This is a genomic window from Catenulispora sp. GP43 (assembly GCF_041260665.1).
Taxonomy (GTDB): domain Bacteria; phylum Actinomycetota; class Actinomycetes; order Streptomycetales; family Catenulisporaceae; genus Catenulispora.
This window is the reverse complement of the sequence record NZ_JBGCCT010000013.1, coordinates 1-55347: the sequence shown is the minus strand read 5'-3', so window position 1 is coordinate 55347 and position 55347 is coordinate 1. Positions and strand designations below refer to the sequence as shown.

General features: G+C 70.0%; 58 protein-coding genes and 3 pseudogenes (1 of these 61 only partly in view). 23 read left to right on the top strand and 38 right to left on the bottom strand.

The genetic code is table 11. The annotated features are described in order from the left end of the window. Positions 1-535, bottom strand: the 5' end (the start) of a protein-coding gene (locus tag ABH926_RS25640; RefSeq protein WP_370368297.1) for a PP2C family protein-serine/threonine phosphatase. Its footprint begins 737 nt before the window's first position; only the first 535 of its 1272 coding nucleotides appear in the window; it begins with the start codon at positions 533-535; the stop codon falls past the left edge of the window. Next, entirely contained in the window at positions 535-1338 is an 804-nt protein-coding gene (locus ABH926_RS25635; protein WP_370368296.1) for an alpha/beta fold hydrolase, read from the bottom strand. Before ABH926_RS25635 ends, ABH926_RS25640 begins: the two co-directional genes overlap by 1 nt. 119 nt (positions 1339-1457) lie before the next feature. Here ABH926_RS25635 and ABH926_RS25630 point away from each other — a divergent pair, with 119 nt between their 5' ends. The 3 genes from ABH926_RS25630 (at position 1458) to ABH926_RS25620 (ending at position 3418) form a co-directional block, all read left to right on the top strand. Beyond that, positions 1458-1835 (top strand): hypothetical protein, encoded by a 378-nt coding sequence (locus tag ABH926_RS25630; protein ID WP_370368295.1) that lies wholly within the window; start codon positions 1458-1460, stop codon positions 1833-1835. 20 nt (positions 1836-1855) lie between these two features. Then, complete coding sequence (locus tag ABH926_RS25625; protein WP_370368294.1) at positions 1856-2281, top strand: hypothetical protein; 426 nt, start codon at positions 1856-1858, stop codon at positions 2279-2281. Between the two features lie 162 nt (positions 2282-2443). Beyond that, positions 2444-3418 (top strand): anti-sigma factor RsbA family regulatory protein, encoded by a 975-nt coding sequence (locus tag ABH926_RS25620; RefSeq protein WP_370368293.1) that lies wholly within the window; start codon positions 2444-2446, stop codon positions 3416-3418. Between the two features lie 171 nt (positions 3419-3589). Here ABH926_RS25620 and otsB read toward each other — a convergent pair whose 3' ends face one another. From otsB to ABH926_RS25575, 9 genes and pseudogenes are all read right to left on the bottom strand, one after another. After that, complete coding sequence (gene otsB / locus ABH926_RS25615) at positions 3590-6121, bottom strand: trehalose-phosphatase (protein ID WP_370368292.1); 2532 nt, start codon at positions 6119-6121, stop codon at positions 3590-3592. 757 nt (positions 6122-6878) lie between these two features. Then, on the bottom strand, positions 6879-7433 hold the full coding sequence (locus ABH926_RS25610; RefSeq protein ID WP_370368291.1) for a TetR/AcrR family transcriptional regulator: 555 nt from the start codon (positions 7431-7433) through the stop codon (positions 6879-6881). 20 nt (positions 7434-7453) lie between these two features. Next, entirely contained in the window at positions 7454-7939 is a 486-nt protein-coding gene (locus ABH926_RS25605; RefSeq protein ID WP_370368290.1) for a nuclear transport factor 2 family protein, read from the bottom strand. Positions 7940-8014: 75 nt separating this feature from the next. Further along, a complete protein-coding gene (locus tag ABH926_RS25600) occupies positions 8015-8299 on the bottom strand; it encodes a PrpF domain-containing protein (RefSeq protein WP_370368289.1) in 285 nt (94 codons plus the stop codon). 91 nt (positions 8300-8390) lie between these two features. Next, positions 8391-8750 (bottom strand): annotated as a pseudogene (locus ABH926_RS25595) (PrpF domain-containing protein); the annotation flags it as partial. A gap of 39 nt (positions 8751-8789) precedes the next feature. Further along, entirely contained in the window at positions 8790-9680 is an 891-nt protein-coding gene (locus ABH926_RS25590) for an amidohydrolase (protein WP_370368288.1), read from the bottom strand. Continuing rightward, positions 9680-10546: a class II aldolase/adducin family protein gene (locus tag ABH926_RS25585; protein ID WP_370368287.1), complete on the bottom strand. Its 867-nt coding sequence runs from the start codon at positions 10544-10546 to the stop codon at positions 9680-9682. The genes ABH926_RS25590 and ABH926_RS25585 overlap by 1 nt, the downstream gene beginning before the upstream one ends. 298 nt (positions 10547-10844) lie before the next feature. Next, positions 10845-11507 (bottom strand): alpha/beta family hydrolase, encoded by a 663-nt coding sequence (locus ABH926_RS25580; RefSeq protein ID WP_370368286.1) that lies wholly within the window; start codon positions 11505-11507, stop codon positions 10845-10847. Then, positions 11500-12114, bottom strand: coding sequence for a hypothetical protein (locus ABH926_RS25575; protein ID WP_370368285.1), 615 nt, complete (start codon positions 12112-12114; stop codon positions 11500-11502). Before ABH926_RS25575 ends, ABH926_RS25580 begins: the two co-directional genes overlap by 8 nt. Before the next feature lie 114 nt (positions 12115-12228). On the opposite strand from ABH926_RS25575, the gene ABH926_RS25570 reads away from it, so the two are divergent. From ABH926_RS25570 to mscL, 8 genes are all read left to right on the top strand, one after another. Then, on the top strand, positions 12229-13149 hold the full coding sequence (locus tag ABH926_RS25570) for a LysR family transcriptional regulator (RefSeq protein WP_370368284.1): 921 nt from the start codon (positions 12229-12231) through the stop codon (positions 13147-13149). A gap of 199 nt (positions 13150-13348) precedes the next feature. Then, positions 13349-14035, top strand: a complete 687-nt coding sequence (locus ABH926_RS25565) for a YbhB/YbcL family Raf kinase inhibitor-like protein (protein WP_370368283.1) — start codon at positions 13349-13351, stop codon at positions 14033-14035. Positions 14036-14152: 117 nt separating this feature from the next. Continuing rightward, positions 14153-15181 (top strand): NAD(P)-dependent oxidoreductase, encoded by a 1029-nt coding sequence (locus ABH926_RS25560; RefSeq protein ID WP_370368282.1) that lies wholly within the window; start codon positions 14153-14155, stop codon positions 15179-15181. Then, entirely contained in the window at positions 15178-15885 is a 708-nt protein-coding gene (locus tag ABH926_RS25555) for a TetR/AcrR family transcriptional regulator (RefSeq protein ID WP_370368281.1), read from the top strand. The genes ABH926_RS25560 and ABH926_RS25555 overlap by 4 nt, the downstream gene beginning before the upstream one ends. A 17-nt stretch (positions 15886-15902) precedes the next feature. After that, positions 15903-17036, top strand: coding sequence for a VIT1/CCC1 transporter family protein (locus ABH926_RS25550; RefSeq protein ID WP_370368280.1), 1134 nt, complete (start codon positions 15903-15905; stop codon positions 17034-17036). 192 nt (positions 17037-17228) lie between these two features. Further along, entirely contained in the window at positions 17229-17663 is a 435-nt protein-coding gene (locus tag ABH926_RS25545) for an Hsp20/alpha crystallin family protein (protein WP_370368279.1), read from the top strand. Between the two features lie 131 nt (positions 17664-17794). Further along, positions 17795-18139: an STAS domain-containing protein gene (locus tag ABH926_RS25540; protein ID WP_370368278.1), complete on the top strand. Its 345-nt coding sequence runs from the start codon at positions 17795-17797 to the stop codon at positions 18137-18139. A gap of 202 nt (positions 18140-18341) precedes the next feature. Further along, positions 18342-18770, top strand: coding sequence for a large conductance mechanosensitive channel protein MscL (mscL, locus tag ABH926_RS25535; RefSeq protein ID WP_370368277.1), 429 nt, complete (start codon positions 18342-18344; stop codon positions 18768-18770). A gap of 73 nt (positions 18771-18843) precedes the next feature. Here the strand turns inward: mscL and ABH926_RS25530 are convergent, their stop codons facing one another. Together ABH926_RS25530 and ABH926_RS25525 are read right to left on the bottom strand one after the other, a co-directional pair. Further along, on the bottom strand, positions 18844-19215 hold the full coding sequence (locus ABH926_RS25530; protein WP_370368276.1) for a hypothetical protein: 372 nt from the start codon (positions 19213-19215) through the stop codon (positions 18844-18846). A 114-nt stretch (positions 19216-19329) separates the two neighbouring features. Continuing rightward, positions 19330-19740, bottom strand: coding sequence for an STAS domain-containing protein (locus tag ABH926_RS25525; protein WP_370368275.1), 411 nt, complete (start codon positions 19738-19740; stop codon positions 19330-19332). Between the two features lie 250 nt (positions 19741-19990). Here ABH926_RS25525 and ABH926_RS25520 point away from each other — a divergent pair, with 250 nt between their 5' ends. From ABH926_RS25520 to ABH926_RS25510, 3 genes are all read left to right on the top strand, one after another. Continuing rightward, entirely contained in the window at positions 19991-20320 is a 330-nt protein-coding gene (locus tag ABH926_RS25520; RefSeq protein WP_370368274.1) for a hypothetical protein, read from the top strand. Beyond that, positions 20321-20929 (top strand): helix-turn-helix domain-containing protein, encoded by a 609-nt coding sequence (locus ABH926_RS25515; RefSeq protein ID WP_370368273.1) that lies wholly within the window; start codon positions 20321-20323, stop codon positions 20927-20929. A 316-nt stretch (positions 20930-21245) separates the two neighbouring features. Beyond that, complete coding sequence (locus ABH926_RS25510; RefSeq protein WP_370368272.1) at positions 21246-21722, top strand: hypothetical protein; 477 nt, start codon at positions 21246-21248, stop codon at positions 21720-21722. On the opposite strand, the gene ABH926_RS25505 is transcribed toward ABH926_RS25510, so the two are convergent. Together ABH926_RS25505 and ABH926_RS25500 are read right to left on the bottom strand one after the other, a co-directional pair. After that, positions 21711-21890: a hypothetical protein gene (locus tag ABH926_RS25505; protein ID WP_370368271.1), complete on the bottom strand. Its 180-nt coding sequence runs from the start codon at positions 21888-21890 to the stop codon at positions 21711-21713. The two genes, ABH926_RS25510 and ABH926_RS25505, sit on opposite strands and share 12 nt — an antisense overlap. Next, positions 21857-22825, bottom strand: a complete 969-nt coding sequence (locus ABH926_RS25500; RefSeq protein WP_370368270.1) for an SMP-30/gluconolactonase/LRE family protein — start codon at positions 22823-22825, stop codon at positions 21857-21859. The genes ABH926_RS25505 and ABH926_RS25500 overlap by 34 nt, the downstream gene beginning before the upstream one ends. Positions 22826-22927: 102 nt before the next feature. On the opposite strand from ABH926_RS25500, the gene ABH926_RS25495 reads away from it, so the two are divergent. Next, positions 22928-23374 (top strand): Lrp/AsnC family transcriptional regulator, encoded by a 447-nt coding sequence (locus ABH926_RS25495; RefSeq protein ID WP_370368269.1) that lies wholly within the window; start codon positions 22928-22930, stop codon positions 23372-23374. A gap of 30 nt (positions 23375-23404) precedes the next feature. On the opposite strand, the gene ABH926_RS25490 is transcribed toward ABH926_RS25495, so the two are convergent. After that, positions 23405-24280 carry a LysR family transcriptional regulator gene (locus ABH926_RS25490; protein ID WP_370368268.1) on the bottom strand — a complete coding sequence of 292 codons (876 nt, stop codon included), beginning with the start codon at positions 24278-24280 and terminating at the stop codon, positions 23405-23407. A gap of 94 nt (positions 24281-24374) precedes the next feature. On the opposite strand from ABH926_RS25490, the gene ABH926_RS25485 reads away from it, so the two are divergent. After that, a complete protein-coding gene (locus ABH926_RS25485) occupies positions 24375-25610 on the top strand; it encodes an MFS transporter (RefSeq protein ID WP_370368267.1) in 1236 nt (411 codons plus the stop codon). Here the strand turns inward: ABH926_RS25485 and ABH926_RS25480 are convergent. The 16 genes from ABH926_RS25480 to uraD all read right to left on the bottom strand — a co-directional run bounded on the left by ABH926_RS25480 (position 25528) and on the right by uraD (position 42848). After that, a complete protein-coding gene (locus tag ABH926_RS25480) occupies positions 25528-27078 on the bottom strand; it encodes a nucleobase:cation symporter-2 family protein (RefSeq protein ID WP_370368266.1) in 1551 nt (516 codons plus the stop codon). The genes ABH926_RS25485 and ABH926_RS25480 overlap by 83 nt on opposite strands. A gap of 299 nt (positions 27079-27377) precedes the next feature. Further along, positions 27378-28424, bottom strand: coding sequence for an allantoicase (gene alc, locus ABH926_RS25475; protein WP_370368265.1), 1047 nt, complete (start codon positions 28422-28424; stop codon positions 27378-27380). After that, the gene (allB, locus tag ABH926_RS25470) at positions 28421-29761 is read right to left on the bottom strand and encodes an allantoinase AllB (RefSeq protein ID WP_370368264.1); all 1341 of its coding nucleotides are present in this window, start codon (positions 29759-29761) and stop codon (positions 28421-28423) included. The genes alc and allB overlap by 4 nt, the downstream gene beginning before the upstream one ends. Further along, positions 29758-30894 carry a glycerate kinase gene (locus tag ABH926_RS25465; protein WP_370368263.1) on the bottom strand — a complete coding sequence of 379 codons (1137 nt, stop codon included), beginning with the start codon at positions 30892-30894 and terminating at the stop codon, positions 29758-29760. The genes allB and ABH926_RS25465 overlap by 4 nt, the downstream gene beginning before the upstream one ends. 5 nt (positions 30895-30899) lie before the next feature. Further along, positions 30900-32651: a glyoxylate carboligase gene (gene gcl, locus ABH926_RS25460; RefSeq protein WP_370368505.1), complete on the bottom strand. Its 1752-nt coding sequence runs from the start codon at positions 32649-32651 to the stop codon at positions 30900-30902. An 11-nt stretch (positions 32652-32662) separates the two neighbouring features. Next, the gene (locus ABH926_RS25455; protein ID WP_370368504.1) at positions 32663-33571 is read right to left on the bottom strand and encodes a 2-hydroxy-3-oxopropionate reductase; all 909 of its coding nucleotides are present in this window, start codon (positions 33569-33571) and stop codon (positions 32663-32665) included. 2 nt (positions 33572-33573) lie between these two features. Next, a complete protein-coding gene (locus ABH926_RS25450) occupies positions 33574-34398 on the bottom strand; it encodes a hydroxypyruvate isomerase family protein (protein ID WP_370368262.1) in 825 nt (274 codons plus the stop codon). Further along, complete coding sequence (locus ABH926_RS25445) at positions 34395-34784, bottom strand: gamma-glutamylcyclotransferase (RefSeq protein WP_370368261.1); 390 nt, start codon at positions 34782-34784, stop codon at positions 34395-34397. Before ABH926_RS25445 ends, ABH926_RS25450 begins: the two co-directional genes overlap by 4 nt. Further along, positions 34781-36052, bottom strand: a complete 1272-nt coding sequence (locus tag ABH926_RS25440; RefSeq protein WP_370368260.1) for an XdhC family protein — start codon at positions 36050-36052, stop codon at positions 34781-34783. Before ABH926_RS25440 ends, ABH926_RS25445 begins: the two co-directional genes overlap by 4 nt. Beyond that, positions 36045-38384, bottom strand: coding sequence for a xanthine dehydrogenase subunit D (gene pucD / locus ABH926_RS25435; RefSeq protein ID WP_370368259.1), 2340 nt, complete (start codon positions 38382-38384; stop codon positions 36045-36047). The genes ABH926_RS25440 and pucD overlap by 8 nt, the downstream gene beginning before the upstream one ends. Then, positions 38384-39748, bottom strand: a complete 1365-nt coding sequence (locus tag ABH926_RS25430; protein ID WP_370368258.1) for an 8-oxoguanine deaminase — start codon at positions 39746-39748, stop codon at positions 38384-38386. Before ABH926_RS25430 ends, pucD begins: the two co-directional genes overlap by 1 nt. After that, positions 39745-40218 carry a (2Fe-2S)-binding protein gene (locus ABH926_RS25425; RefSeq protein ID WP_370368257.1) on the bottom strand — a complete coding sequence of 158 codons (474 nt, stop codon included), beginning with the start codon at positions 40216-40218 and terminating at the stop codon, positions 39745-39747. Before ABH926_RS25425 ends, ABH926_RS25430 begins: the two co-directional genes overlap by 4 nt. Further along, the gene (locus ABH926_RS25420; RefSeq protein ID WP_370368256.1) at positions 40215-41087 is read right to left on the bottom strand and encodes a xanthine dehydrogenase family protein subunit M; all 873 of its coding nucleotides are present in this window, start codon (positions 41085-41087) and stop codon (positions 40215-40217) included. The genes ABH926_RS25425 and ABH926_RS25420 overlap by 4 nt, the downstream gene beginning before the upstream one ends. 19 nt (positions 41088-41106) lie before the next feature. Then, entirely contained in the window at positions 41107-41988 is an 882-nt protein-coding gene (gene pucL / locus ABH926_RS25415) for a factor-independent urate hydroxylase (protein ID WP_370368255.1), read from the bottom strand. Between the two features lie 3 nt (positions 41989-41991). Next, positions 41992-42321, bottom strand: a complete 330-nt coding sequence (gene uraH, locus ABH926_RS25410) for a hydroxyisourate hydrolase (protein ID WP_370368254.1) — start codon at positions 42319-42321, stop codon at positions 41992-41994. After that, complete coding sequence (gene uraD, locus ABH926_RS25405) at positions 42318-42848, bottom strand: 2-oxo-4-hydroxy-4-carboxy-5-ureidoimidazoline decarboxylase (RefSeq protein ID WP_370368253.1); 531 nt, start codon at positions 42846-42848, stop codon at positions 42318-42320. The genes uraH and uraD overlap by 4 nt, the downstream gene beginning before the upstream one ends. Before the next feature lie 229 nt (positions 42849-43077). Between uraD and ABH926_RS25400 the strand changes: the two genes are divergently transcribed. The 6 genes and pseudogenes from ABH926_RS25400 (at position 43078) to ABH926_RS25375 (ending at position 48276) form a co-directional block, all read left to right on the top strand. Then, on the top strand, positions 43078-44622 hold the full coding sequence (locus ABH926_RS25400; protein ID WP_370368252.1) for a PucR family transcriptional regulator ligand-binding domain-containing protein: 1545 nt from the start codon (positions 43078-43080) through the stop codon (positions 44620-44622). 14 nt (positions 44623-44636) lie between these two features. After that, complete coding sequence (locus ABH926_RS25395) at positions 44637-45248, top strand: NTP transferase domain-containing protein (protein ID WP_370368503.1); 612 nt, start codon at positions 44637-44639, stop codon at positions 45246-45248. A gap of 36 nt (positions 45249-45284) precedes the next feature. After that, complete coding sequence (locus ABH926_RS25390) at positions 45285-45716, top strand: hypothetical protein (RefSeq protein ID WP_370368251.1); 432 nt, start codon at positions 45285-45287, stop codon at positions 45714-45716. A 184-nt stretch (positions 45717-45900) separates the two neighbouring features. Beyond that, positions 45901-47214: a beta-propeller fold lactonase family protein gene (locus ABH926_RS25385; protein ID WP_370368250.1), complete on the top strand. Its 1314-nt coding sequence runs from the start codon at positions 45901-45903 to the stop codon at positions 47212-47214. A 657-nt stretch (positions 47215-47871) separates the two neighbouring features. Beyond that, positions 47872-47925, top strand: a pseudogene (locus ABH926_RS25380) (hypothetical protein); the annotation flags it as partial. 138 nt (positions 47926-48063) lie between these two features. Then, positions 48064-48276 (top strand): hypothetical protein, encoded by a 213-nt coding sequence (locus ABH926_RS25375; RefSeq protein WP_370368249.1) that lies wholly within the window; start codon positions 48064-48066, stop codon positions 48274-48276. Between the two features lie 118 nt (positions 48277-48394). Here ABH926_RS25375 and ABH926_RS25370 read toward each other — a convergent pair whose 3' ends face one another. After that, the gene (locus ABH926_RS25370) at positions 48395-49240 is read right to left on the bottom strand and encodes a hypothetical protein (RefSeq protein ID WP_370368247.1); all 846 of its coding nucleotides are present in this window, start codon (positions 49238-49240) and stop codon (positions 48395-48397) included. Positions 49241-49523: 283 nt separating this feature from the next. On the opposite strand from ABH926_RS25370, the gene ABH926_RS25365 reads away from it, so the two are divergent. Then, the gene (locus ABH926_RS25365; RefSeq protein WP_370368246.1) at positions 49524-51458 is read left to right on the top strand and encodes an alkaline phosphatase family protein; all 1935 of its coding nucleotides are present in this window, start codon (positions 49524-49526) and stop codon (positions 51456-51458) included. Between the two features lie 72 nt (positions 51459-51530). Here ABH926_RS25365 and ABH926_RS25360 read toward each other — a convergent pair. From ABH926_RS25360 to ABH926_RS25340, 5 genes and pseudogenes are all read right to left on the bottom strand, one after another. Next, positions 51531-51671: pseudogene (locus tag ABH926_RS25360) on the bottom strand (methylenetetrahydrofolate reductase); the annotation flags it as partial. Next, positions 51632-52015, bottom strand: coding sequence for a hypothetical protein (locus ABH926_RS25355; protein WP_370368245.1), 384 nt, complete (start codon positions 52013-52015; stop codon positions 51632-51634). The pseudogene ABH926_RS25360 and the gene ABH926_RS25355, both read right to left, overlap by 40 nt. Before the next feature lie 83 nt (positions 52016-52098). Further along, entirely contained in the window at positions 52099-54003 is a 1905-nt protein-coding gene (gene htpG / locus ABH926_RS25350; protein ID WP_370368244.1) for a molecular chaperone HtpG, read from the bottom strand. Between the two features lie 92 nt (positions 54004-54095). Beyond that, on the bottom strand, positions 54096-54500 hold the full coding sequence (locus tag ABH926_RS25345; RefSeq protein WP_370368502.1) for a DUF2267 domain-containing protein: 405 nt from the start codon (positions 54498-54500) through the stop codon (positions 54096-54098). 38 nt (positions 54501-54538) lie between these two features. Then, positions 54539-55225 (bottom strand): HSP18 transcriptional regulator, encoded by a 687-nt coding sequence (locus tag ABH926_RS25340; RefSeq protein WP_370368243.1) that lies wholly within the window; start codon positions 55223-55225, stop codon positions 54539-54541. Positions 55226-55347: the final 122 nt, after the last annotated feature.

Below are 55347 nucleotides of genomic sequence, written 5' to 3'. Positions count from 1 at the left end.
CGGCAAGGGCGTCTTGCAGCCGCGCACGGTCGGCTTCTGCCTGTTTGCGAAGCGCCTCGGCTGCCTTGTGGCGGCGCAGGAGTTCCTCTTCGTAGGCGCGGCGGTCGCGGGCGTCGAAGACGGTGGTGCGGATCAGTTGGGGCTCGCCTGTACTGCCGCGCTTGACCACCGAGGAGACCAGAACCGGTAGCCGGCTGTTGTCGGCTCCCTTGATGTCCAGGGCTATTCCGCTGATGTGGCCCTGCATCCGCAGCAACGGTGCGAAGTGGGTCTCGTGGTAGAGCTTGCCGCCCACGCTCAACAGGTCGGTGAACCGCATCCGGCCCACGACCGCCGCGCGGTCCAGGCCAAGCCAATCCAGCAGCGTGGCGTTGATCTTGGCGATGGTGCCGTCCATCAGCGTCGACAGGTACCCGCAGGGAGCGCTGTCGTACAGCTCCTCGGCGCTGTCCTCCAGCAGTGCGGCAAACGCCGCGGTCGCGGATTGATCGTCGCCGACGTCCTTCGGGCCGGACTGCTGGCCGGCGGGGCACATCACCGCAAACTCGCCAGGAAGGCGGTGATCGCTTCGTTGGTGGCTTCGGGCGCGGAAAGGTGGGGGCAGTGTCCGGTGGAGTCCAGGGTGATCAGCGTAGAGCCGGGAATCGCCCGGTGGACGAAGGCGCCCACTTCCCGCGGTGCGATGACGTCCTGGGTGCATTCCAGCACCAGGGTCGGCACCTTCACGCTCTTCAGGTCATCCCGGGAGTCGGATAAGAACGTGGCGCGGGCGAAAACCCGCGCCATGTCCGGGTCGGTGGCGCAGAAGCTGTTCTTCAACTCCTCGCCGAGTTCAGGCCGCTCCGCATTGCCCATGATCACCGGGGCCATCGCCGCCGACCAACCCAGGTAGTTCGACTCCAGCGAGGCGAGCAGCTCATCGATGTCCTCGGCGCTGAACCCGCCCCGGTAACCGTCATCATCGATGTAGCGCGGAGACGGTGCCACCATCACCAGTGCACCGATCCGCTCCGGGGCCACGCCGGCGGCCAGCACTCCGATCATCGCGCTCACCGAATGGCCGACGAACACGGCATCCCGCAGGTCGAGAGCCTCGCACACCTCCACAACGTCCCTGGCATACCCGTCCAGCGAGGCGTAGCGATCCTCCACGAACGCAGACGGGTCGGAGCGGCCCGAACCGACGTAGTCGAACAGCACGACCCGGTAGTCCTCGACCAGTGCCGGCGAGGTCAGCCGCCACATGTTCTGGTCGCAACCGAACCCGTGAGCCAGCACGACGGCCCGCTCCCGCGGATTGCCGGTAGTCGTGACGTTGTTCCTGCGGGTGACATCCATGGCTTCCAGTGTGGCACCTGTGCGCGCAACAGTTTACATCCGGCAATCAAAGGCGCGGACGTATCCTCAGCATGTGGTGGCGCGCTGGCTCACCGATCCCGACATCAGGTCAGGTACAGGTGGCCTCGTTCGAGCAGATGTATCTGGGCGACCGGGCCGAATTCGATATAGAGCACTGGCGCGCCGACATGTGCGCCGCACATCCATCGGCGCCTGCGCAGCCGGAGTCGCGCTACAGGTTGGACGTCACCATCGACATCTCCGCAGTGACTTTCGACGGATCGGCGATGGCCGCGGCGGTCGCTGTGTCGAACGTCACCGCCGCACGTGCAGAGCACGCCACGACGGTTCTCGCAGCCCCCCGGTTGGCCCGGCTTCTGAGGATGATCGGTGCCGACGACCTCGCCGGGTTGTCCATCACCGTGGTTTCAGGAGAACGCACGGAGCCCGGAGGCGATACCGCGGACGCGTCCGGCCGCTGGCACGCCGATCCGTGACGGCGGTTAGGGTGATCCGCATGGACATGCGGAGGATCGTCGCAGTGCTGGCCGAGGATGCTGAGCAGCAGATGCACGACCACATGTGGCAGTTGACACCGCATGATCGCGCGCTCGCGCTCGAGGCCGAGGCCGGGATGCGCAAAGCAGTCGGCCCGCCGGACGTTCAAGAGCGGATGCCGCAGATCGACCGGCTTGAACACCTGCGGGAAACTCTTGCCGTCCTGGCGCTGTGCCTGGCTCGCACACACGGTCGCCTGGCCTGGTTCCTCTCCGGCGCCATCAACGCGCTCGAACCGGTCCTGGGCTGGCGTGCCCTGTCTGCTGAACACGGCGGGACCTTCGGCACCGTCCTGCCGCGTCCCGAGCAATACACGGAGGCGGAGGATGCCGTACGCCGGCTTCAGGAGGCGTTTGCGCAGATCACGGCCGAGTCCGAGGCGTGACGATCACAGGGAAAGCGGATCAGGACTGATCAGACCCCCGACTGTGGAAGCAGCCCTGGTAGGGCGGGTAGAGACGATGACGATCGGCAGAAGCTGTTCGTTGAGCCGCTCCTGGCAGCTGCTGGGCTTCGACAGCGCGGTCACGAACGTGGAGTTCTGCCCATGACCACGACGGTGACAGACCATCAACCGACGGCTGAGGCCGGCTTCCGGCACGATGCGCTGCTCTATGCCGGACCCGAGCAGTTCGTCGCCCGCGCCGCCGCCTTCGTACGCGACGCGCTCGAGCACGAGCAGCCGGTCCTGATCGCGGTGATCGAGCCGCGCCGTTCGCTGCTGCACGACGAACTCGGCCCGGACGCCCAGCATGTGGAATTCCTGGACATGTGGACCCTGGGACGCAACCCGGCCCGCATCATCCCGGCCTGGCAGCAGTGGGTCGAGCGACATCAGGGTTCGCCACGCGGATTCCGCGGGATCGGCGAGCCGATCTGGGCCGAACGCAGCCCTCAGGCGCTGCTGGAGTGCCAGATCCACGAGCAGCTGCTGAACACCGCCTTCGACGACGGACCGCCCTGGTGGCTGCTGTGCCCCTACGACACCGAGGGACTGCCCGAACCGGTGATCACCCGGGCCCATGACACCCACCCCGGCATTCTCGACGGCGAAGCCCACCGGCGCAGCACCCGCTACCCGCACCACGAACTGTCCTTCGGCTCCATGTTCGCCATGCCGCTGCCCGACCCCGACCCCGCACAGGTGCGCTGCCAGCACAGCTTCGGATTGGAGGACCTGACCGTCCTGCGCACCGAGGTGGACACCGACGCCCGCGCCCTCGGCCTACCGCCGGCGCGGGCCACGGACCTGGTGCTGGCGGTCAACGAACTGATCACCAACAGCATCCGGCACGGCGGCGGGCACGGCACCCTGCGCCTGTGGCAGGAGCAGGACGAGCTGGTCTGCGAGGTACGCGACCGGGGACTGATCGACGACCCGCTGATCGGCCGCCGCCGACCGCGCCTGGACCGGCCGGGCGGCGCCGGACTGTGGCTCACCAACCAGCTCTGCGACCTCGTGCAGATCCGATCCACCCTCGAGACCGGCACAATCGTCCGGATACGAGTGGCCCTGACATAGAACCTCGACGGTTGGCCGTCTCCTGCTCACCTCGCAACTCTGGCTACCTCTGCCCGGCGAAACGCGCTGTCCAGCATTGCGCCTGCCGAATACGTCGACCGGTTCGCGGTTACCGCCGACCTGTCAGCACACGACATCACGCATTCAAAGTCAGTAGCCAGGCTGACGGGGCTATCCGGCGGCCAGGAGATTCGCACAGCGGATCAGTCCGATGTGGGAGTAGGCCTGGGGGTGGTTGCCCAGCGATCGTTCGGCGATCGGATCGTATTGTTCGGGCAGGAGACCGGTCGGTCCGGCGGCGCTGACGATCTCGGTGAACAGCTCCACGGCCTCGTCGCGGCGTCCGGCGAGGAGGTAGGCCTCGATCAGCCAGGCTGCGCAGATGTGGAATCCGCCCTCGCCGCCGGGCAGGCCGTCGTCGCGCCGGTACCGATACACCGTCGATCCGCTGCGCAGCTCGGACTCTATGGCCGTCACCGTCTGCTGGAACCGTTCGTCAGCCGGGTCTATCAGCCCGCTGAGTCCGACGAACAGCGAGGCGGCGTCAAGATCCGTGCCGTCGTAGGCGGTGGTGAACGCCTGGACCTGCTCGTTCCAGCCGTTCTCCAGGACGTCGGACCGGATCTCGTCGCGCAGCGCCTCCCAGCCTGCCGGGACCTCGCGGCCGTAATCGCGGGCGAGGCTGACCCCGCGGTCCATGGTCACCCAGCACATCACGCGCGAGTAGACCCGATGCCGCGGCATGTGCCGCTCCTCCCAGATCCCGTGGTCGGCCTCGTTCCAGCGGCGCGAGACCGCCTCGGCCATCGCCTGCACCAGCCGCCAGTCCTCGTCCCGCAGACCCCCGCGCGCCTCGGCCAGGGCCCGCACCAGTTCCACCACCGGACCGAACACGTCCAGCTGCACCTGGTGGTTGGCCAGGTTCCCCACCCGCACCGGACGCGACCCCGCGTACCCCGGCAGCGACTCGATCACCGCCTCCGCGCCGATCACGGTGCCGGCCAGCGTGTACAGCGGGTGCAGCCACTCCGGACCCGCGAGGGTGTCCAGCACCCCGTGCAGCCAGCGCAGGTAGCCTTCGGCCTCCTCGACCGACCCCAGGTGGACCAGTTCGCGCACGGTCATCGCGGCGTCGCGGATCCAGCAGTAGCGGTAGTCCCAGTTGCGGACGCCGCCGATCTCCTCCGGCAGCGACGTCGTCGCCGCGGCGAGCACGCCGCCGGTATCGGCGTTCACCAGGCCCCGCAGCGTCAACGCCGAACGCAGCACCAGATCGGTCTGGACTCCGGGGAGACTGAGCTTCGAGGCCCAATCAGCCCAATACCTGCCCGCATGGTCCCGCCGTCGCGGCTCGGGCAGCTCGTGATCGTCCAGCTCGGTCGAGCCGCACCGCAGCTCGAGCACGACCGGATTCCCGGGCGAGGGCTGGACCAGGGCGGAGGCCGTCTCATGCTGACCGTCGGAAGTGATCGTCCACGCGACGCCGGGTGAGCGGAGCACGAATGGCTCCGACGTACCGACCACGCGCAGGCCGCCGTCCTCCGAGACCAGCGTCACCGGTACCCCGCCGAACTCCGGACGCGGCGCGAACGTCACCTCCGCGGGCGCCTCCCCGGAGATCACCCGCACGAGGTTCGTCTGGTGCGGTGGGCTGTACGGTTCGAGGTAGTCGGTGACCAGCAGGCGTGACCAGCGGGTCTCGACGGTCATGGTGTTCGGAAGGTAGCGCTGGCCCAGCGGCAGGCCGTCGCGGTTCGGCTTGATCGCGAAGCACCCCGCACCCGGTCCGCCGAGCAGATCGGCGAACACCGCGGGCGCATCGGGGCCCGGGTGGCACAGCCAGGTCAGTCTGGCGTCCGGGGTGAGCAGTGCCACCGACCGCTCGTTGGCAAGCATCGACAGCCGCTCGATCGGCATCGCGGACGCCCCGTACAGCCAGTTCCGCCGCTCCTCCAGCAGGAACGCCAGCAGGAGCGCGACGTCCGCGGCCTCCGGGAGGCGGTAGGCGGCCAGCGACTCGCCTTCTCCGACCTTGATGCCGACGTCCGGGCCCGAAAGCCGCGCGAACGCCTTCTCGTCGGTGACGTCGTCACCCAGGAAGACCGTCGCGGTCGCGCCCGCCTGACGGCGCATGAAGTCCAGCGCCTCGCCCTTGTCGGTGCGGATGACCGCGAGCTCGACGACCTCCTTGCCATCGGTGGTCGACACACCCTCCCAGGTGGACGGTCCGCGGTGCACGTCAGCCAGGACCCTGCGACCTGCCTGGTACTCGGCCCGGCGAACGTGCACCGCGATGCTGGCGGGCTTGACCTCCAATGTCACGCCCGGCACGTCGACCACCAGCCTCTCAAGCTCCGCCCGCAAGCGGTGGAACAGCTCGCGGGGCCCCGGCTCGATGTCGTGGACGAATCCGATATCGAACTCCGAACCGTGGCTGCCGACCAGGTGCACCTCGGCCGGCAGCCGCGACAGTGTGGCCAGATCGCGCAGGGCGCGGCCCGAGATGACCGCAGTGTTCGTCTCATGAAGGGCAGCCAGGGACCTGAGCGCGCCGACCGACTCCGGAAGCGGCCGGGCCTCGTCCGGATTCGGCGTGATCGGGGCGAGCGTGCCGTCGTAGTCGCAGGCAACCAACAGACGCGGGGTCCGGGCGATCTGGACGATGGCGCGTCGCAGCTCGGAAGGCAGAGCCTCAGCAGGCAACACAGCTCCTCTTGGAGTTCGGGTTCGAGTTCGAGGGCGGGTTCGAGTTCGGGGGCGAGTTCGGGGCGGACCGGAGAAGTCGCCTTGACCCGTTCATCATCGCGGACTGCGGTAGCCGCGATGCCGATGTGTCCGTATCTCTTCAAACGGCCCGCGCGCGCCGGGGATTCAATGAGCGTTCGGCGTCTTGAAAGTGCTTATCAGGCCGCTGGTGTGGCGGGGTTCGTGGACACGCGGCGTCACAGATCGGGAGTCGGTGCCGGGCTGATCAACGATCGCGTGCAGTTGGCTGATCGCGGTCATCGCCCTCGGTCGCCGGCCATGACCGAGGCGAGATCGTCCGCGCCGAAGCGGTCCCCCAGCAGCGCCACCAGCCGGATCGCCTCCGCCCGGCGGCGCCAGGTCAAGCCGCCGGGCCGCGCGATCGGCGATGAGCTTACGAACCGAGTCCTCGCGGGCGGCACCGGACGGGTGGCGAGCACCAGCAGCAGGGGGATCTGGTCGGTCTCGCCAGGCCGGGGAGCAGGGTCTGCGCTTTGCGGCGGCGGGGCGGTGTCCAGGAGGGGGCCGAGGGCGGGCTGGTTGTTCCAAGTGATACCCGACTGGGTCCAGTGACGGCCGGGACGCCTGGATCTCTACCGGGGAACCGGACGCGACTGACCACCAGCCAGTTCGCGACGTAGCTCCCTGACAGGCCTGTGGCAGATCGCGTTCGCTCTGCCACGCGTGAACTTCGTATCGCGGTCCAGGTGCCAGGTCATCGAGCGGAGAGGACGTGCGCCCACGGCTCGTCGATGTCGGCCAGGCCCAGGACGGTGGCCACGTTGTCGAGCATTCCGTCGCCGAACCAGCGCCGGACGGCATCGTCGTCGCGCAGCAACTGCTGGACGGTGTCGACTTGCTTGGCGTAGCACCGGCGCACGGCCTGCGCCACCAGCGGTTCGCCGACTGCGCAGTTCGCGTGCATGAGGAACCTCAGGATGTTCTGGTCCGCGACGAGGGCGACGTAGGCGCGGCGGGCCGCGTCCAACGCCGCCTCGGAGTCCAGCCCGGGACCGCCCGTCGCCGGCAGGTGCGAGACGAGGGTTTCCGTCATCACGACAGACACGTGGTCGACCGTCGCCGCGAACAGTGCTTCCTTGTTCGGGAACAGACGGTAGAGATACGGCTGGGAGATGCCAGCCCAGTCGGCCACCTCGTGCGTGGTCGTGCCGTAGAAGCCCTTTTGCGCGAAGCACTCGACTGCGGCGGCCACGATGGCCCGGCGTCGTTCGTCGCTCTTCGTGCTGGTGCCGGCGGCGGGCATGGTCATCAGTTAAACACGGCTCTTCCTCAGCCTCCAAAAGCCACGCTGCGGTCGGGGGCGGAGGGGACGTGGCCGGGTGTCAGCGCCTCGATCGCCACGAGCGGGTTCCAGTAGTCCAGGTAGTGGGTGATGAGCGCGTTGTCGTCGATCCGGACGACGGAGATGCAGGTCTGCTCGTATGGCTTACCGGTGGGCAGTGCGGTGCCGGTCGAGCGGAATTCGGCGATCGCGAGGCTCGGATCGACGGTCTCGTGGAACACCAGGTCGACGAATTCCACATCGAAGGTCTCGGGAAAGTGGGTCATGTGCTCGAACAGCGCGTCCCGCCCGGTTATCCGTTGGGGCACGCCGACCGGCGCGTACGGGAACTCGAGCACCGCATCCGGGGCGAACAGCTTCACCCACTCCTCGGTGCGTCCCGCGGCGGTGAGGCGCAGGTGCTCGGCTACGGCGTGCTGGGCGGCGGCACGGCGGGTGGCGGTGTTGGTGTCGGCGTCTTCCTTGACGGTCATATCCACTCCTACGTTAGTGGTCGACCTATAACTTACTCCACAACGGCCGTTACGAGAAGGCGAGGATCGGCCCGTTCAGAAGGGCGGCAGGTAGGCGCTGCCGGCCATCAACCGGCGCGCGGTACGGCTGAACCCGAGGACGCCGAACACCGCCGAGCCGCCTTCGAGGCGCGCCTGGACCTTCGCCGGAGTGACGCCCGAGGGGTGGCCGATCAGCAGTTCGCCCGGCCGCCGCACGGCGGCGATGCCCGCGACGACGGAGCCGGGCACGCGGGAGGCGGCAGCCAGGCAGATCGAGCCGGACCCGGCGATGGATTCGTGGAGACGGTTCATGAACAGCAGCCGGACCCTCAGGTCCATTTCCTTCTCCCCAACCCGTCGTCGGAGCGTCCGACCCGGTCGGCAACAGGCTGCCGGTCTTCGCGCCGATCGTGGCGGCCCAGTTCATCACGATCTCCGCACCGGCCCCGGGGACGCCGGGGATGGCGAGCTCCCCGGCGACGCGGGCACGACCGGCACGCACCGGGACCTCCGCGATGATCAGGGCGTCGGTATTGGTGTTGTGGATCCGCACCCGCGTGACCGGTTCGACGGCTTCGACAAGGCCCTCATCGATCGCGAACGGCCCGACGCCTGAGGATTTGTTGCCGCAGTTCCCGGACCCACACCCGGCCGGTCGATCTCGACCTGAGCGAAGGTGTAGTCGACGTCCGCGTCGGGACGCGAGGAGGGTTCGACGATCGCGGCCTGGTCCGGGCCCGGGCAGGACCGTGCCGTGGAAGTACAGGCCCTTACTCGTGCCACCGCGCATCAGCACGCACCGGACCTCACTATATTCGTAGGTAGCCTGTCATGCTGTCGCCACCGCGGCGGGGAAGGCGTACAGGCGGTGCGCGTTGGTGGTGAGCACCGCCTCCCGGGTGGCCGGATCCGGCACCCAGTCGGCGAGCAGGTCGAGCAGTTCGCCGACGTTCGGCATGCGGCCGAAGAATCCGACGTGCGGCCAGTCCGAGCCCCACACGCAACGATCCGGCGCGGCATCGACGAGCTGCCGTGCGAACGGGATGGTGTCGGTGTAGCCGGGGGCTGTGGAGAGCCGGAACGCGCCGGACAGCTTCATCCAGACTCCGTCACGCACCAAGTCGACCAGCAGCTTCCAGCCAGGCTGGTCCAGCCCGCCGCCCACGTCGACGTCACCGAGGTGGTCGACGACCACCGGCACACTCACCCGAGAGATCCGCGACGCTACCTCCTCAAGCCGGCGGGTGTCGGTGAGCAGCTGCAGATGCCAGCCGAGCTCGGCGCAGATCGCCTCGTAGCGGTCGATGTGGTCGAAGCCGAAACCGCCGCCGGACAGCGTGTTCAAGCGCAGACCCACGGCGCCCGCGTCGGCCAGCCGGCCGAGTTCGACGTCTGCCACGTCCGGCGCGACCACCGCGACGCCCCGCAGCCGGTCGCGGTGCGCCTTGAGCGCGTCGAGCATCACGGTGCTGTCCGCGCCGTGCACGCTGATCTGGATCAGCACGCCGTAGGTCATACCGGTGGCATCGAGCATGTGCAGGTAGTCCGCGGCCGGCGCGGCGGGCGGAGTGTAGCTGCGCTGCGCGATGAAGTCAGTGCCGATCACATGGGAGTGCGTGTCGACCGAACCACGCGGAAGCCGAATGCGGGTCGGCGGACGGGGTTCCGGGTCGGGACCGGGGCACAGGATGTCGCGATCGATGTCGGTCTGCATCGTCATCAGCTCGCGTAGTACGGGTAGGGGCTGTTGACGCTCTCCGCCTCGACGCGCCGCAGCATCGCCGGCCACTCCAGCAGGCCGTACCGGCGGATCGTGCCCGGAGCGAAGATGTGCGCGGTGAGGTCGACGACCTCCCGCGACGGGGTCTGCACCGCATCGTGCCCGGCGGCCAGCGCCGCGACCTGGGCCCGGCAGGAGATCTCCAGCTGGTAGAGCAGGTTGAACGCCTCGGCGATGGTCGGACCGCCCACCAGCAGGCCGTGGTTGCGCAGGATCATGGCTCGGTGCTCGCCGAGGTCGGCGACCAGCGTCTTCTTCTCCTGCTCGCTAAGGGCCGGGCCCTCGTAGTCGTGGTAGGCCAGATGACCGCTGAAGCGCATCGAATGCTGGCTCAACGGCAGCAGTCCGGACTTCATCGAGGCCACCGCCATGCCGGCGACGCTGTGGGTGTGGATGACCGCGTCGATGTCGTCGCGTGCGGCGTGCACGGCGCTGTGGATGACGTAGCCGGCGGCGTTGACGCCGTAGTCGGTGCCCTCCGGCTTCCACACGACGTTGCCGTCGAGGTCGACCTTGGCCAGGCTGGAGGCGGTGACCTCCTTGTACAGCAGGCCGTAGAGGTTGATCAGGAACGTGTCCGTGCCGGGCACGCGCACGGTGATGTGGTTGTAGGTCAGGTCACTCATCCCGTAAAGGTCGACCAGCCGGTAGCACGCGGCCAGGTCGACGCGCGCCTGCCACTCCTCGGGGCTGACGACGTCCTTGACGCTCGGGAAGCCGGTCGCGTAGTTCGACGTCTGCACGGCGTCGTCGCCCTTGTAGTTGGCCAGCTTGCGCGCGGCGTCGATGTCGATCGTGTTCGTCATGGCGAGTTTTCCTCTCCATCCGTTGAGGGCGCTGTTGACGTCCTGCTCTCGACTGTCGTCCGCAGGTCTCATCGGCTACAACTGAACTTGCAAAATGTGAAACTTGCAGGAGCACGGATTCTTCGACCACGCAGGCCGCAGCGGGTATACATCGGCAGCCGCGCGGTCGCACTGGCCACCCTGATCGGGCAAGCCCGGGGCGACCGCGGGCACCGGGCTCGGGTTCACGGTCAGGCTGCCGATCGCCGGCCGATCGTCCTCAAGACTCGCGGACCCGCGATCGGCGACGCGGGCCCGTTCAGGTCCGTGCCAGCTGTCGCTCGATCCACTGAGATGCCGTGGCGGTGATGAGGGCCATCGTCTCCGGGTGGGCAGTGCCGTCGGGGGTGCCGAAGGTGTGGTTCGCGCCGGCGATCTCGACGAGTTCGATCTCGGCCGGCAAGGCCGGGAACTGCTCGGGGCGGCCGAAGGGGTCGCGCGTGCCCTGCAGGACAAGGGTGGGTCGGCCAGTCGCAAGCAGTTCTCGGGAGCTGCCGGGTCCAAGCAGCGGATAGGCCAGGGCGAGTACGGCGTGCGCGCCGAGTCGTTCGGCGGTGCGGCAGGCCACTTGGGATCCGGCGCTGCGGCCACCGGAGATGACGGGGACGCCCAGGTCGGCGGCGATCGGCCAGACGGCCCGCCAGGCCGTGTCGAGCGACGGCTCGTCGGAGCCGTCGCGGGTGCGGTTCATCCGGTACGGCTGGGTCACCAGCGCGACGCTGACTCCCCGGGCCGGTAGGGCGGCGGCGAGTGCTTGCAGGTCTGCTGCCTCCACTCCGGTGGCTGTGCCGTGGCCGAGCAGGGCCACAGCGCGCGGCGGGCCGGGTGCGGGGTACCAGGTGATTCCTGCCGCGCCGACGGGGGTGGGCACGAATTCCATCGCCGGCCCGGTGTCAGCCATCGAATTCGCCCGGTCACTCATCGCCTGTCTCCTTCTGTCTCCGTGCGAGTTCTGTCTCCGTGCGAGCCTCGAGGAATGCAGCGATGGGCCCGGCCACCGCGTCGTGGCCGGGGACGATGTGGCCACCGGAGTGTTCGACGACCAGCGGGTCGGCGAACCGGTCGGCCAGGCGCAGCGAATCCCTGCGCGGCACGATCACGTCGCTGCGTCCGATGACGTGGGCCGAGGGCGTGGTGAGTTCGTGCCGCAGGAGTGCGGCATGTTTCGGCAGGTCGCTGGTGAAGCCGCCGACCAGGATGGCGAAGCGGAAGTGGAATTCGGGCGGGGCGCCTCCGCTCTCCTGGACCGCGGTGAGCAGACCGGCCAGGGCCGCTCCTTGGCTGAAGCCGAAGACCCCGTCGAACCCGGGTCCGGCACACACCAGCTCGATCGCCCAGTCGCGGGTACGCTCCCAGCCGTCGAAGCCCTCGTGCCACCAGCCGAAGTCTCCGGTGGCCAGGGAGGGTGCGTCGACGTAGACGAATTCGACGTCCGCGGGCAGGGCGGCGGTCAGCGATGCCATCTGATCGCGCAGGATCGCGCCACTGCCGTGGTAGCCGTGTAGGCACAGTATGCGTAGGTCAGACATGGGTCACCGCCGTTTGGAGTTGGCTCTGGGTGAGGGGGCCCTGTGCTTCATCCTGCTGCGGCGGCTATCCATATGTCCAACAAATGAAAGTTCTTGAACTGATAGATTTTTTGCATGTCAGTTTCCCTGCGCCAACTCGAGTACTTCATCACCGTCGTCGACGAGGGCTCGTTCACCCGCGCCGCGGAAGTGCTCGGCATGAGCCAGCCGGGCCTGTCCCACCAGATCCAGGCCCTGGAACGCGAGCTCGGCGGGCCGCTGCTGGAACGCCTGCCGCGCCAGGTCCGGCTGACTCCAGCCGGCCGCACCGCCCTGCCACACGCTCGGGCGAGCCTGGCCCACGCGCAACGTGCCTCCAGCGCCGCCCGCCGGGCATCCGGCGTGGAGACCGGCGAACTGCACGTGGGGACCCTCTACTCAATCAGCACCGGGGTGTTGCCCGGGGCGCTGCGTACCTGGCGGCGTGAGTACCCCGAACTCCAAGTCCACCTGGTCGAGTTTCCCCACACCAACGAGCTGATCGCGGCGATGGAGGCCGGAGCCGCCGACGTCGCGGTCGGTCCCACCCCGCCGGACTGGGACGGGCCCTGCCGGACGATCGGCGTCGAAGAGTTCGTCATCGCCGCGGCTCCCGACGCCCTGCCCTATCCCGACGGCGCGCAAGTCCCGATGGTCGATCTCGCACAGCAGGAGTGGGTGCACTACACCGCACGCAGCGGCTTGTCCGACATCCTCAACGCCGCCTGCGGGCAAGCCGGCTTCACTCCCAAGCTCTCGGTGCGCACCGAGCAGAGTGCGTCCGCGCTCAGCCTGGCCCGCGCGGGGATCGGCCTGGCCCTGCTGCCCGGAAACATCGTCCCCAGGCACTTCGACGGCGCCCTGCTGCGCCCCGACCCGCCCGTTCTGCGACCCCTGTCGGTGTACACCAGAGTGCGCCCCGACCCGATCACCGCGGCCTTCGTCTCCGCGATCTCAGTCGAAACCCTCGTCACCCCGACCCACATCACCGATCGACTCGGTCCGCCGACACGGTAGAGCGGAACCGGCACTGGTGGCGGCGCCGCCGACGGTGTCATGCACTCAGTTTATGGAAAGCAGTGATTCTAGTTCTTGGACAAATGAAAGCGCGTCCGAGACGATCCTTCCAAGCGCCGAACGGCACCGAGCCAGAGGCCGAAGACGCTCGCGGCCGCCGCCCGACGGCCGATCCGATCGTGAGGAAGGACCGCGCGAAATGAAGATCAGCAAACTGAGGACCACCGCTGCCGCCGTGGCTCTCGGGCTCGGCGTGGGCGCCGCCTACACCTTCGGCGCCGGCAGCGCCGCCGCGAGCGGCGCGTCGGCCGCCGCCGGGGACCACGGCGGCCCGTCCCGCCACCACGACCTGCCGAACCCGTACGAGTTCCTGCCGAAGGTGCCCTCTTTCAGGGCATACAGCACCACCGCGCACAACGGCCACCCGCTGCCGCTCGCGCAGTGGTCGGGCATCTTCGGAGTACCCGGCGGCAAGGACATCTCGCCGGAGCTGTCCTGGTACGGCTTCCCCAAGCAGACCAAGAGCTTCGTGGTCTCGATGTACGACCCGGAGGCGCCGACCCAGGCCGGCTTCTTCCACTGGATCGTCGAGAACATCCCGGCCACCACCACCAGCCTGCCGGAGAACGCGGGCACACTCGACTCCACCACCCTGCCCAGCGGAGCAATCCAGCTCGAAGGCGACGCCGGCATGGACCGCTACATCGGCGCGGCCCCGCCGGTCGGCTCCGGCATCCACGACTACTACATCACCATCACCGCCCTCGACGAGCCCACCACCGGACTCGGCGCGACTACCAGCGGCGCCCTGCTCAACTTCGAGATCGACAGCCACACCATCGCCCGGGCCTCGCTGGTCTTCCCGACCGTGGCCCCGGCGAAGTAGCCGGGAAGCTTCGGTCCCGATGCACGTTGGAAACCAGGTCCGCTTGATAAGGAATGACAGCGGAGCCAACCGCGTTTATAAACTGTAGGTTCAGTTTCTATTCTGCGAGAGATCGCCATGGGCAACGTGCGTCCCAGGAGAACCACCCCTCGCAGCGGCGGAACTGCACCTCTTCGACGAGGATGTGAACGAGTTCGAGAGCCGCTGAGCCGAGAGGACACCACGATGACCACGATCGGATTCGTCGGTCTCGGAGCGATGGGCGGCCGGCTGGCCGGCCGCCTGGTCGCCGCGGGCCACGAGGTATACGGCACCAACCGCACGCCGTCGAAGGCGGCGGAGCTCGTCGAGCGCGGCCTGCGATGGCGCGACACGCCCCGCGAGGTGGCCGAGTCGGCGGAAGTCGTCTTCAGCATGGTGACCGACGACGGTGCGCTGGACAGCGTCGCGACCGGCCCGGACGGGATCCTGGCCGGCCTCGCCGAGGGCGAGGTCTACGTCGACATGAGCACCGTCAGCCCGCGGGCCAGCCGCGATCTGGCACGACGGGTGCGCTCGCTCGGCGCGCGCATGCTGGACGCCCCGGTCTCCGGCAGCGTCCCCGCCGCCGAGGAGGGCAGCCTGGCCATCATGGTCGGCGGCCCGCGGGAGGCCTTCGAAGCCGTGGAGCCGCTGCTGCGACAGCTCGGCAGCACGGTCACCCACATCGGTGACAACGGTCACGGGCTTCTGCTGAAACTCGCCGTCAACATCAGCCTCGGAGCCCAGACGCTCGCCTTCAGCGAGGGCCTGCTGCTCGCCGAGCGCGGCGGTATCGACCCGGAACTGGCCGCCGAGGTGATGACGGGCAGCGCGATCGGCTCCCCGGCCATGAAGGCGCGCGCCCCGCTCATGCTGGATCTCCCCCAGCAGGCCTGGTTCGACGTGCAGCTGATGCAGAAGGACATCGGCCTGGCTCTGGAGGCCGGCGACGAACTCGGTGTGCCACTGCCCGCGGCGCACAGCACGGACGAAGCCCTGGCCGAGGCGCGCAAGCAAGGCTATGGCGGGCGTGACATCGCCGCACTCTTCCAGGTGCTGGAACGGATGGGCAACGGGCCTGACGGCGCGGTTTCCGTCAACGACAAAGCAGGTGAGCACCGGTGACCAGTACCGGGCCGCCCTCCCAGGTGACGGCGTCGACTCAGGCGAACCCGGTCGAGTCGGGGCCCTCCGTACCCCGGCGGCCAGGCCGGCCCCGCAGCGAGCGGGCCCGGCAGTCCGTGCTGCGGGCGACCTGGGAATTGCTGTCCGAGGTCGGGCTGCGGGCGATGACGACGGACCGGATCGCCGAGCGCAGCGGGGTGAGCAAGGCGACGATCTACAAGTGGTGGCCGAGTAAGTACGCGGTCGCGGTGGATGCGTTCTTGTCGGAGATGTCCGCCACGGCGCCGGCGCCGGACGCCGGTTCGGCGCTGGAGGACTTCCGGCTGACGCTGCGAGGGCTGATGCGGTTCTACGCCGGGGCGAGCGGAGGGGTGTTCGCCCAACTGGTCGCCGAAGCGCAGACCGATCCGGCGGTCGCCGCCGAACTGCGCGACCACCTGGTCGCCGAGCGCCGGGCCATGGTCGCGCCGACCTGGGACCGCGGGGTCGCCCGCGGCGAGCTGTCCGCGGACCTCGACCCCGACGTGGGACTGGATCTGATCTTCGGCCCGGCGATGTACCGGCTGATGGCCGGGCACGCCCCACTGACGGACGACGCGGCGGACGCGATCGTGGAGGCGGCGATGCGCGGCCTCGCCCCGAAGCCGCGCCAGGGACAGGGACAGGGACCGGCTGCTCAGACACAAGCGCGCCGGCAGGCGTGATACGAAGCGAGGCGAAGATGAGGACGGGTACTGAGTCAGATGCCGACCGAGTGCGGCATTGGCGGGAACTCCTCGCCAGCGAGCGGGACGCCGAGGCGCTGTACTCGCGGCTTGCCGAAGCCGAGTCGGGTGAGCGGCGCAAGATCTTCGAAGAGCTCGCCGGCATCGAGCACAAGCACGCGGCCCACTGGACGGCGAAGCTGCGCGACGCCGGCGCTGAGGTGCCGCCGCCGGGACGGCCCAGCCTGCGCACCAGAGTCCTCAGCGCGGCGGCGCGGCGGCTGTCCACACAGACCATCCTGCCGATGATCGAGCGCGCTGAACGGGCCGATGCCGGGGTCTACGACCGGGACCCCGACGCCGCCCCGGGCATGGCCGCGGACGAACGCGGCCACGCCCGCACCCTGGCCAAGCTCATCGAGGGCGGCAAACCCGATCCGCGCCGGCAGATCGAGCACCGCGAGGGCTGGCACCGCGGCGACCGATCGGGGGCGCTTCGCGCGGGGGTGTTCGGCGTCAGCGACGGTCTGGTCTCGAACACCGCGTTGGTCATGGGATTCGCCGGCTCCGGCTCCTCGCACAGCGCGATCCTGCTGGCCGGCATCGCCGGACTGCTGGCCGGATCGTTCTCGATGGCGGCGGGCGAGTTCGTCTCGATGTCGAGCCAGCGCGAGATGTACGAGCGCGAGATCTCCCTCGAAGCCCAGGAGCTCGAGGAGAACCCGGAAGAGGAGCAGGCCGAACTCGTCCTGCTCTACCGGGCCAAGGGCCTGGGCCGGACCGAGGCCGAAGCCGTCGCCGAACGCATCATGGCCGACCGGAGCGTGGCACTGGACACCCTGGCCCGCGAGGAACTCGGCCTGGACCCGGAGGCCCTCGGCTCGCCGTGGTCAGCGGCGGTCTCCAGCCTCCTGGCCTTCGCGCTCGGAGCCTTCGTCGTGGTCCTGCCCTATCTGATCGGCGCGGGCACGGCCGCCCTGGCGACCGCCATCACCCTGGCCATACTGGCGATGTTCGCCGTGGGCGCGGGGATCGGCGCGCTCAACGGACGTTCGGCACTGCGTTCAGGTCTGCGGCAGGTACTGGTCGGGGTGCTCGCTGCGGGCGTCACCTTCGCTGCCGGCCGCGCGATCGGCACCTCGGTGTCCTGACAGCGGTTCCTCTAGAGCTAGAGCTCACGGGCAATGTCCGCACTTCTGCCTCCCATCCCTGTAGGGCCCGCATTGTTCATCGTCGTCATCCTTTCGGCGACGGTGCCGCTTGTCGTCGCTCCGATGACATGCTATACCGGTGTGTGTCAGCGAGTCGACCCCCGGCTCGGACACACACTGGAGGTGACCCCCATGTTGATGCGCACCGACCCGTTCCGTGACCTGGACCGCATCGCCACCCAGCTGCTCGGGACCACCGCCGCGGGCACGTGGACCCGCCCGAACCCGATGCCCCTGGACGCCTGGCGCGCGGACGGCGAGTTCGTGGTCTGCTTCGACCTGCCCGGCGTGTCCCTGGACGCGATCGACATCGACATCGAGCGCAACGTGCTGACCGTCAAGGCCGAACGCCGCCCCACCACCACCGGCGAGGTCGAGATGCAGGTCTGCGAACGGCCCCTCGGGGTGTTCTCCCGACAGCTGTTCCTCGGCGACACCTTGGACTCGGAGAACATCAAGGCCGACTACGACGCCGGCGTGCTCACCCTGCGCATCCCCATCTCGGAGAAGGCCAAGCCCCGCAAGGTCGCCATCACCGCCAACGGCAAGAAGGCGATCAACGCCTGACCGCCTCCAGGTAACACCAGCAGCGACGCGCAGAAGGGATGACCCCGGTGGCCGCCGAAGTGCTGGCGGCCACTGGATCCGACACCTGCTGGACAAGTACGAGGCACGCCCGGCCAGAAAGGAGAGCCACCATGCCGAACTTCTCATGCACCCACCACACCGAAGACGGGACCGCGGTGGTCACACTGGCCGGCGAGATCGACCTCGCCGCCTCCGACGCGTTGTGGAACAAGCTGTCCGGCCAGCTGGAAAACTCCACCATTGTGGTCACTGACTGCCACGACGTCACCTTCCTGGACTCGGCAGGCCTTCAGTCGCTGCTGCGGGCCTTCTACCGCTCCATGAGTACGAACACGCAGTTCGCGCTGATCAGACCCTCCAAGGCGGTAACCCGCGTGCTGAAGCTATCCGGACTGACAGGCGTGTTGCCGGTCTTCGACGACGCCGCGGAGGCTCGCAAGCGGTGGAGGAACTGACAGCCTGTAGCGAGAACAGAAGGCCGGCACCATCGACGCCACGACCGAACCGGACATCCCGGCCGACCTCATCGAGCTCAAACGCCGCTTCCTGGACGCGCGCGTCTCGGCGACGATCAGCCACGGCCCGGACGGACGAACTCCTCATCAACTCACGAACACGCATACGCATGAACCACGCTTTGCCGGTCACCAGGACCCGATGACTGGATTCCGAAAGTTCATCCTGCGCGGCAACCTGGTCGACCTGGCTGTGGCGGTCGTCGTCGGTTCGCTGTTCAGCTCCCTGATCAAACAGTTCGTCGCATCGTTCATCACCCCGCTGCTGGGGGCGATCGGCGCCGCCCCGAACTTCGACCATCTCAGCTTCACGATCAGGCGCCACGCGTTCACCTACGGGGCGTTCCTCACCGAAGCGTTCTCGTTCGTGATAGCCGCAGCCGTGATGTACTTCGCCATCGTCTCGCCGTTCAGCCGCCTGATCCACCTCTTCGATCGCGAACAGGCGGCGACGGAGAAGGACTGTCCCGCGTGCGCCATGAAGATCCCCGTAGCGGCCAAGCGTTGTCCTGAGTGCACGACGGTCTTCGACCTGGAGCACTCCGCCACCGAGGACGCGAAGATCTCCTGAGAGACCGGCCGACTCCGGCGCCCACGTGCGTCAGCCGATGGCGCTGCCCACAATGGGCGCCGGTCATCGTCGGCTACCGCGCCCCGCTCAGGCGCAGCCACTCGACCCAGGGACGATCCGTTCGCTCCCTGGCGAGCAGGTCGTTCACTCCGTTGCGCGTAGCCATGCTCTCGGCCAGATCACGCACTGCCGTGTCCATCGCCATCTGCGCGTCGGAGATTCGGTACGGGTCTGCGGACCTCAGCGCCTCGCGCAGCTCTGCCAGAGCCTGCGCGCGCAAATGCAAACAGGCTCTCACCGCTGTTTCGGCATCCTCGACAGCTGACATCAGTTCACGGATCCATGCGGCGCCGACGACGTCCTCGGCAACCTGAACCGGCGAGAAGGCCGTCGGCTGATCGTCAGGCCGTACTGGGCAGGACGGATCGTTCGCAGGCTGATCCACAGGGAGCTCCTTCGCATCGTGCTGTCCCGTGCTGAAGGTGCTCAGGACGACGTTCGGCGGCGTGTACCCCGCATGCCGACAATCAACCATGGCTCCCGATCGCCGCGTGGCGATTCACCCCGTTGCCAGTCCCCTGTCTGGTCCCGGCGTCCAGTACGAGGCTCCGTGAACGTCCTTTGCGCGCTGGAGCGGGTCGATGGCGTCAGCGACAGTCGGCACCGTCGCGAACGTGCCGGTCAGGTCGGCAAGCCTCAGCAGCAGCGAGACGCACTCGCCGACACAGGCGAGGACGAACAGGCCACCGAGCTCCCGCGCGGCGCTGTCGGCGCGCTCGATCAGGTGCAGCCCGGCCGTGCCGAAGAAGGTGATGCCAGAACAGTCCAGGACCACCAGCGCCGAGGGATTCAGGTGGTAGGCGACGTGAAGCCACAGTTCATCGACCGTGGCCAGGTCCACATCTCCGGTAGGGCGAACTACGGCGGTGCCATTATTGTTAGTGGAGGTACAGGTGAATTGGCTAGCCATCAAGCTCACCGCCTTGCCGCTGCTTCACTGGTTGGCGCGGCGCCCGCCCCGGGTGCACGTTGAAGCCCTGCCGGGAGCCGCCGCTAACGACAACTTCACATTAAGCATTCAAGTACCTCAACCCGGAATGCGAACGCCGCAGTACGTAAAGCGTTGGCTTCGGCCGGTTACTTGACCGGTGCTGACCATAGGCGGCTCGGGAGAAGCAGTCGGCCACGCGGCCGCCTTCCCGCATACAAGGATGACGGCCATGACAGTCCTCGAGGCCACCGATGTGGAGACGATCCGCCAGATCTTCTCCGAGATGTACAACGTTCGGCGCTTCACGCCCAACCCGGATTACAACTTCATCCGGGTAAGCCAGCAGACCATGACGTCCAAGGCGCAACGTCACGACTTCACCTTCAGCATCAACTCCAACGTGCGGGGCGATCCCCTCCAGGCGCTGTACTTCGGTCACATACGCACCGGCGCCGTCACCTACCACGTCGGCCACACCAGCCGCACCTACGCCGGCGGCGACGTATTCCTCGCCGTCCAGCCGGACCATTTTCTGGATGCGGACCTGGCCCACCCCTAGATGGACTACACCGTCTTGGACGAGTCCCTCATCGACGAAGTCGCCCAAGGCACACCAGGCGGCCCGGACAGGCAGATCCGCTTCACCGGCTACGGCCCGGCCACCGCCATCGACACCGACTTGTGGTTGCGCACCAGCGCCTACGTCGACGACGTCGCCGCCTCGGCCGGCGACCAGCCCCTGGTGACCCACGCCGCGGCCAGACTGCTGGCAGCCACTGCGTTGAGCGTGTTCCCCAACACCGCGTCGGTCGAGCCCGGCAGCGCCGACCGGCGCGACGCGCACCCGCGCATGCTGCGCCGTGCCATGGCCTTCCTCCAAGAGCACGCCTCCGAGGACATCAGCGCCGCCGACATCGCCGCGGCAGCCGGCACCAGCATCCGCGCAGTACAGCTGGCATTCCATCACCACCTGAACACAACGCCCACCGCCTACCTGCGTCGGATACGGTTGCAACACGCCCACGACGACCTGCGAGCCGCAAACCCGGAGACCACTACCGTCACCCAGATCGCCGCCTCGTGGGGATTCTGGAACCCGGGCCGCTTCGCCGCCTATTACCGCAGCGCCTTCGGGAGCCTGCCAGCAGACACGCTTCACAACCGCTGACTCCCCCCGCACCTCTCACCTCAACGCATAGCTCATCAGAGCCTTGATACGGTGAGCATGCCCGCGCATCCCGCGTACGATGTGTATCAATACTCGTACCTACCTATTAATGGGCGGATCGTGGGACATCTGAGGGAAATGTACAGCATCCCCCTCTACTCTTACGTCCGCAGACGCGACATCAATCCTCTGCGAAGCTCCGCCACCAAGCGCGAGCCCGCTTCGCCATGCCTACCAAGAAGGCGAGCACACCATGCCGGGCATTCATTCCGGACTTCATCACGGCATCGCGGGCTTCTCGGCGCCCGCGACGCGGATGATCCTCGCCAACGGCGGGTTGACCACGCCGTTGTTGGAGGCGGTCGCCGGATGCGAGCTCACGACGCAGGTGGACAGTTGCGTCCTTGTCGAGGCGGCGGAGCTGCGCGAGGAGCCGCGAGATGCTTTGGCCGGCCCCGAACCCGAGGCACAGGCCTACTGGCTTCGCCATTCCCGTCTGCTCACCGACACCGGTGAGCCGGTCTCAGAGAACATCGTCACAGCGCGCTCTGACCTCGATCCGGCCATCGACCGCGCGGTCCAGGACGCCGACCATCCCATCGGCTACGCGATGACCGAAGCAGGCCTCGCGCTGACCCGCCGCACCCTGCACGTCGGCAGCACGGCATGGCCCCACGGCCGCGCACCCCGCCAACGCTGCGCTACGAAGTCCTACATCCTCGAAATCTCAGGCCTTCCGGCTCTGCACATTCAGGAGCTGTACAGCCCGGCGTATTTCCCATCAGCATCCTGAACAGTCCACCGCGGGCCGTTGCAGATAGCAGATCTGCGTGCCGTACACGTTGTGGTAGGCCAGCTCCGCCGTCGCCACTCCGCAGCCGGCGACCGCGTCGGACAAGCCCGCGTCGTGCAGGCTCAGCGCGGTGGTCAGACCGCGTCCGCGTCCGCGCGATCCAGCCACGGCCTGGCCCCCGGCCCGGTCGGGTGCGTGCCGGTGACCGCCATGACCAGCGAGTACACGCTGGTCTCGGCCGCTATGAACAGCCGGTTGCGCTTCGCGCCGCCCCAGCTGATGTTGGCGACGGTCTCCGGGACGATGAGGCGCCCGAGCAGGGTGCCGTCCGGGTCGTAGCAGTGCACGCCGTCGCCCATGGCCGCGGCCCACAGCCGGCCGGCGTCGTCGAACCGGAGGTTGTCGAAGCGCGCGCCGTCGCGCGCCGCGGCCTCGGCGAAGACCTCGCCGTCCGACAGGGTGCCGTCCGGGCGCACGTCGAAGACGCGGATGCAGCCGCCGCGCGTGTCGGAGACGAACAGCTGCCGCTCGTCGGCGGAGAGCACCAGGCCGTTGGGGGCGCCGAAGCCGTCGGCGGCGAGGTCGACGGCGCCGGTGTGCGGGTCGATGCGGTAGACGTTGTTCGCGCCGATCTCGCTGTCGGCGCGGTAGCCCTCGTAGTCGCTGGTGATGCCGAAGTCGGGGTCGGAGAAGTAGATCGCGCCGTCGGACTTCACCGTTGCGTCGTTCGGGCTGTTGAGGCGCTTGCCGGCCCAGCGGTCGGCGAGCACGGTGATCGTGCCGTCGTGCTCGGTGCGGGTGACCCGGCGGTTGCCCTGCTCGCAGGTGATCAGGCGGCCCTGGCGGTCCAGGGTGTTGCCGTTGGGGTGGCCGGCCTTCTCGCGGAAGACGCTGACCGCGCCGGAGGCCTCGTCCCAGCGCAGCATCCTGTCGTTCGGGATGTCGCTCCAGATCAGCTGCCGCCACGCGGGCACGTAGATCGGCCCTTCCACCCAGCGTCCGCCGGAGAAGATCACCTCGAAGCCCGCGTCGCCGTTCATGCAGCGGCCGGTGCGGAACCGGTCGTCGAAGGCTTCGTAGCGGACGGGGAAGTCGACTGGCATGGGAGTGGGCCCCTCGAAGTGTGATCTGAACTGCATCTGGCGTTGAGCCTATATCGCTGAATCAGATATGGTCAATCTCGACGATGACCGAAGGGAACCCGAGTGGATCACATCGACCGGCTGCTGCTGGCCCGCTTGCAGGAAGACGCCACCGAGTCCTACGCCGCCCTCGGCCAGGCGGTCGGCCTGTCCGCCGGGGCCGCGCACGAGCGCGTCCGCAAACTGCGCGAGCGCGGGGTGATCCGCCGCACCGCCGCCGAGGTGGACCCGGCGGCAGTCGGCGGCGCGGTGCTGGCCTACGTCTCGATCGACTCGACCGCCTGGATGGGAGACTCCGGCGATCGGTTCGCCGCGATCCCGGAGATCGTGGAGGCGCACATCGTCGCGGGCAGCGCGACTGTGCTGGCGAAGGTCAGGACCGCGACGACCGAACAGCTCCAGGACGTGCTGCGGCGGCTCTACACGATCGAGGGCGTCAGCGGGACGCAGGCCACGGTAGTCCTGGAGACCTTCTTCGAACGGCCGGTCTCCCCGCTGGTCGCCGAATAGCGTCCGGTCTCCGAAGACGCCACTCGGCCGTCAGGGCTCAGGCCACTGACTCTCGACGAACGCCTTGAACCTCTCCGCCGCCGGCGCCAACTCCTGGTCCGTCCGCCACGTCAGCCCGACCGTGCGGCGGGCGGCCGGGGTGGTCAGGGCGATCGCGATCGTCCCGCTGACCCCCGCGAGCTGCTCCGGGATCACCGCGACGCCGAGCCCGGCCGCGACCAGGCCCTCGATGGTCGACAGGTCGGCGCTCTCGAACGAGATCCGGGGTACGACGCCGGCCTCGGCCAGCAGGCCGTCGAGCAGAGTCCGGAAGCCGAAGCCGACCGGGGTCATGACCAGCTCCTCCTCGGCGAGTTCGCTGAGTGCGACGCGCTTGCGGTCCCGCAGCCGGTGCGTCGGGGGCACCGCCAGGACCAGCCGTTCGCGGTGCAGCGGCAGCCAGCCGAAGTCGCCGGGCGGCCGGGGGAAGGTCATCGCGAGCTCGGCGGCGCCGGTGCGCAGATCGGCCTGGATCGCGTGGCCGGGCTCCTGGCTCAGCAGGACTCGGACGCCGGGCGCGTGCTCGTGGAACGCCCGGAGGATCCGCGGGACCAGCGAGGTGCCCATCGAGTCCAGGAACGCCAGGCGGACCACGCCGCCGTCGGGATCCAGCCGGGCCGACAGCTCGGTGGTCAGCTGCTCATAACGCGCGAGCAGGTCGCGGGCCGCGGCGACGACCAGCTCGCCGTTCGGGTTCGGCGTGACGCCGTCCGGCGCGCGCTCGAACAGCCGGGTGCCCAGCTCGGCCTCCACCCGGGCCAGCGCGCGCGAGAGCGTCGGCTGGCTGACGCCCAGGATCGCGGCGGTGTCGGTCATGTGGCGGTGGTCGGCCAGGGCGACGAACCAGCTGAGGTCACGCAGCAGCACGGTGTCCACGATACGCGCCTCGATACGCATCACGCATCGAGAGGGGCCGTTTCCTTCATTGGACGCATGAAGGCGGCCGAGCCACGATCGTGGAGTGACCACAGTCGAGCACCCGGCACAGCTGGGCCACCAAGGACACCTGCCCGGCACCCCCGAGTTCCGACGCGTCCTCACCGCCTTGTTCGCCGCCGGCATCGCCACCTTCGTCCTCCTCTACGACACCCAGGCCCTGCTCCCCGACCTGGTCCGCGCCTTCCACGTCTCGCCGGCCCAGAGCACGCTGTCGGTCTCGGCGACCACCGTCGGCCTGGCCCTGGCACTGCTGGTCTTCGGCCCGCTGTCCGAGGCGCTGGGCCGCACGGTCCTGATCCGCTTCTCCATGGCGGCCTCGGCGGTGCTGGCACTCGCCTGCGCGGCGGCTCCGACCTGGGACTCGCTGATCGCTCTGCGGCTGCTGACCGGGGTGGCGCTGGCCGGGCTGCCGGCGGTGGCCACCGCCTATCTGCGCGAGGAGATGCATCCCTCGGCCCAGGCGCGCGCCGCGGGCCTGTACATCGGCGGCACCGCGATCGGCGGGATGTCCGCGCGCCTGGTGACCGCGCCGATCGCCGAGGCGGCCGGGTGGCGGTGGGCGCTGCTGGCCGCGGCGGCGGTCTCCGTGGTCTGCGCCGTCATCGTCGCGGTCACCCTGCCGCCGTCGCGGCACTTCGTCGCGACGCGGCTGCGGGGCCGGACGGTGCTGGCCATGCAGCGCCGCGCCCTGGCGGACCCGGCGCTGCTCGCGCTGTACGCGCTCGGCGCCTGCGCGGTCGGGGCGCTGGTCGCGGTGTTCAACGCCGTGGGGTTCCGGCTCACCGCCGCGCCGTTCCATCTGGGGGTCGGGCTGGTGAGCCTGATATTCCTGACGTACTCGCTGGGGACGGTCAGCTCCACGGTGTCCGGCCGGCTGGCCGACCGGCTGGGGCGGCGGGCGATCGCGCCGTTCGGCTGCGCGGTCGCCTTCGGCGGGGTGCTGCTGACGCTGACCGGGTCGCTGCCGGTGGTCATCGTCGGGATCGCGGCGCTGACCGTCGGGTTCTTCGCCGTGCACGGCCTGGCCAGCGGCTGGGTCACGGCGCGCTCGCACGCGTCGGGAGCCAGCCCCAGCCAGGCCGCGGCGTTCTATCTGTTCTCGTACTACGCCGGCTCGTCGGTGTTCGGGAGCCTGGGCGGCCGCGCGTGGTCGGCCGACGGCTGGCCCGGGGTGGTCACGGTAGCGGGCTCGCTGCTGGGGATCGCGGGATTGCTGGCGCTGGCACTGCGTCGGATCCCGGCGCTGGCCGCGCCGTGAGCACCGGGAGCGCGGCCCCGCCGCCGAGGTGGTTGAACACCAGGTTCAGAGTGAAGGCGGCCACCACCGCGATGGTGATCGGGCTGCCGAAGACGATCTGGGCCCAGTCCGGGAACCTCTCGAAGAAGATGGAGTTCCCGAAGCGGTCCATGGCGTAGGCCGGGAGCAGCGACAGGCCCAGCGAGGTGGCCACGACCAGCAGGTTGTGGTTGCCGGCGAACTCGACCTTCTTCAGCGTCTGGATGCCCACGGCGGTGACGGTCGCGAACATCACCAGCGCCGCGCCGCCGACCACGAACTCCGGCACGGCCGCCACGAACGCGCCGACCTTGGGCACCACCCCCATCACCACCAGCATGGCGCCGGTGACCGCGGTGACCCAGCGGGAGCGCACGCCGGTCATCTGGACCAGGCCGACGTTCTCGGCGAACAGCGTGTCGGGGAAGGAGTTCATGGAGCCGCCCAGCAGCGCCGACAGGCCGTCGGCGGCCAGGCCGCGGGTGATGTCCGAGCCGGTGAGCTCCTTGCCGGTCATCTCGGCGACCGCGATCATGTCGGCGGTGGACTCGGTGTAGGTGACCAGCATGACGATGCACATCGAGATGACCGCGGCGGCGTCGAAGCGCGGCGCGCCGAAGTGGAAGGGCGCTGCGAAGCCCAGCCAGTCGGCGTGGCCGACGCCGGACAGGTCCCAGGAGTGCGTGCGGGTGGTGCCCGACCAGCTGTGCGTGAACAGGGCCAGCAGGCTGCCGGCGACGATGGCCAGCAGCGGGGCGATCTGGCCGAGGAAGCCGCGCAGCGTGCGGGCCAGCACCAGGATGCCGAAGACCACGGCGAAGGCGACCATGATGTGCGAGACCTGGCCGTAGTGCGGGTCCTCGGTGTCGTGCCCGGCGATCATCGCCGCGGCCGGCCCGATCAGCGACAGTCCGATGACGGTGATCACGATCCCGGCCACCAGCGGCGGGAAGAAGCGGATCACCTTGGCGAACGGCTTGGCCACCAGCAGGCCGAACACCCCCGAGCACAGCATCGCGCCGTAGACGTAGGGCAGGCCCTTCTCCCCGCCGAACTTCGCGGCGATGGTGATCATCGGCGGGATGACGGTGAACGTGGCGCCGGCCACCACCGGCAGCCGCACCCCGAACAGCTTGCCCACGCCGACCGCCTGGATCAGCGTGGCGATGCCGGCGACCAGCAGGTCGGCGTTCACCAGCAGGGCGATCGTGGCCGAGCTGAGCTTGAGCGCGCCGCCGACGACGAACGGGACGGCGATGGCGCCGGCGTACATGATGAACAGGTGCTGCAGGCCCAGGACGGTGAGCCGGGGCGCCGGCAGGACCTCGTCGACGGGATGGACCGAGCGGTCATGGTTGCCTGGGTGGTCCGATCGGCGCGGGTGGCCCGGGTGGCCCGGTGGTACCGGAGGTCGGACGGAATCGCGCGTGCCGCTTTCGGATGTGCTCATGGAGGGGCTCCCTTGGCGTGAGGGGTTTATCGCTGAGCCGTGCGCGCTGTGCGTGCGGAAACGGGGGGCGAGGCCGACATCCGTTCCGGGCGGGTATTTCGTGAGCTGTTAACCTATTGGATGCGAAGCTAGTCCGCCGCCGGACACCCGGTCAATGACAGTCATCGAATTTTTCAATAGCTGAGCAGAATTCGTACTTTCCCACAGTACAGTTCCCTGCGAAAAGCGAAATGGGCATGGCGATACCCTCGCCGTCGAATTCCTACGGCGAGGGAATGCCATACCGGGTGTCCTTTGTGCTATGCGTGCTCCGCCCACCGGGTGCGGACGGCGGCCAGGCCGGCCTCGGTGAGGCTGCCGAAGGCGCGCAGCCGTGCCACTCCCCCGTCGGGACGCACCTCCAGGCGCAGATGCGTCACGGGACGCGCGTCCTGGATGCGGAACCGGTGCTTGTAGTCCGGGAGCACGCGGGTCTGCCCGATCACCTCGAACCAGTCCGAACCGGCTTCCCGGCCGGGCCGGTCCGCGCCGAGCAGGACGACGTGGTCCGGGGCGTTGCCCTTGTAGTTGGCGGTGTCGATCTCGATCAGCGCCGGGACCCCCTGGGCCACCAGCCGGACCTCGATCCAGTCCCCCTCGGCGTCGCGGCGGCGCGCCGTCTCCCAGCCCTCGCCCATGACCCGCGACTCGGACGGTTTGATCAGGTTCTCCGGCGCGGAGAAGAACATGTTGGACGCGGCCACGATGCGCGCGCCGTTGGTCAGGGCCGCGAGATCCACCGGCAGGCCGGCCAGGAAGGCGGGGTCGGGGACGGCTTCGCCGTGGACCCGGAAGCGGGCGATCCCGCCGTCGGGGATCATGGCGAGGCGCACGTGGGTGAACCGGCGGCCGGCCCCTGTGCCCTCGACGGCGAAGTGGTGCTCGCTGTCCCCGGACAGCGCGCTGGCCGGCACGATCTCGGTCCACTCGGCGGCCAGCAGCTCCGCCGGGGTCGGGAAGCCGGGCATGCTGACCGCCTCGACGCGTGCGAAGGGCGGGTAGTTGCCGACGAAGAAGGCGGTGTCGACGGTGACGCCGCGGATCACGCCGGGCAGGCCGAGCCGCACGATCGCCGAGTCGTGCTCGGTGCCCTCGACGCCGGGTCCGCCGGGGCGCCGGCGGCGGGTCTCCCAGCCGTCGACGATCTGGCCTTTGTGGCCGAAGGTGGCCGGGGAGAAGGTCGGTGGTTCGGGCCGGATCAGCGACTCCTTCTCGCCGAAGAACTCGTCGTTGGCCCAGACCACCGCGCCGCCGACGTCCCGGGCGGCGAGGTCGGTCAGCTGGGTGAAGGACGGGGTGTCGCTCATCGGGCCTCCGGGTGCGTGAGGAATCGTCCGCGCGGGGCCTCGGTGACCGGCTCGCCGCGCAGGTAGGTGGCACGTACGACGCCGTGCAGTTCGCGGCCGGCGTAGGGCGTGACGGGGTTCTTGTGGTGCAGGGCCGCCGGGTCGACGGTGAAGGCGGCGTCGGGGTCGAAGGCCACCAGGTCGGCGTCGCAGCCCACGGCGATGCGGCCCTTGGCCGGCAGCCCTGCCAGCTCGGCGGGCCGGGTGGCCATCCAGCGCACGACGTCGGCCAGCCCGAACCCGCGGGCCCGCGCGCCGGTCCACACCGCCGGCAGCCCCAGCTGCAACGAGGAGATGCCGCCCCAGGCCGCGGCGAAGTCGCCGGAGTCCAGGCGCTTGAGGTCGGGGGTGGAGGGCGAGTGGTCGGACACGACGACGTCGATCACCCCGCTTCCGAGCGCGTGCCACAGCGCCTCGCGGTCCTCGCTCCCGCGGATCGGCGGACAGCACTTGAACTGCGTGGCGCCGTCGTCGATCTCGGCGGCGCTGAAGGTGAGGTAGTGCGGGCAGGTCTCGGCGGTGACGCGCACCCCGGCGGCCTTCGCGGCGGCCAGGCGCGGCACGGCCTCGGCGGCGGCCAGATGCAGGATGTGGACCCGGGCGCCGTGAGCCCGGGCGGCGTCGATGACGGCGGCGATGGCGCTGTCTTCGGCGGCGGCCGGACGCGAGGCGAGGAAATCGCGATAGCGGGTACTGGAAGGCGCGGCGCGCAGCACGTCGGCGTTTTCGGCATGGACGATGAGAAGGCCGTCGAACCGGGCGATCTCGCGCAATGCCTCATGCATTTCCTGGACGGTCAGCGCGGGAAACTCCTCGACGCCGGAATCGGCCAGGAAGCATTTGAATCCGAACACTCCCTTGTCGTGCAGCGGACGCAGCTCGGCGGTATTGCCCGGGATCGCGCCGCCCCAGAATCCGACGTCGATGACGCACTTCCCGTCGGCCGCCTTGCGCTTGACGTCCAGCGCGGAGGCGTCCACGGTCGGCGGGATGGAGTTGAGCGGCATGTCGATCAGCGTGGTGACGCCGCCGGCCGCCGCCGCCCGGGTCGCCGAGGCGAAGCCCTCCCAGCGGGTCCGGCCGGGCTCGTTGACGTGGACGTGCGTGTCCACCAGGCCGGGCAGCAGCGCGGTGTCGGCGAGGTCGAGCTCGACGCGCGCGTCGAAGGCCGCCCGGTGCTCCCCGACTGCGGCGATGCGCCCACGGCGCACCGCCACGGCGGCCGGCCGCACGCCGTCGGGCAGCACGGCGCGGGTGGAGCGCAGGACGAGGTCGTAGGACGGGGTCTGCGTGGTCATGAAGCCGCTCCGGTGATGGTGTCGACAGGCAGGCCGGCCGCGAGCCGCTCCAGGAGCGGGCCGGCGTCGAGGACGCAGCGATCGAGGTCGGGCTCGAGGTCGGCGAGCGCGTAGGCGGCCCGGAACCCGGCGGCCTCGAGCTCGGCGGGAGTCAGGGTGCAGACCCCGGCCACCGCGACGACGGGCACGCCGCTGCGGGCGGCGGCCCGCGCGACGCCGGCGGGAGCCTTGCCGCGCAGGGACTGGCGGTCCAGGGACCCCTCGCCGGTGATGATCAGGCGCGCGCCGGCGGCTTTGGCGGGGAAGTCGGCGAGGTCCAGGACGATGTCGATGCCGGGTTCCAGGCGCGCGCCGAGGAGGGCGAGGGCGGCGAAGCCGATGCCGCCTGCCGCGCCGGCGCCGGGGGTTTGGGCGAAATCAGTATAGGTGGTGGAGTTGGTGACGACTCTTGCCCAATTCGCGAGCGCGGCATCCAGCAGCGCCACATCCTCCGCCGTCGCGCCCTTCTGCGGCCCGTACACCGCCGCCGCGCCGTTCGGGCCGAGCAGCGGGTTGTCGACATCGCAGGCCACGATCAGCTCCCTGATCCTCACCGACTCCGTCAGGTCCACCCGCGCCAGCCGGGCCAGCGCCGCCCCGCCGGGCGGCAGCTCCTCGCCGTCCGCGTCAAGCAACCGGGCCCCGAGCGCCTGCACCAGCCCCGCTCCCCCATCGGTGCAGGCACTGCCGCCGAGGCCGAGGATGATGCGCGTGCACCCCGCGTCCAGTGCGGCGCGGATCAGCTCACCGGTGCCGTACGAGCTCGCCGACAGCGGTGCCGCCTCGCCGCGCGGGAGGCCGCGCAGGCCCGAGGCCTCGGCGACCTCGATCACCGCCGTGTCGCCGCGGACGGCGAACTCCGCCTCGATCGGGGCGCCGGTGGGGCCGGTGGCGCGGGTCAGGACCCTGGCGAAGCCCGCCTCGACGGCCGCGTCGACCGTGCCCTCGCCGCCGTCGGCGACCGGGATGGTGCGGATGCCCAGGCCCGGTACGGCGCGCCGCAGGCCCGCCGCCAGGTGCGCGGTGGCCTCGGCGGCCGTCAGGGAGCCCTTGAACTTGTCCGTGGCCAGCAGGACGTGGCCCGCGCTGGACACCGTCCTCACACCAGCGCTTCCGGCCGTGCTTCGGGCAGTGCTTCCAGCAGTGCTTCGGGCAGCGGCTCGAACTCGCGGACCGCGTCGATCGCCGGGCCGTGCGGGGTGTTGGCCTCGCGCTCGATCATGATCTCGACCAGGACCGGCCGGCTGGTGGCCGCCGCCTGCTTGCGGGCCCACTCCAGGGCCGGGCGGATCTCGTCAGGGGCGAACACGCGGCGTCCCGAGCATCCGTAGGCCTCCATGATCTTGACGTTGTCGGTGCCGTAGTCGTCGTAGCGGATGTCGACCTGGTAGTTCATCTCGTAGCCGATCGACGCCTGGCGGATCAGGCCCAGGTACTCGTTGTTCAGCATGATCAGCACGAACGGGATGTCGTACTGCGCGCCGACGGCCAGCTCCTCCACCAGGAAGTGGAAGCCGTAGTCGCCGACGATGCCGACCACCTCGGCGTCCGGCTCGGTGTTCCGCAGCGCGGTCTTCACCCCGATCGCCGCCGGGATCTCCCAGCCCAGCGGGCCGGCCTGGCCGCAGACCTGGTAGCGGCGCGGCTGGTACGCCTTCTGATGCTGGCCGCCCCAGATCTGGTAGAGGCCGATCGCGGTCACGAAGTAGGTCGAGGGGTCGAAGATCTCGTTGATCTCCTTGTAGACCCGCGGCGCCTTGATCGGCACGGAATCGAAGTCCTCGCGCCGGGTCAGCGAGGTCTTGAGCGAGGCCACCCGGGAGGCCCAGCCGGCCGGCCCGCGTCCGCCGACGCCCCGCGCCTTGGCCGCCGCGAGCAGCGAGCGCAGGAACAGCTTCGCGTCCGAGACGATGCCCAGGTCCGGCTCGAAGACCCGGCCGAGCTGCGTCGACTCGATGTCGACGTGGATGAACTTGCGCTCGCCCCGGTACACGTCCAGCGCGCCGGTGTGGCGGTCGCCGAAGCGGGCGCCGACGGCGAGCACGAGGTCTGATTCCAAGAACGAGGCGTTGCCGTAGCGCTGCGAGGTCTGCACGCCGGTCATGCCCGCGTACAGCGGGTCGTCCTCGTCGACGGCGCCCTTGCCCATCAGCGTCACCTGCACCGGGATGCCCAGGTAGGCGACCAGTTCGCGCAGCTCCGGCGCCGCGTCGGCGATGATCACGCCGCCGCCGGCCAGGATCAGCGGACGCTCGGCGGCCAGCAGCATGTCCGGCGCCTTCTCCACCCGCGGCGTGTGCGGTTCCACGGCCGGCACCGGCAGCGGCGCGTCGAGCGCGGCGTCGTACTCGATGACCTGCTTGGCGATGTCCAGCGGGATGTCGATGAGCACCGGTCCGGGACGGCCGGAGCGGGCGGCGCGGAACGCCTCGCGGAAGATCCACGGCGCGGTCGCCGCCTCCTTGATCTGCACCGCCCACTTCGTCACCGGGGCGGCGCAGCCGACGATGTCGACTGCCTGGAACGCCTCCTTGTCCAGGGCCGTGGAGACCGCCTGGCCGGTGATCACGATCATCGGGATCGAGTCGGCCATCGCGGTGTACAGGCCGGTGATCATGTTGGTCCCGGCCGGCCCCGAGGTGCCGATCGCCACGCCGACCCGGCCGTTGGTCCGGGCCCAGCCGTCGGCCATGTGCGTGGCGCCCTCCTCGTGGCGCACGATCAGGTGGTCGATGCCGCCTTCTTCCTCCATCGCCTTGTACAACGGCAGGATCGCGGCCCCGGGGCAGCCGAAAGCGGCGTCGACGCCCTCGGACTTCATAACCTGCACCACCGCGTTCATCACGGGCATCTTCATCGGAGTCAGTTCGCCTTTCGTGCGGAACGGCCGGAGTGGCCGGCGCGGCCGGACAGGTTCTCGGCCACGGCCAGCAGCGCGGAGTGGTCCTGGTCGCCCAGGCCCTGCGAGCGCGCGGCCTGGATGAGCGCGGCGACCATGCTGGTCATCGGCAGCGACACCTCGGCCTGCCGGGCCGCGTCCAGGGCGATGCCCATGTCCTTGTGGTGCAGGTCGATCCGGAATCCGGGCTTGAAGTCGCGGGCCAGCATCGAGGCCCGCTTGAGCTCCAGGATCCGGGAGCCGGCCAGGCCGCCGGCGAGCATGTCCAGGCCGGCGGCGGCGTCCACGCCCGCGGCCTCCATCAGCACGATCGCCTCGGCGACCAGCGCGTAGGTGCCGCCGACCACCAGCTGGTTCGCGGCCTTGACGACCTGCCCGGACCCGGCCGGGCCGCACAGCGCCGCGACCTTGCCCACGGCGTCGAACACCGGCCGGGCCGCGGCGAAGACCTCGGGCTCGCCGCCGACCATGATGGACAGGACGCCGTCGATCGCGCCCTTCTCGCCGCCGGACACCGGGGCGTCCAGCACGCGCACGCCGCGTGCCGCGCCGGCCTTGGCGACCTCGATCGAGGTCTCGGGGCGGATGGTGGAGAAGTCGATGAACAGGGTGCCGGGCTTGATGGTCTCGAAGACCCCGCCCGCACCGAGGACCGCCGCGGCGACGTGCTGGTGCGCCGGCAGCATGGTGATGACGATGTCGGCGCCGTCGATCGCCTCGGCGATGGAGCCCGCGCCGGTGCCGCCGGCCGCTTCGAGCTTGGCGACGTTCGGGGCGTTCAGGTCGTAGCCGGTCACCTCGAACCCGGCCTTGACCAGGTTCGCGGCCATCGGGGATCCCATGATCCCCAGGCCGATGAAGCCTATTTGCATGCTCATATAAGTGATTCCATCCATTCGAAGCTGTCGGTGGTGATGCCGGTGGACGGCTTGTATTCCAGCCCGACCCAGCCGCGCCCCGACTCGGCGGTGTAGCCGGCCTCGGTCAGGGCTTTGAACAGCGCGCTGAAGTCCAGGGCGCCGCTGTCGGGCTCGCCGCGCGCCGGGATGTCGGCGATCTGCACGTGGCCGAAGCGGCCGGCGTGCGCGGCGATGGTCGCGAACAGGTCCTCGTCCATGCGCGCCAGGTGGTAGAGGTCGCACAGGAAGGCCAGGTTGGTCGCGCCGGCGGCGGCCGAGATCCGGTCGATCTCGGCGAGCGCCGCGGCGGTGGAGGTGATCGGGTACGCCGGGGACTCGATCGCGTTCAGCGCTTCGAGCAGGACCGTCGCCCCGATCCGGGACGCGGCGGCGGTGGCCGCCGCCAGGTTCTCCACCGCGAGGTCCTTCTGGAGGTCGATACGGCCCTCGATCCGGTTGCCGTACAAGGCGTTCAGGTTCCGGCAGCCGGTCCGCTCGGCGATCCCGACGGCGACGTCGATGCTGTCGCGGAACCGCTGGGCGTTGTCGGGGTCTGTTACCAGGCCCTTAGCGCCGACGGACAGGTCGTCCAGGAAGTTCAGCCCGACCAGGGCGACCCCGGCGTCGTCCAGCGCGCCGACGAAGGCGTCCACATCCTTGTCCGCGGGCACCGCCTCGGTCCCGAACGGCCACCAGAACTCCGCGGCGGTGAACCCGGCGGCGCGCGCCGCGGCAGGACGTTCCAGCAGCGGCAGTTCGGTGAACAGGATCGAGAGGTTGATGTCGAAGCGGAGCGTCACTGGGCTGCCTCCAGGCTGGCCTTGTACGCACGCCAGTCGGCGTGGTGGGAGATGTCGCGGTAGGTGTGGGGTTCGGTGTAGGAACGGCGCCGGACCATCGACAGGGTGCCGCCGCCGTCTTCGAGTTCGATGACGCCGAGTTCGAGCTCGGCGGGCTCGGAGGGCAGCAGGGAGCGTTCCAGGACGTCCCAGGGCACGTCGTAGAGCTCGCCGACGACGCTGACGCCGCCGGAGTCGACGGCCTCGATGGCCGGGAAGGCGTCGCCGACGGAGTAGAAGCGGTACTTCGGCGCGGTGCGTACGACACCGACGAGCGGTGCGTCCTGCAGCAGGTGGTGCAGGGGGCCGCCGCGCATGGCGCCGCCGTTGAGGAACATCAGGGTCATGCCGGGACTCCGCTCTGTGTCTGACTCTGTGTCTGACTCTGGGGCTGACTCTGGGGCTGACTCTGGGGCTCGACGTTGTGGACGGCCGGGGTGGCAGTGTGATGGATGGCGGTGGAGACGTCGGCCAGGCTCCGGCCGGTCCCGCCGTGCCGGGCCGCGACGATCTCGGCGGCGATGGACAGCGCGGTCTCCTCGGAGGTGCGGGCGCCGAGGTCCAAGCCGACGGGGGCGTGCAGGTTCGCGACCTCGGCCTCGGACAAGCCTGCTTCGCGCAGCCGCTCGGCGCGCTGGAGGCAGGTACGGCGCGAGCCCATGGCCCCGACGTAGGCGATCGGCAGCCGCAGGGCCTTGACCAGGAGCGGGACGTCGAACTTGGCGTCGTGGGTGAGCACGGCGACGACGGTGCGGGCATCGACGCGGGTGGTCTCCAGGTAGCGGTGCGGCCAGGCGACCACGACGTCGTCGGCGTCGGGGAAGCGGCGGCGGGTGGCGAAGACCGGTCGGGCGTCGCAGACGGTGACGTGGTAGCCGAGGTACTTGCCGACCCGGACCAGCGCGGCGGCGAAGTCGATGGCGCCGAAGATGAGCATGCGCGGGGCGGTGACGAAGGACTCGATGAAGACGGTCACCGGCTCGCCGCAGTCCTGGCCCTCGCCCTCGGTGCCGACGGCGATGGTGCCGGTGGTGCCGGACTCGACCATCGCGCGGGCGTGGCGGGCGACGACGCGGTCCAGGGCGGCGCTGATGGTGCCGGTGGCGGTCCACGGGTCGCCGTCGACGGCGATCGAGGCGCCGGGCGGGCCCCAGAGGATCTCAGGGGCCTGCGGACGGATGGCCATCGAGCGGCCGACCACGTCCGCGGGGCCGGCGATGACGCGCGCCAGGGCGATCGGCTCGCCGGCGGTCATGGCATCCAACGCGGTGCCTATTGCCTCATCAGCTGAGGAGTTCTGCTCCGGAAACACCGGCTGGATGAACACCTCCAGCTCCCCGCCGCAGGTCAGCCCCACCGCGAAGGCATCGTCGTCGCTGTACCCGAAGGTCTCCAGCACCGGCCGCCCGTGCTGCAGCGACTCGACGCAGAGCTCGTACACCGCTCCCTCGACGCAGCCGCCGGACACGCTCCCCACCGCCGTGCCCTCGGCGTCCACCGCCAGCGCCGCGCCGAGTTCGCGCGGGGCGCTGCCCTTCACCGCCACCACCGAGGCGACCGCGTAGGCCTTGCCGGCCATGTGCCAGGTGTGCAGGTCCTGTGTGATGTCACGCATCGGTCGGCGCCTCCGTCAGGTCCTCGGGTCGGATCGGGACACGTCGCAGGTCCAGGCCGGTCGCGTCGCGGATGGCGGCGGCGATCGCCGGGGTGGAGGACAGGGTCGGGGGCTCGCCGGCGCCGCGCAGGCCGTAGGGGGCGCGGGGGTCGGCGTTCTCCAGGATCTCCATCTTCATCGGCGGCATGTCCAGGATCGTGGGGATCAGGTAATCGGTGAAGGAGGGGTTGCGGACCTTGCCGTCGCGGACCTGGATCTCCTCCATCACCGCCAGGCCCAGGCCCTGGGCGGAGCCGCCGTGCAGCTGGCCTTCCAGGGACAGCCGGTTCATGATCTTGCCGACGTCCTGGACCAGGTCCAGGGCGACCACCTTGATCAGCCCGAGTTCCACATCCACGTCGACGACCGCGCGATGCACGGCGAAGGCGAGCTGGGTGTGCGAGTTGCCCTGGCCGGTGAACGGGTCCATGCGCTGCGTCGGGTGGTGGTGGTACTCGCGGGTTTCCTCGATCGGGCCGGACGCCAGCACCTCTTCCAGCGTCGCGATCACGCCCTCGGACTGCGACACGATCTTGCCGCCGACCAACGACAGGTCGGCATACTCCCGGCCGCGCGCGGCCGCGAGCCGCGCGAACACCGCGGCCCGCACCGCCTCGCACGCGGTCTTCACCGCGCCGCCGGTCATGTACGACTGCCGGGAGGCGGAGCTGGAGCCGGCGTTGCCGACCGAGTTGTCGGCCGGGTGGATGCTCACCTGCTCCACGCCCAGCTCGGTGCGGGCGATCTGCGCCTCCAGCGTGACCAGGCCCTGCCCGACCTCGGCGGCGGCGGTGTGCACCAGGGCGCCGACGGTGTCGCCGAGCAGTTCCAGGCGCACGCGCGCGGTGGAGTAGTCGTCGAAGTCCTCGGAGAAGCAGATGTTCTTGACGCCCAGGCCGTAGCCGACGCCGCGCACCACGCCTTCGCCGTGCGTGGTGTTGGCGGTCGAGCCGGGCAGGTTGCGCAGGTCCGAGGTGTCGGCCGGGGCCGGCATCGGCAGCGCCTTGAGGGTCTCCAGCATCTCGGCGACCGGCGCCGGTGCTTCCACGACCTGGCCGGTGGCGAGTTTGTCGCCCTGGCTCACCGCGTTGCGCTGACGGATGGTGACCGGGTCCAGGCCGAGGGCGGCGGCCAGCTTGTCCATCATCGACTCGTAGGCAAAGCAGGCCTGGACCGCGCCGAAGCCCCGCATGGCGCCGCACGGCGGGTTGTTGGTGTAGGCGCCGTAGGAATCGATCCTGATGTTCGGGATGACATACGGCCCGACGCCGAGGGAGGCTGCGTTGCCGACGACGTTCAAGGTGGCCGAGGTGTAGCCGCCGCCGTCCAGGACGATCTCGACGTCGGCGAACACCAGCTTGCCCTCGGCACTCGCGCCGTAGGTGTACTTCATCGACGCCGGATGCCGGTGCACGTGTCCGAAGAACGACTCTTCGCGGTTGTAGACCATCTTCACCGGTTTGCCGACGTGCATCGCGAGCATCGCGGCGTGGATCTGCATCGACAGGTCCTCGCGTCCGCCGAACGCGCCGCCGACGCCGGACAGGGTCATCCGGACCTTCTGCTCCGGCAGGCCCAGGCAGGGGGCGATCTGCAGAAGGTCGTTGTGCATCCATTGGGTGGCCACGTAGAGGTCGACGCCGCCGTCCTCGGCCGGGACCGCGAGCCCTGATTCGGGGCCCAGGAAGGCCTGGTCCTGAATGCCGACCTCGTATTCGCCGGAGACGACGACGGCGCACCGGGCGCGCACCGCCGGATCATCGACGTCGGCACCGACCCGGACCGGCTGGTGCCGCACGAGGTTGCCGTCCGGGTGGACGCGCGGGCTCTCCGGGTCGAAGAGGGCGCGACGGGCGTCGACCACCGGTTCGAGCACCTCGTAGTCGACCTGGATCAGCTTCAGGGCACGCCGCGCGGTCTCCGGGTGGTCGGCCGCGACCAGCGCCACCGGCTCGCCCTGGTGCCGGACCTCGCCGATGGCCAGGACCGGCTGGTCACGGACGTCCAGGCCGTAGAGCTTGTGGCCGGGGACGTCCTCGTGGGTCAGGACCGCGTCGACGCCCGGGAGCTTCAGGGCCTCCCCGACGGAGATCGAGCGGATCACGGCCCTGGGATGCGGACTGCGCAGCGTCGCACCCCAGACCATGTCATCCATGAACAAGTCGGAGGAGTAGGCGAACTCGCCCTTGACCTTCAGGCGGCCGTCGGGGCGGGTCGGGCTGTCGCCGACGCCGCCGGTCGTCGTGGACTGGTTCAGCTCGCGCGGTGCGCGATCAGGTGCGCGGGTGGCCATCAGGACGCCTCCATCAGGGAGCGGGCAGCAGCGCGGCACTCGCGGGCAAGCGCGTTCTCGTCGGCAGTGAGCAGCGTCCCGTCCTCGACGACCGGCTTCCCGCCGACCGCCAGCACCCGCAGCGGCGCCGGCGGACCGAAGACCAGGGCGGCGACCGGATCGGCGATGTCGGCGTGGCCGAGGCCGTTCAGGTCCCAGACCGCGAGGTCGCCGAGCTTGCCGACCTCCAGCGAGCCGATCTCGGCCTCGCGGCCCAGCACCTGCGCGCCGCCGATGGTCCCCAGGCGCAGCGAGGCCCGGGCGTTCAGCGCCTCGGCCGGGTCGGAGGACAGGGCGCGCAGCCGCGAGATGTACATCGACTGCCGCAGCTCCTCCACGAGCATCCCCGACTCCTGCGAGGCCGCGCCGTCCACGCCGAGGCCGACGGGCGCTCCGGCGGCCAGCAGGTCCTTGATGCGCGCGTGGCCGGAGCCCAGGCGCGCGTTGGAGGAGGCGCAGTGCGCGGTGCCGGTGCCGGTGTCGGCGAAGCGGCGGATGGCCGAGTCCGACAGGTGCACGCAGTGCGCCAGCCACACGTCCGGGCCGAGCCAGCCGAGCTTGTCGGCGTATTCGGCCGGCGTGCAGCCGTGGGTGGCCAGGCAGAACTCCTCCTCGTCGAGGGTCTCGGCCAGGTGGGTGTGCAGCCGGACGCCGTGCTCGCGGGCCAGGGAGGCGCTTTGCACCATCAGGTCCGAGCTCACCGAGAACGGCGAGCACGGCGCCAGGCCGACGCGCAGCATCGAGTCGAACGACGGGTCGTGGTGGCGGGCGATCGCGTCCTGGCTGGCGACCAGGATGTCGTCGAGACGCTCCACCACCTCGTCCGGCGGCAGCCCGCCGTCGGAGACGCCGCGGTCCATCGAGCCGCGCGTGGGCTGGAACCGCAATCCGATCTGGCGGGCCGCCTCGATCTCCGCGCCGAGCAGGTCGCCGCCGGCACGTGGGAAGACGTAGTGGTGGTCGGCGGAGGTGGTGCAGCCGGTCTTGGCCAGCCAGGCCAGGCCGCCGCGGGCTGCGGCACCCAGGGTGTCCTCGGTCAGCCGCGCCCAGATCGGGTACAGCTCGACCAGCCAGCCGAACAGCGCCGCGTCCTGGGCCAGCCCGCGGGTGATCCACTGGTAGAGGTGGTGGTGGGTGTTGACCAGGCCCGGGGTGACCAGGCAGCCGGTGCCGTCGACCACGTGCGCACCCTGGACCCGCGGGGCCGGTCCCGCTCCGACGGCGGTGATCCGGCCGCCCTCGACGACGACGTGTCCGGAGTCGTATTCGGTGGCGGCGGCGTCGACCGTGGCGATCGCGGCGTTCTGGACGACGAGCGTGCTCATGCCACACCGGCCTTCGTAGCGGCCGCCTCGCGGACGGCGTCGAGGATCTTCTCGTAGCCCGTGCAGCGGCACAGGTTCCCGGCCAGGGCCTCCCGGATCTCCGGGTCCGACGGAGCGGGGTTGCGCTCGATGAGCGCGTGCGCCTGGACCAGCAGGCCCGGCGTGCAGAAGCCGCACTGGACGGCTCCGGCCTTGATGAAGCAGGCCTGGACCGGGTCCAGGCGGTCGCCGTCGGCGAGTCCTTCGACGGTGCGGACCTCGCGGTCCTGCACCTGGCCGGCGGCCACCAGGCAGGAGCACACCGGAACGCCGTCGAGGTACACCGTGCAGGACCCGCATTCGCCCTGCTCGCAGGCGTTCTTCGAGCCGGGCAGGCCGACCCGTTCGCGCAGGACGTACAGCAGGCTCTCGCCCTCCCAGACGTCGTCGGCCTCGGCGCGCCGGCCGTTCACGGTGAAGGTCACTCTCATATCAGTTCCTTGCTGCTCTGATACTCGCTCCAGGCCCAGGTCAGGGTGCGGCGGGCGATCACCGACAGGGCGTGCCGCCGGTAGGCCGCGGTGCCGCGGACGTCATCGATCGGCGCGGCGGCGGCGGCCACCAGCTCGCCGAACCGCCTGGCGACGCGCGGGTCGAGGCCGGCCGCGCGGTCCCAGGGCAGCTCGTCGGCGACGAACACCTCGGCCTCGAACGCCCGGCGCGGGGTCGGGGCGGCCGAGCCGATGCCCGCGCCGACCTTGCGGGCCCCGACATCGAGCGCCACGGCGAAGGAGCACACGGCGATGACCATCGCGTTGCGGGTGCCGATCTTCGAGAACTGCTGCGGGCCCTTCTTCGGGGCCAGCAGCACCGCCTTGATCAGCTCGTCCGGGGCCAGGGCGTTGCGCTTGACGCCGAGGTAGAACTCGGTCGCCGGGATCGTGCGCACGCCCCGTGCCGCGCTCTCGACCTCGACGACCGCGTCGGTGGCGACCAGCACCGGGTGGGTGTCCCCGGCCGGGGAGGCCGCGCCGAGGTTGCCGCCGACGCCGCCGCGGTTGCGGATCTGCGGCGAGCCGACGGTGCGCGAGGCCATGGCCAGGCCCGGCAGGACCGGGCCCAGCTCGTCGATGATGCGCGTGTAGGGGACGCTCGCGCCGAGCCGGACGGTGCCGTCGGGCTCGCGGCTCCACTGGTGCAGCGCCTCGATCCGGTTCAGGTCGATCAGGGCGCCGGGCCGGTGCCGGTCGAAGTTCAGCTCGACCATGACGTCGGTGCCGCCGGCGATCGGGACCGCGTCGGGCCGCCCGGCGCGTACGGCGAGCGCCTCGGCCCAGGTGGCGGGTCGTAGGAAGTCCACAGGGTGCTCCGGTGTGCTCTCAGGTCCAGGCGGGGCCGGCGTCGGGGGCGTCGTCGCGGCGGACGTCGCCCTCGATCAGGCCGTAGGGCCGGTCGGCGGCGATGAACGTCTCGTTCGGGTTGTCCAGGCCGAAGGGGGCCGTGTCGTAGAGGAAGTGGTGCTTGTTCGGCAGGTTCAGCCGCACCTCGCACAGCTCCGGGCACTCTTGCAGGACCCGGGTTCCCATCTCGAACAGGGTCTGCTGCAGCGAGCGGCTGTGCGTTCGCACGAACGCCTCCAGCAGCGCGTTCCTGGCACGCTCGTAGGACTTGCCCCAGTCGCCGGATTCGATGGATTCACCCGATGCACCAGAATGCCGCCATTGCGCGTGGATGTCGGTGGCCAGGATGCGGTCGTGGGCCTCGGCCAGCGTCGTGTACTCGTCCTTGACGAAGCCCCTGAACTCCGAGTCGGTGGAGTTCAGCACGGTCAGGTCCTTCAGGCCGGACACCACCCAGACGTCGGTGCCGTCGTAGTGGACGGTGCAGGTCCGGGTGCCGCCGCCGGTGCGGGCGAAGGAGTGCGGGCCCTCGCCGATGCGCTCCCAGGCGTGCTCCTCGACCGCGACGCGGGCGTGGCCGATGCTCGGCTGGGAGTCGACGAAGTGCCGGGCCAGCAGCAGCGCGTACTCCTCGATCTCGACCGCGCCGTGCCGCTGCGCGAACGCGAAGCAGGTGTTCTTCATGGTGTCGGTCGGCAGGACGCCGGAGTTGTCACCGGTCAGGTGGGTCGCGTCCAGGTCGCCGGACAAGGCGACCGAGACGGTCAGGTCCTTGATCCGGTGGACCGGGCCCTCTTTGGTGATCCGGACGATCTGGTTCTCCGCTTTGCCATAACGGTTGTCCCCGAGGACGATCGACATCGGTTAGCTCCCTCGGTATGTCGAGTAGGCGAACGGGCTGAGCAACAGCGGGACGTGGTGGTGCGCGTCCGGGTCGGTCACCACGAAGGCGATCGCGACCTCGGGATAGAAGAAGTCCCTGACCCCGGCGGCCTCGAAGTAGGCGGCCGTGTCGAAGACCAGGCGGTGCGGACCGCCCAGCAGGTCGGCGGCGAAGCGGATGCGGCCGTCGGCATCGGTGCGCTCGCGCGCCACCGGGAGCCAGCCGTCGGGGCGGGCCACGTCGAGGCGGACCGGGACGCCGGCGGCCGGGCGGCCGGCGACGGCGTCCAGGACGTGGGTGGACAGGCTCATGCGCCGACCCCGGCCTGGCCGAGGCGCTCCAGCCGCAGCAGCGCGATGCCGGCGAGTTCGGTGCGGACCTCCTGCTGCTCGGCCGCCGCGTCGTTGCCCAGGCGCCGCCGGGCGTCGGCCAGGATCTGCTCGGCCGGGCGCCCCGAGGCGCAGATCAGGAAGACGTGGCCGAACCGGCGCTCGTACTCCACGTTCGCCCGTGCCAACGCGCCGAGTACGGCCGCGTCCGCTGAGGCCGCCGCGGACTGCTCGGCGCGCGACCACTCGGCCTCGCGCGACTTCCCCGCCGCGCGGTCGCCGATGCGGGGGTGGGCGTCCAGCGCCTCCAGCACGTCGGACCAGCGGAGTGCCTTGATCCCGGCGGTCGCGGCCGCCGCCAGCTCGGCCCAGCCGCCGTACGGCCGGCCGGCGGCCAGGGCGGCGGCCCAGCGGCGGCTGGCGCAGCAGGCCGTCAGCTCCTGCTCGGCCTGGTCCTCGGACCAGGCGTTGAGCGCGGTCACCGCCTCACGGCGGGCATCGTCGAGCATCAGCGGCTCCTTTCCGGGCTGTGGTGTGTCGACGTCTCGGCGGCACGACGGTGAGTGAAGCGCCGCCGGCCGTGCGGCGGCCACGGTCCGAAACCATGAAGCGACCGTCCGCCCACGACCAGGGTTTCGGACGATCCTCCAAAGACTCTGTATAGAAACCATTCCTAGGCTGCGCGGAGCGGAGGTAGCCTCACTTCGATCAACGAACGCCCCAGCCGGGAGGGGACCCATGCGACTGCGCCAGCTGCTGGAGACCCCGATGCCCGGCCTGGAACTTCTCGCCGGCACCGACGCCCTGCTGGAGCGCGAGATCAGCTGGGTCGCCACCACCGACCTGCTGGACCCCGGCCGCTATCTCAACGGCGGCGAACTGGTGCTGACCGGCCTGATCTGGCGGCGCGAGCCCCGGGACTCCGAGCGGTTCGCCCGGGCCGTGGCCGAGGCCGGGGCCGCGGCCGTGGCCGCCGGCGACGCCTCCGGGGCGCCGATCCCGCGCGATCTGATCCGGGCCTGCCGCGCGCACCGCACCCCGCTGTTCCGGGTGCCGACCGAGCTGGCCTTCGCCACCCTCACCGAGCACCTGGCGCGGCAGCTGTCCGCGGAGCGGGCCGCCGACATCGGCTCGATCCTGGAGCGCCACGGCCGCCTGGCCTCGGCCTCGGCGGCCGGCACCGCGCTGGCGCCGATCCTGGACCTGCTCGCCCACGACCTGGGCATGCCCTGCTGGGTGCTCACCCCGGCCGGCCGGCCGGTCGCCGCCTCGCACGAGCCGATGAAGCCGTCCGAGGCCGAGGCCACGGTGCGCGAGACGCTGCGCGCAGGCCAGCTCCCGGCCCGGATCCGCCGCCGCTCGGTGTTCGCGATCAGCTCCGGCTCACCGCTGACCGACTGGTACCTGATCTTCGACGGCGACTACGAACGCTGGGACCCCCGGCGCCAGGCCCTGGCCACCAAAGCCGCCGCGGTGCTGGCGATCGAGCGCGAACGGCTGGCCGCGCGCCGCGAACCGCTGCGCCAGCTCGGCGCCGAACTGGTGCGCCTGGTCGCCGAGGACGGCGGCGCCGCCGAGATAGCGGCCCGCGCCGACCTGGTCGGCGCCGGATCGGACACCGAGGTGCAGGCGGTGGCGCTGGCCGGCCCCGCGGGCCAGTCCGGAGCGATCCTGCGGGCCCTGCTGGAGGACGCCGCCGCGGGGGTACACCCGCGCGAGGCACACGAGGGGGCGACCGACCACGACGTCCCGGTCGCCGAGTTCGACGACCACGCCGTGGCCCTGGTCCCCCATCCCCCGCCGGACGTGGCCGGGCAGCTGCGCACCCTGCTCGCCGGCATGACCGCGGGGCTCGGCCGGGGACGGCTGGCGATCGGCGTGGGCAGCCGGCGCGCGGCTGGGCTGCGGGCCACCGTCGAGGAGGCCCGGCACGCGCTGCGGATCGGGCGCGCCGGCAGCGACCAGGTGAGCGTCATCGGGCATGAGGAGCTGGCCTCGCACGTGCTGCTGCTGTCGGGGCTGCCGGAGGATGTGCGGGTGGCCTACCGGGACCGGCTGCTGGGGCCGTTGCGGGCCTACGACGCGCTGCACCGGTCGGATCTGGAGGCGACGCTGGAGGCTTTCCTGGCGTGCTCCACGTCCTGGACGCGGTGCGCCGAGCAGATGCACGTCCATGTCAATACTTTGCGATACCGGATCGCCCGGATCGAGGAGCTGACGGGACGGAGCCTGGCCGAACTGGAGACGCAGGTGGATCTGTTCCTGGCGCTTCGGCTGCGATAGACGCCGTGGAATCCGTGGAATCCGTGGAAGCCGTAGAAGCCGTAGAAGCCGTAGAAGCCCTGGAAGCTCAAATCGCCGCAGTGATTCTGGCGGCCGGCGGCGGGCGGCGGCTCGGCGGGCGCCCGAAAGCGCTGCTGACCCATGGCGGCGAGCTGCTGGTCGAGCGCGCGGTTCGGACGGCGCGCGCCGGCGGCTGCCGGTCGGTGGTCGTGGTGCTCGGCGCGCAGGCCCCCGAGGTACAGCGTCGAGCAGACTTGACCGATTGCGTCGTCGCGGTGAACCAGGATTGGGCGAGCGGCATGGGATCGTCGTTGCGCGCGGGGTTGGCGGCGGTGCCGGACTCGTGCGACGCGGCCGTGATCCTGTTGGTGGATCAGCCTTTCGTCACGGCCGAGGCGGTCGGCGCGGTCATCGCCTCCGGCGCGGAAGTCGCCGCCGCGACGTATCAGGGCCGGCGCGGCCATCCGGTCCTCATCGCGGCGCGGCACTGGCCCGAGGCGTCGGCCGCGGCCGTGGGCGACCGGGGCGCGCGGGACTTCCTGGCGCGGCGCGAGGTGCTGGCCGTGCCCTGCCGGGGATCGCTGGCCGACATCGATGTACCCGAGGACCTGATGCTGCTTGACTGAGCGGTAACACCTCACGCTCACGGACGAAGGACGCTGATGGCGCGCATCAGAACCCTGAAGGACGTGCACCCCACCCGCCGCGGACTCGTGCTCGCCTGGTGGTCGTTCACCGTCATGTTCGGCGGGCTCCGCCTGCTGACCTGGGCCATCCATGTGCATGTGCGCGGCTTCGGGAACATCACGGCCGGCGGCGTGCACATCCACCACTATCTGTGGGGAATCCTGATCCTGATATGCGTGGGGGCCGCCGGGGTGGTCGAGCGGTCGCCGCAGTGGCACGCGTGGATGGGGCTGCTGTTCGGGATCGGGCTGGCGCTGGTGGTGGACGAGGCGGCGCTGCTGATCGAGTTGAAGGACGTGTACTGGACCGGCGCCGGCGGGGTGAGCGTCGCGATCGCGGTCATCCTCATCGGACTCGCCGGGAGCGTGCTGGCGCTCACGCGGGTACGGGGCGTCGACGACGAGTAGGTATCAGGCATCTGAGGAACAACAGTTCGTCAGTGCCCGTACGGACTTCTTGCGGAAGTCGGCGCAGGGCTTTCCCTGCCCGTGCGCCCGACCCCTCGAATCCGGGCCCGGGGCGCGGTAAAACAGAGCGTTGAGTCACCTCGCGCCTACGCTCAGCCCGCCCCGCCCACCCGAAGGAGCCCGCGTGACCCCCCACCCCCGCCGTGCCGGCGCCGCGCTCGCCGTCAGCCTGCTGGCCGTGCCGGCCCTGACCGCGAGCCCCACCCAGGCAGCCGGCGCACCCCTGCCGCCGGGGACCTACGTCTACGTCGCGAACGCGGCGTCGAACACGGTCTCGGTCATCGACACCGCGAGCCGGACAGTCGTCGCCACCGTCCCGGTCGGCACCGCCCCCACCGGCATCGCCGCCTCCGCCGACGGCCACCGGGTGTACGTCACCGACTCCGGCTCGAACGCGGTGTCGGTCATCGACACCCAGGCCGCGTCGGGGCCGGCGGTCGTGGCCACCATCCCGGTCGGCCGCCAGCCGCAGTCCGCGGCCCTGTCCCCCGACGGCACCCGGCTGTACGTCGGCGACGACATCGCCGGCACCGTCTCGGTCATCGACACCACCTCGGACACCGTCCTGGCGACCGTCGCCGCCGGCCCCGGCGCCGAGGGCCTGGCCGTGTCCCCCGACGGCTCGCGGGTCTACGCGGCCGACACCGGCGGCTCCTCGGTCACCGTCATCGACGCGGCCACGGACACCGTCCTCACCGCGGTCCCGGTCGGCCAGACCCCGGTCGGCCTGGCGGTCTCCCCCGACGGCGCCCACGTCTACGTCCCCGACTACGGCAGCGGCCAGATCTCGGTGATCGACACCGCGACCGACACCGTCTCCACGACGGTGCAGGTCGGCGCCAACCCGCACAGCGCCGCCGTGACCCCGGACGGCTCCACCGTGTACGTCACCGACGCCGGCTCCGGCACGGTCTCGGTGGTCACCACCGCGACCGAGACGATGACCTCGACCTTCAGCGTCGGCGCGGCCCCGCACGGCATCGCCCTGGCCGTGGCGCCCACCGGCGGCGCGGCCTACGTCGCCGACTTCGGCGCGGCGAGCGTGTCGGCGGTGAACCTGGCCACCGACGCACTGACGGCCACCATCGGCGTCGGCACGAACCCGGTGTTCCTGGCGGTGTCGATGATCAAGCCCCTGCCGACGAAACTGACCGCCGGCACAGCGGTGCTGACGCTGCTGCCACTGGGCGATGCCGGCCTGAACGCGACGCTGACGAGCAACGGGGTGCCGGTGGTCGGGCAGAAGATCACGTTCACGGACGACAGCGGCGAGTTCCTGTGCAGCGCCAAGACGGACAGCAGCGGGCGAGCGACGTGCAATACGGCGCCGGGGCTGCTGGACTCGGTCGGGGTGTTGCTGGGCGGGTACAACGCCTCGTTCGCGGGGAGCACGTACTACCTGCCGTCGTGTGCGCATGGGGACACGGCGCTGTTGTAGGGGTCGATGTGGGAGTGGGCGGGCCACTGAGACCATGGTCGGGTGGCGACGTCCTCTTCCCTTGCCGAGTCGTGGATCCGTGGCGTGGCCGCCAACGCGGCCGCGCCGTCGTACGCCGGCTTGGGCAGTTCTGTGTGAACAGCGGCCATTGCCGAGCGAGGTCGTCGCGGCGGTGTTGGCGCACCCGGACTCTGGCCGTGGGGCCACGCCGCGGATCGACGCCCCCGAAGCCGTTGCCCGACGATGCGCTCGAGACACTCCTGCTCCAGGACGACGTGTACGGGAACGACTTCCTCACCGCTGAGGAGTTCTGCACGGAGCTGTTCAACTCACAGCAGGTTCCGGAAAGATTCCTTCGCGGGCTTCTCGGCCACGAAAGCCCTGCTCTGCGCCCACACTCTGCTCGCTTGTGGCCCTCGCTTTCGCCCGACGAGCGTCAGGCCCTGCTCACAGACCAGGACCCTCCAGTACTGGAGGGAGTCCGGCAAGCGACCCGGCTGGCTACCGAGCTGGACGCCTCCGACATACCGCGGCAGGACTGTCACGCCAGCTCGGCCGTGATCCCGACCCGGAGGTCCGTACACAGATCATCGGCCACAGCGGCCTCGCCCCGGAGCTGGTCGGCTCCCTGGCCCACGACCCCACCCGAGGGTCCGTGAGCTCGTCGCCGGATACCCCGGCCTCGACCCGGCACTGCTCGACGAGCTGGCCCGCGATCCGGACGAGAAGGTCAGCGCCAGGGCGTGCCTGCGTCCACGGACGATCACCAAGTTCCACCGCCGCGCCATCAGCAGTGCGACCCTCCGCCACACCGCTGACGTGATCGGCCCGCGGGGCGGAACCGAGGGCGTGGAGGCCGACTGGCTCGCGGCGTGCGCGGTGTCGGTCCATCCGCTGATGCGCAGGGTCGCGGCGATCATTTCCGTTGCCCTACCGCCTGACCTCGTGGACCGCGCGGCGCACGACCCGGCCGCAGCCGCCAATCCGGCGCTGAGCGTCGAGCGGCTGCACGATCTGTTGAACCGCGCCGCGATCCCAGGACCCGCCCCACAGACCTGCTGAACCCGCCGCTCCGAAGCCGCAGCCCACGGCCGCCACCCGGTTCGTGAACGCGATGCGGCAGGTTCGAGTGATCGACAGGTCGGCGATCGTGCTCTGCCAAGTTCGCTCCGTCTGGTGCTCACGTCCAACGGATCCCGTGGAACCCGGGGTTCGGATCGTCGTCGATCATGTGCGCCACTTCGTCGCCGATCAGCCGCACCTCGCAGACGTCCTTGTGCGGCGAGCGCGCGTCCGACCGCCACACGCGGTACGCCGATCGGACGGACGAGCCGGACTCGAACCAGACCGTCAGCTCGTACCTCACATCAGCCGCACGGATCCACCGGCCGTAGTACGCGCCGGACTCCATCCGCTCCACCTGATACTCGATCGGGTAGGTCTCGCCGCGTACGAGTGGTCCGAATCGCAGCTCGGCCGCGATGAGCCCCGCCTCAGCGTCCAGCGCCGTCCGCCCAACCTCGCAGCCCTTCGTCGAACGGAGTACGGGCAGAGTTCGTTGGTTGGCGTGGACGAAGACCACGTGCCGGTCGGCTCCCGGCCGATCGGCGCGCACCACCAGCCGACTGCGCATGAGGCGGATCCGGTCCCGCTCGGCGACCACGGCCTCGTCCGCCACCGCGACGACGCTCAGGTCGCGTTCGGACACCTCGAGCTTGGCTCGCAGTGCCCTGAGTCGCTCCATCGACGTTCCGGGGCCGAGGAACCTCCTGCGGCCGGCCTGAGGACCGTCGCCCAACAATCGCGTCAGTGCTCCGTCATCGACGTGGAGCACGCTCTCCAGAGCCGCCACGACGCGACGGGTGTCGACGCCGGGTCGGCTGACGCCGCGCTGCCAGTTGCTCAGCGTCGACACACTGACCGTGACCCCTTGCTCCGCCAACCGGCCGCGGATGCGCTCCAAACTCAAACCGCGCGCCTCGACGGCCATACGCAGCCGGGAATGGAAGGCACTGGTGTGGATCATCTCGTCGAACCCCCGGAAGGCACGGTCAGGTACGGATCGGTCACGGTGCGGATCGCCGCCGTGAACGTACCGCCGCGCCAGGAACTGTAAAAGGGCCACAGGATGGCCAACAGTCGACAACTGAAGTCCCGGCTCGGATCCACCGAAGTTACCGACCAGTACTGGATTTTCAAGGCTTCGCAGGCTCTTTACCAGCGCTCCGACCCTACGCATGCTCCTGCATTGACACCACCATCCCCGCCGCGTGCCGACGGGGACCCACTGCTGCGAATCGGAGAGAGCGTTGTCTTTCCTCAGGCATCATCGAACCCTCAAACACACCCGTTCCCTGCTCGCCACCGTCGCGGGGGCGACGCTGACCGTCGCCGGGCTGGCGGCCGCGACCGCACCGGCGCACGCGGCCAACGGCGTGCCGAAGTACGACCACGTGGTGCTCGTGATGGAGGAGAACCACTCCTACAGCGAGATCATCGGCTCCGGCACCGGGGCTCCGTACATCAACAACACGCTGGCCGCCGGCGGGGCGCTGTTCAACCAGTCCTTCGCGATCGAGCACCCGTCGGAGCCGAACTATCTGGACCTGTTCTCCGGGTCGAACCAGGGCATCACCGGCGATCAGTGCCCGGTGGCGATCGACGCGCCGAACGAGGGCGCGCAGCTGCTCGCGGCCGGGGACACCTGGGGCAGCTACTCCGAGGGCCTGCCCTCGGTCGGCTCCACGACCTGCACCTCGGGCAACTACGCCAGCAAGCACAACCCCTGGGTGAACTTCCAGGAGGCGCCCAGCGCCTCGGCCAACCACATCCCGTCGGCCGACAACATGCCGTTCACCAGCTTCCCGTCCTCGGCGAACTACGCTTCGCTGCCGACGGTCTCGTGGGTGATCCCGAACCTGCAGGACGACATGCACGACGGCACCATCCAGCAGGGCGACACCTGGCTGCAGAACAACCTGGACGGCTACGCGCAGTGGGCCAAGACCCACAACAGCCTCCTGGTCGTCACCTGGGACGAGGACGACTCCTCGCAGTCGAACCAGATCCCGACCATCTTCTACGGCGCGGGCGTCAAGGCCGGGCAGTACAGCGAGACGATCAACCACTACAGCGTCCTGCGCACCATCGAGGACATGTACGGCCTGCCCTACGCCGGCAACGCCGCCAACGCCACGCCGATCACCGACGTGTTCAGCGGCACCCCGGCCGAGACCGTCTCGGTGACCAACCCGGGCAACCAGACCTCGACCGCCGGCTCGGCGATATCGACGCTCCAGGTCTCGGCGACCGACTCCGCGGGCAAGGCCCTGACCTACTCGGCCACCGGCCTGCCGGCCGGCCTGTCGATCAGCTCCTCCGGCGCGATCACCGGTACGCCGACCACCGCCGGTACCTCGAACGTGACGGTCACGGCCTCCTCCGGCACCGCCTCGGGCAGCGCCCAGTTCACCTGGACCGTCACCTCGCAGCCGACCGAGACCGTCACGGTCACGAACCCGGGCTCCCAGTCGGGCACCGCCGGCACCGCCATCAGTACCCTGCAGATCAAGGCGACCGACTCGGCTGGTAAGGCGCTGACCTACTCATCGTCCGGCCTGCCGGCCGGTCTGTCGATCAGCTCTTCCGGCGCGATCACGGGCACTCCGACCACCCCGGGCACCTCGACCGTGACGGTGACCGCCTCCTCCGGCACCGCTTCGGGCAGCGCGCAGTTCACCTGGACCATCGCCTCCTCCGGCGGCGGCTGCACCGCGGCCCAACTGCTGGGCAACCCCGGCTTCGAGACCGGCTCCGCCTCCCCGTGGTCGATGACCTCCGGTGTGCTGAACAACGACACCAGCTCCGAGCCGGCCCACTCGGGCAACTGGGACGCCTGGCTCGACGGCTACGGCACCAAGCACACCGACACCCTCGCGCAGACCGTCACCATCCCGGCCACCTGCAAGACCGCGGCCTACTCGTTCTGGCTGCACGTCGACACCGGCAACACCTCCGGCGCGGCCCAGGACTCGCTGAAGGTCCAGGTCCTGAACTCCTCCGGCACCGTCCTGGCCACCCTGCACACCTTCTCGAACCTGGACGCCAACAACGGCTACAGCCAGTTCTCCTACAACCTGGCCAGCTACATCGGCCAGAAGATCACCCTCAAGTTCACCGGCACCGAGACCGGCAACGGGCAGACCTCGTTCGTCAACGACGACAACGCCCTCACCGTGAACTGACGCGCTGGCGGCAAGTCGAAGATCTGTGAAAGGCGGCAGCTGCGCCCACTATCGCGGCTGCCGCCCACGTCTGACCGCGACGCTGGAGACGGCGGGCCGGCCGATGTGGTTGTCCGGGATCAGGAACGAGTCGGCGATCGGGCTCATCACCCCGATCTGGTGCCGCACCCGCTTCAGGCCGGGCTGGGTAGTCGGTTCGGTGTGCTGTACCAGTTGGCAGCCGTGGCAAGGGCCGCGGTCTGGTGGCGCAGAGCGGCGGTGGCGGCAGTCAGGTGGGTGGTGGCGCTGTATAGGGCGTGCAGGGTCTCGGCGGTGGGGTTCGCCGTGGCGTGGTTGGTGGCGGTGGTCAAGGCGTGGCCGGCGGCGGTGAGGGTGGCGGTGGCCTGGGACAGGTACGGCACGTGCTGGTAGATCTCGGCGGGCAGCTGCTGGCAGGCCAGGACCGTGTCGGTGTGGGAGCGGGTGGCTTCGTGGGCGTCGCGAGAGGCGTGGACGGCGGCGTCCAGTGCGGGCAGCAGGTGCTGGCGGCTGAGGACGGGGACGGGGAGCGTCGACACGGTCATGTTGGTCGGGCGGGGTTTGGGCGATGGTTCGGGCGGGGTACGGCCTTCTGGAGCGGCAGGCCGCACCCCGGCAGCGGTTAGACGGTGTGGGCCAAGCGGTCGGTGAGCTGTTTCGCAAAGCGGGCGGGGTTGGGTAGGTCGCCGCCTTCGGCGAGCAGCGCGGTGCCCAGGATGATCTCGGCGAGATCGGCCAGCGCCGGGTCGTCGGGGTTCGCGGCGTGGGCTTCGCGCAGGCCGGTGATCAGGGGGTGGTCGGGGTTGATCTCCAGGATGCGCTTGACCGGCTGGATCTGCTGGTTCATCGCCCGGTACATCTTCTCCAGCATCGGGGTGACGTCGTTGGCGTCGCCGACCACGCAGGCCGCCGAGGTGGTCAGGCGCGAGGACAGGCGGGCGGCCTTGACGTGCTCGGCCAGGGTCGCGGCCAGCCAGGGCAGCAGGGTGGCGAAGTCGGCCTCGCGCTTGGTCTTCTCCTCCGTGCTCCCCTCGTCGGTATCGAGGTCGACCTGGCCCTTGGCGATGGACTGGAAGCGGTGGCCGTCGAACTCGGTGACCTGGTCGACCCAGACCTCGTCGACCGGGTCGGTGAGGATCAGAACCTCGTAGCCCTTGGCGGCGAAGGCCTCCATGTGCGGGGAGTTCTCCACCGCCGCGCGGGTGGCGCCGGTGAGGTAGTAGACCGCGTCCTGGCCGTCCTTCATACGCGCCACGTACTCGCGCAGCGTGGTGGTCCCCTGCGGGTCGTGGGTGGACTCCGCCGAGATCAGCTCCAGCAGCGCCTCGGTGTTGTCGGTGTCCTCCAGCAGGCCCTCCTTCAAGACCCTGCCGAACTGGCCCCACAGCCTGGCGTAGCCCTCGGCGTTGCCGGCCTGCATGTCCTTGACAGTGCCCAGGACCTTCTTCACCAGGCGGCGGCGCACGCCGCGGATGTGGCGGTCATGCTGCAGGATCTCGCGGGAGATGTTCAACGACAGGTCGTGCGCGTCCACCACACCCTTAACGAAGCGCAGGTAGTTCGGCATCAGCGCTTCACAGTCATCCATGATGAAGACGCGCTTCACGTACAGCTGCACCCCCCGCTTGGTCTGATGGGAGAACAGATCGAAAGGCGCCTGCGAGGGAATGAACAGCAGCGCGTCATAGGCGAACGTACCCTCCGAGCGCATGTGGATGATCTCCGCCGGGTCAGCCCAGTCATGGCTGATCTGCTGGTAGAACTCGTGATACTCGGCCTCGGTAACCTCGCTGCGGGCCCTGGACCACAGCGCCTTCATCGAGTTCAACGTCTGCGTCTCGCTGACCGACACACCCTCGGACTCTCCGCGCTCCACCGCCATCCGGATGGGCCAGCGAATGAAGTCCGAATACTGCTTCACGATCGAGCGGATCTTCCACTCGGCCAGGTAGTCCGCCAGGCCGTCCTCGCTGTCGGCATCCTTCAGATGCAGCGTGACCGTGGTGCCGACCGGCAGGCCGTCAACCGCGGAGATGTCGTAGGTGCCCTCGCCGTTCGACTCCCACAGCGTACCCTCGGCCGTACCGGCGCGGCGGGTGCGCAACGTGACCTTGTCGGCGACCATGAACGCCGAATAGAAACCGACACCGAACTGGCCGATCAGACTCTGCGCCGCCTCGGCATCCTTCGCCTGCTTGATCTTCTCCAGCAAGCTCGCAGTGCCGGACTTGGCGATGGTACCGATCAGCTCCACCACCTCCTCCCGGGACATGCCGATGCCGTTGTCGGCCACGGTCAGAGTGCGCGCGTCTTTGTCGATCTCCAGATCGATGTGCAGATCCGAGGCGTCGACCTCCAGGTCGGAGTCGACCAGGGACTCCAGGCGGAGCTTGTCCAACGCGTCGGAGGCGTTCGAGATCAGCTCACGCAGGAAGATGTCCTTGTTCGAGTAGATCGAGTGGATGACCAGCTGCAGCAACTGGCGGGTCTCGGCCTGGAACTCCAGGGTCTGGGCACTGCTACCCACTGGTGGGTTTCCTCTCAGGGCTGGATGTGACAACAAAGTGGGGCCGGCAGGCTCGCCGCGCGATGGGATGTGCCCGCCGGCCGTTGGTGGGCTCAGGCAGCGTCGGCGTGCTCGGACATACCGAACAGCGGCGGCCAGTCCGCGGGCAGTTGCAGCAGCGCCTGGGCCATCAGGCCGGGTCCTGCGATGTCGGCGACCACCGACAGCACCGCCCCGATGTCCCACAGCGCCGTGGCCTCGGTGGCGCCCTCGATCCAGGCCGCGGTGGCGCGGACGAAGCGCTCAGCGTTCAGCGGCTGGGCGGCCGGCAGCGGGTTGAGCAGGATCAACGCGAACGTCTCCGGCAGCAACGCGGCCAACTGCGCCCGGGTGCGGCCGATCAGATGCGCGCCCAGCAGTGCCAGCACCACCCGGGCGGCTCGGTCCGCCTCATCAGGGCTGCGGTATTCACCGCGATCGATCACCTGCTCCATGAACGACTCGAAACGCACCATGATCAACCCTCCTGTCGAAGACGTGACTTCTCGCGTGGTGCTTACGCGCCGGGTCGGCGGCTGCGGTCGGAGGCGGCGCGGACCTCGGCGATGCTGGCGCCCACGGCACCGACCTGCTCGGCCAGCCCTGGATGGCCGGAGGCCAGGTGGCCCCGGGTGTCGGCCAGCGGCGCCAAGAGGTCCGCGGCGTCGTCGCGGCCCAGGGCGGTGTGCAGGGCGGCGAGGTCGTCATCGGCGCGCTCGCCCAGGTCCGTCAGGGCCCCGATCTGCCCGGCCAGCCGGCGAAGCCCGGCGGCGTTGTCCCGGGCCCACCCGGCGACGGCCTTGTCGCCGGCCCGCTTGTCCCGCTCGGCGGCGACCCGCTGGTCTCCGGTGCCTTCCGCCCCGTCAGCCGTGGGGCGCAGCCGCAGGTAGCGTCGTTCGGCGGCCTGGCGGCTGGCGACGCCCAAGGCCGGGGCCAGATCGGCCCAGCTGGTGTTCAACGCCCGGGCGGCCTCGATCAGCTGCGGCTCCCAGCCGGCTATCTCCGTGCGCAGCTCGCGCAGCAGCGTCAGCGCGGCCAGCACCTGATTCGCGCTCAGGGCCGTCGGCGCCGGGGCACCCGGAAGGCCGGCGGGGGCGTGCACCGCGTGCGTCGCGTGCATCGCGGCGGTGATCTGTCCCAGGGCGGCACCGGTGTCGAACCCGGCGTCATCGGGCGTGGCCTGGCTGTTCGGTAATTCTCTCATCGCGTCATCTCCTCGGCGACGCCAATTCTTGTCGTCGTTCTGATGACATGCTATACCTGAAGTCGTCAGCGAGTCGACCGCCCGGTCGACCACTCACCTGGAGGTGACCCCCATGTTGATGC

Bases quoted from the DNA above. Each gene is read 5' to 3' on its own strand.
- ABH926_RS25635 (WP_370368296.1), bottom strand. From the start codon at position 1,338: ATGGATGTCACCCGCAGGAACAACGTCACGACTACCGGCAATCCGCGG.
- ABH926_RS25625 (WP_370368294.1), top strand. From the start codon at position 1,856: ATGGACATGCGGAGGATCGTCGCAGTGCTGGCCGAGGATGCTGAGCAG.
- ABH926_RS25620 (WP_370368293.1), top strand. From the start codon at position 2,444: ATGACCACGACGGTGACAGACCATCAACCGACGGCTGAGGCCGGCTTC.
- ABH926_RS25610 (WP_370368291.1), bottom strand. From the start codon at position 7,433: ATGACCATGCCCGCCGCCGGCACCAGCACGAAGAGCGACGAACGACGC.
- ABH926_RS25605 (WP_370368290.1), bottom strand. From the start codon at position 7,939: ATGACCGTCAAGGAAGACGCCGACACCAACACCGCCACCCGCCGTGCC.
- ABH926_RS25600 (WP_370368289.1), bottom strand. From the start codon at position 8,299: ATGGACCTGAGGGTCCGGCTGCTGTTCATGAACCGTCTCCACGAATCC.
- ABH926_RS25590 (WP_370368288.1), bottom strand. From the start codon at position 9,680: ATGACGATGCAGACCGACATCGATCGCGACATCCTGTGCCCCGGTCCC.
- ABH926_RS25585 (WP_370368287.1), bottom strand. From the start codon at position 10,546: ATGACGAACACGATCGACATCGACGCCGCGCGCAAGCTGGCCAACTAC.
- ABH926_RS25580 (WP_370368286.1), bottom strand. From the start codon at position 11,507: ATGAGTGACCGGGCGAATTCGATGGCTGACACCGGGCCGGCGATGGAA.
- ABH926_RS25575 (WP_370368285.1), bottom strand. From the start codon at position 12,114: ATGTCTGACCTACGCATACTGTGCCTACACGGCTACCACGGCAGTGGC.
- ABH926_RS25570 (WP_370368284.1), top strand. From the start codon at position 12,229: ATGTCAGTTTCCCTGCGCCAACTCGAGTACTTCATCACCGTCGTCGAC.
- ABH926_RS25565 (WP_370368283.1), top strand. From the start codon at position 13,349: ATGAAGATCAGCAAACTGAGGACCACCGCTGCCGCCGTGGCTCTCGGG.
- ABH926_RS25560 (WP_370368282.1), top strand. From the start codon at position 14,153: ATGGGCAACGTGCGTCCCAGGAGAACCACCCCTCGCAGCGGCGGAACT.
- ABH926_RS25550 (WP_370368280.1), top strand. From the start codon at position 15,903: ATGAGGACGGGTACTGAGTCAGATGCCGACCGAGTGCGGCATTGGCGG.
- ABH926_RS25545 (WP_370368279.1), top strand. From the start codon at position 17,229: ATGTTGATGCGCACCGACCCGTTCCGTGACCTGGACCGCATCGCCACC.
- ABH926_RS25540 (WP_370368278.1), top strand. From the start codon at position 17,795: ATGCCGAACTTCTCATGCACCCACCACACCGAAGACGGGACCGCGGTG.
- mscL (WP_370368277.1), top strand. From the start codon at position 18,342: ATGACTGGATTCCGAAAGTTCATCCTGCGCGGCAACCTGGTCGACCTG.
- ABH926_RS25525 (WP_370368275.1), bottom strand. From the start codon at position 19,740: ATGGCTAGCCAATTCACCTGTACCTCCACTAACAATAATGGCACCGCC.
- ABH926_RS25520 (WP_370368274.1), top strand. From the start codon at position 19,991: ATGACAGTCCTCGAGGCCACCGATGTGGAGACGATCCGCCAGATCTTC.
- ABH926_RS25515 (WP_370368273.1), top strand. From the start codon at position 20,321: ATGGACTACACCGTCTTGGACGAGTCCCTCATCGACGAAGTCGCCCAA.
- ABH926_RS25510 (WP_370368272.1), top strand. From the start codon at position 21,246: ATGATCCTCGCCAACGGCGGGTTGACCACGCCGTTGTTGGAGGCGGTC.
- ABH926_RS25500 (WP_370368270.1), bottom strand. From the start codon at position 22,825: ATGCCAGTCGACTTCCCCGTCCGCTACGAAGCCTTCGACGACCGGTTC.
- ABH926_RS25480 (WP_370368266.1), bottom strand. From the start codon at position 27,078: ATGAGCACATCCGAAAGCGGCACGCGCGATTCCGTCCGACCTCCGGTA.
- alc (WP_370368265.1), bottom strand. From the start codon at position 28,424: ATGAGCGACACCCCGTCCTTCACCCAGCTGACCGACCTCGCCGCCCGG.
- allB (WP_370368264.1), bottom strand. From the start codon at position 29,761: ATGACCACGCAGACCCCGTCCTACGACCTCGTCCTGCGCTCCACCCGC.
- gcl (WP_370368505.1), bottom strand. From the start codon at position 32,651: ATGCCCGTGATGAACGCGGTGGTGCAGGTTATGAAGTCCGAGGGCGTC.
- ABH926_RS25455 (WP_370368504.1), bottom strand. From the start codon at position 33,571: ATGCAAATAGGCTTCATCGGCCTGGGGATCATGGGATCCCCGATGGCC.
- ABH926_RS25445 (WP_370368261.1), bottom strand. From the start codon at position 34,784: ATGACCCTGATGTTCCTCAACGGCGGCGCCATGCGCGGCGGCCCCCTG.
- ABH926_RS25440 (WP_370368260.1), bottom strand. From the start codon at position 36,052: ATGCGTGACATCACACAGGACCTGCACACCTGGCACATGGCCGGCAAG.
- pucD (WP_370368259.1), bottom strand. From the start codon at position 38,384: ATGGCCACCCGCGCACCTGATCGCGCACCGCGCGAGCTGAACCAGTCC.
- ABH926_RS25430 (WP_370368258.1), bottom strand. From the start codon at position 39,748: ATGAGCACGCTCGTCGTCCAGAACGCCGCGATCGCCACGGTCGACGCC.
- ABH926_RS25425 (WP_370368257.1), bottom strand. From the start codon at position 40,218: ATGAGAGTGACCTTCACCGTGAACGGCCGGCGCGCCGAGGCCGACGAC.
- pucL (WP_370368255.1), bottom strand. From the start codon at position 41,988: ATGTCGATCGTCCTCGGGGACAACCGTTATGGCAAAGCGGAGAACCAG.
- uraH (WP_370368254.1), bottom strand. From the start codon at position 42,321: ATGAGCCTGTCCACCCACGTCCTGGACGCCGTCGCCGGCCGCCCGGCC.
- uraD (WP_370368253.1), bottom strand. From the start codon at position 42,848: ATGCTCGACGATGCCCGCCGTGAGGCGGTGACCGCGCTCAACGCCTGG.
- ABH926_RS25400 (WP_370368252.1), top strand. From the start codon at position 43,078: ATGCGACTGCGCCAGCTGCTGGAGACCCCGATGCCCGGCCTGGAACTT.
- ABH926_RS25390 (WP_370368251.1), top strand. From the start codon at position 45,285: ATGGCGCGCATCAGAACCCTGAAGGACGTGCACCCCACCCGCCGCGGA.
- ABH926_RS25370 (WP_370368247.1), bottom strand. From the start codon at position 49,240: ATGATCCACACCAGTGCCTTCCATTCCCGGCTGCGTATGGCCGTCGAG.
- ABH926_RS25340 (WP_370368243.1), bottom strand. From the start codon at position 55,225: ATGAGAGAATTACCGAACAGCCAGGCCACGCCCGATGACGCCGGGTTC.